The organism is Alishewanella sp. SMS8, assembly GCF_030737935.1.
Lineage (GTDB): Bacteria > Pseudomonadota > Gammaproteobacteria > Enterobacterales > Alteromonadaceae > Alishewanella > Alishewanella maricola.
The window spans coordinates 396557-454227 of record NZ_JAPJEA010000001.1 but is presented as its reverse complement, the minus strand read 5'-3'; the positions used below and the strand labels follow the sequence as shown (position 1 = coordinate 454227).

Below are 57671 nucleotides of genomic sequence, written 5' to 3'. Positions count from 1 at the left end.
CTGCCCAAGATGCCAAACCTGCTGCCGAGAAAAAAGAACAAACTTATAGCAGCATGATTGCCAACAAAACCGCGATAAACGGTTTATTTACGCTGTATGTTGATGAAAAAACCGGTGAGCATTTAATGAGCATCACCGAAGCACAACTCGACAAACCGTTTTTATATTTCGCGAAAACGTTAGATGGGGTGACTGATGCTGGGCATTTCCGTGGCTCGTATCGGGGGACCAAGCTGATTGAATTTCGCCGTTACTTTGATCGCATTGATGTGATCAGTAAAACACCACGTTTTTACTTTGACCCAAACAGTGCTTTAGCGCGCGCTGCGGATGCCAATATTAGTGAAGCGGTACTAGCTACGCTAAAAATTGAAAAGCAACAGCAAGATAAGTTTTTAGTTAAAGCCGACAAGCTATTTTTAAGTGAAGACTTAACCAAAGTATCGCCGTGGGCTAACCCAAAGGATCCCAATGCCAAAAACCGGTTTAAAGTCGGTAAGTTAGACGATAAAAAATCACGTATCGTGCAGCATCGTCCTTATCCGAATAACCTTGATGTAGTCGTTGATTATGTGTTCGCCGACGGCAACCCAGGCGTACGTGGCAGCGATGCCTTAAGCGATCCGCGCTCTGTTTCTATCAAGTTTCAACATTCTTTTATTGCTTTGCCTGAGAATAATTTTGTGCCGCGTTATGACGACGCACGCATTGGTTATTTCACCACCCAAGCTGACAATATGACGTCAGAAGATTGGGCGCCGTTTCGGGATGTGATCCACCGTTGGGATCTGCAGAAAAAAGATCCGTCAGCGGCGGTATCTGAGCCTGTTAAACCGATCGTTTGGTGGATTGAGAACACCACCCCAGTAGAGTGGCGCGATACCGTTAGAGACGGTGTATTAGCATGGAACAGTGCGTTTGAAAAAGCCGGTATTAAAAACGCTATTGAGGTGCGAGTTCAACCGGATGATGCCGATTGGGATGCGGGCGATATCAATTACAACGTATTACGCTGGACCTCGTCACCACAGCCACCTTTTGGCGGTTATGGCCCCTCGTTAGCTAACCCGTTAACGGGCGAGATCTTAGGCGCCGACATCATGCTTGAATACGTGTTTATGAAAAACCGCTGGATCTACGACAAGCTGTTTACCGAAGGTCGTGCTAGTGAGCTAAGTGCTAATGACGCACACGAGCATAGCGATGGTTTATATTGCTCTGCCGGTCATCAATTACAAGAAGGTTTTGTGATGGCGGCCAGTTTAGGCAATGGTTTAGACATTGAACAAAACGACATTATGCGTCAAGGCTTAATGGAGTTGGTATTACACGAAGTGGGTCACACCCTGGGCCTAAACCACAACATGCGCGCCTCTAACTTGTGGAATGCCAAAGAAGTGCATGACAAGAGCAAAACCCAAGGGATTTTAACTGGCTCGGTGATGGACTATACGCCTATCAATATAGCCCCACCAGGCATGGCGCAGGGCGATATTTTCCAAACTAAGCCCGGCCCGTATGATGATTGGGCCATTGAGTATGGTTACAGCACCGCGTTAAATGATGCAGCGGCAGAACAAGCGCGTTTAGAGAAAATCTTAGCGCGTTCAGTTGAGGCAGCTTTAGCTTTTGGTAACGATGCGGATGATATGCGTACGCCAGGTCGGCATATCGACCCGCGTGTGATGATTGGCGATATGTCTTCAGAACCAGTTGTTTATGCGGCCGATCGCATGCGTTTGTTAGAGAAAATGATGGCAGAGCTATCAACTACCGCTGTTACCGAAGGCGACTCTTATCAGCGCTTACTCACTTCAGCGAACATGCTGTTTAGCCAATACCGCAGCCAAGCCGGTGTGGTATCGCGGCAAATTGGTGGGGTTTATGTTGAGCGTAATGTCGCGGGAGCCCCTACCGACAAGCAGCCTTTAACACCAGTGCCATTAGCGCAGCAGCAAGCGGCGATGAAGTTACTGAGCGAAAAAGTGTTTGCGCCGGATGTATTAGCGGTAATGCAGCCGTTATACAGCCAGTTATTACAGCAACGTCGGGGCTTCACGCATAGCGGTCGTAACTTAGATCCTAAAGCGCATGAGATGATCTTAGGCATGCAAAAATCGGTGCTAGATCACATCTTGCACAAAGCCGTGTTACAGCGTATTTCTGACTCCGCTCTTTATGGTAATGAATACAGCTTAACGCGCTTTATGAAAGATCTGACCGACAGCATCTTCGTTGACCCACGTAAAGCCACTTCGGTAAGTCATAACCTGCAAGTGGAATATGTGAAACGCCTGATTGCCGCTGCCGGTTTAGAAAAACCAAGCGACTATGACAATCTGGCGAAAGCGGCCGCCTTGTTGCAGTTGAATAACATTCAAGCCAGCAAGTTACCGCGCAGCGCTGATGACGCCGCAAAAGCACAAAAAGCCTTAATCGATCTGATGATTAGCAAGGCGCTGCAAAGCTAAGTTAACCGCTAGCGAAAGCAAACACGGCCTAACCCCGATGTGGGCTAGGCCGTTTCATGAGTTAATTAAGAGGGTTACATCACTCAGATAAATTGCTTGGCAATAAATAACCGACACCGCGTACGGTTTTAATCAGTTCTGGCTGCAGTTTTTTGCGTAAGTTATGAATATGCACTTCAATGGCGTTACTTTCGTTATCACCATCCCAACCAACGCTCAGCTCTTCTAGATGCTGGCGCGTTAAAATTTGATCTTTATGCTGCAAGAAATCTTGTAATAATAAAAACTCGCGGCGCGTTAAGTTAACCGCTTGTCCGGCAAAGTCACAGCTATGATTGGCTAAATCTAGCGATACTTTACCCACCGTCAGCACATCATGTCGCCGCGTGCTTTGCCGACGCATCAGTACACGGATCCGCGCTTCTAGCTCACGCACATCAAAGGGTTTAATCATATAATCATCTGCCCCGGCATTGAGTAAACTCAGCTTGGTTTCTAGCTGGTCCAAGGCCGTCAGCACCAGTACCGGTAAGGTGTGTTTTTGTGAGCGTAATTTATCTAAAACGGTTTTAGAAAAGCCATCAGGTAAGCCTAAATCGAGAATAATTAAGTCAAATTCGCTGTGATTAATCGCTTGTAATGCCTGGTTACCGGTTTGGCAGTGTTCCAATTGATAACCGACTTTGCTTAGCGCCGTGACAATACCTTGCGCTAATAATTTATCATCTTCGACTAATAACAAACGCATCAACTTGCTCCTGCTGCTGGCTAATTCTGCCAAGACATTAATATTATTCACTTAAGATAGGCTTAACGAGCTCTCGCTACAAGCGAGAACCCGTGTTAGCCATGTTTATAATGGCGAATGAAACACACTATAAAATGCTTAGCGTGTTATTTAGCCTTTTGTTGCGCGAGGCTTAAGGCTTGCATTATTTCTTGGCGACGGCCGAGATCGGCTTGCTCACGGCCTGGTCTATCCGGTGCCGCTAACGCTTTTTCAAAGGCGGCTATGGCGGCTTGATAGTCTTTTTGTTGCAGTAAAAAATCACCGTAAAAATAGTTAGCATCAATACCGTTAGGGTTAACCGCCAGACCTTTGAGTAAATATTCACGGGCTTTTTTATCGCTACCAAAGCCAACAGGCCAGCCAGGCACTTGATAATACAAAGAGCCTAAGCTGGTATAAGCCGAGCCATCTAGAGCATTGGCATCCAGCTCTATAGCTTGTTCAAATAGTTTGCGTGCCGCTTTCACCTCACTGAGTGCAGATAAACCGCCCACGGCACCGGCATAGGTTGAGCGAATAATCCCTTCCCAAATAAGATAATTCGCATCATTAGCGTGTTCGGCACGGGCGTCGCTGGCTTCAGTTAATAACGCTTGATAAGCGCTTTCTTGCTGCTTACCGGTTTGTTGATATTTAATCTCGGCCCAACGCTGTTGCAGCTGTGGTAATTCAATGGCGTTACTGGTCGCGCTGAATAACAAGGCGCTGCTTAATAAGGTACTCACGAGTAAAGTTTGATAAGTGTTCATAAAGCCTCTCCTGTCGTCAGCGCTTGGCTAACATTCTGTTTTGCATAGCGTTTAATCACCGGTAATTGACCAGTAATGGCGTTATCGACCACCCCCGGCAATACAGCATTGATGCGGATAAACAGTTTTTCTGGATATCCTAAATCTTGATCGTGCATGTGTGTTGCTTGCAATTGCCGCAGTACTTGGCTGGCAACCCACTGGGGGCTATCGGCCTTAACCTTTAATTGCTGATTCATTTGCTGCATCGCCGCGCTGTTCATCTCGGTTTGGGTGGCTCGTGGCGCGATATGACAAACTTGGCGTGGGCTATCGGCCCACTCACGGCGTAGTGCTTGAGCAAAACTGCGCAGGCCAGCCTTACTGGCTCCATAGGCGGCAAAACCGGGATAACCGATGGCGCCCAAGCTTGAACCAATATACAGCAAGCGCGCGTCGGCACTTAATCGCGGCAATAAGCTCTGTGTTAGCTGCATTGGCGCCAGTAAATTGGTATTAATTAGCTGGCTTAGCTGCTCTGCATTTTGATCGCCCAATAAAGCAAAGTGATTAGTGCCGGCAGCAAACACCACGGCATCTAAAGGCTTTGTGCCTAAGCGCTCTAGCAGGTGTTGTCGACCGGCGCTACTGGCAAGATCAGCGATGACAATATGCGCTGGCCGACTGAGTTTAGCGGCTAAGCCCTGTAATGCTGTTTCGTTTCTACCGGTTAACCAGAGGGTTGCGCCTGCTTGGTCCAGTTGCTGTGCTAAAGCCTGACCAATCCCGCCACTGGCACCGGTTAATAAGACGGCTTTAGCCTGTAATGTCATGCGGCCTCCTGCTGAGATGGGGCGTTTTCGATACTGCGAAAGATATTGCCATACAACTGATAAAATACTTTTGCAGCATGAATAATGGCAGCTTGATCAGCGCTATCGGTAATGGTGTCCATTAACTTTTCAAAAAACGTCAGATGTTCAATATCCAAGCTGCCGTGTGAACGCAAATAACTAAAGGCTTTATTCGGTAAGCCCAATTGCTTTTGAATAATGTCTGCTGCTTGTGTGGCCAAATTAACACTGGTGCCTTCAAGCACTAATACCATACCGAAAAACGCTAACGGATTTTTGCGCAGCACGGTGTCGTAGGCATAAGCCACCATTAACTCGGTTGCTAGGCGAGGTTGGCCATGTCGTACGCTCTCTTTATCCACACCACAGGCGGCAACATCGTTTAACACCCACTCTTGATGCCCTAATTCTTCCTCAATATATTCGGCAATGGCTTCGCGATAATATTCTTGGTCGCTACGCAGTCTGCTGCCTACAGCCATCAACAAGGGCACAGTATGCTTAACGTGGTGGTAGGCTTCGGTTAAAAACGCCTGATACTCAGCTAAAGTAAAGCTTTGATCGGCTAAACAGCGCTGGATCAACGGTGCGGATAACAAGTATTGCCGCTCATTGCTGGTTTGTGCCATTAGTGTGTTAAAAAAACTCATAAGTTAACTCCTCTTTGGCAGCGACTGCCATAATGGTTGGAATAAGTGGATCGGGTTGTTGCTGATATAGCTGCTCAATGGCAGTTTGATACTGCTCAATAATCGGCTGGCGGCGCAATCGGCCATTGGCGGTTAGTTGCTGATTCGCTTGGGTAAAAGGCGTGTTTATCACCAGCACCGTTCGCAGACGCGCATAATCAGGTAATTGCGTATTAAGTTGGCTTAATTGCTGTTGTAAAGTCTGCTTGCTGGCATTAGCGCGAAGTGTTAGCACCACACTTAACCAAGGCTTGGCATCTCCAAGCACCATCGCCTGAGCAATGGCGGGACAACTTTGTAATTCTGCTTCGAGCCATTCTGGCGAAATATTTCGACCATAACTGCTGATCAGCAGATGTTTGCTGCGCCCTTGGATCACCAAATAACCGTCTTCATCCAGATAACCGAGATCGCCGGTATCTAACCACGCCTCTGGATCGCGTGGCATTTCACCAAGGTAACCACTAAAAAGCTGGCCATTCACTTCAATATGTTGCTGACGCACACGTACAGCAACATGGGGTAGGGGTTTACCCACACTGTTTTGACGTTGCTGTTGTGGTAAATTTAACGCGACAACAGAGCCCGCTTCCGATAAACCATAGCCTTGAAAAATCGGTAACTTCAGCGCTGCCGCCTGAGTTAGCAAAGCTTTGGCACAATGGGCACCGCCTACGGCGATAAAGCGAAAGGTACGGCTTAGCTCAGGATGCTGCCGGCAGATCAGCAGTAATGCTTGTAGCAGCTGCGGCGTTAAAATCAAACTGGCTGGTCGATATTGCAATAAGCTGGCAATAAAAGTCGGTAAATCTAAACCCGAGCTGCCAGCTAGGCCGGTTTTAGCGGCGCTAAGCATTAAAACGCGCTGCCCTAAACGCAGCGGCAAATACACGCCTGCTACGTTCTCTAATAAAGTGGCCAAGGGCAATAAGCAATAATGCAGCTGAGGCGCCCCGCTAAACTGCTCGGCTAAGGCTTGTTGTAAGCCATCGCAGGTGGCGGCTTGTTGTTTCCAGCTTAGGCACACACCCTTTGGGGTTGAGGTGGTGCCCGAGGTAAACGTAATTTTGCCACTGCTGATCGGCATGCTAGTAGCATGATGTTCGACAGGGTTAAGGCGCTTTGCCCACAAGCCGTCAATAACCGTTGGCTGGCTTTGTTCAGTGGCTTGTGTTTGTAGTACTAATTCAACACCGGCTTCAGCCAACATAAATTGTTGCTGCTGAGATGAGAAAAACACTGGTACAGGGATGGCAATTTTATTCGCTTGTGCTAACGCCAGATCGGCAATGACCCAGGCGATACTGTTATCACCGCTAATCGCAATGCGTTGATACGGCGAGGCAACCAGCCACGCACTAAGGATCGACACTTGCAAAGCCAACTCATGATAACTGAGTTGTTGTTCGCCATCGTCTAAAGCGATGCGATCGGCAAATTGCAGCAACTGAGCATGCGACACGGGCACGGTATTAAGCATAAGAGTGCTCCAATAGGTTAAGTTCGGTACTGATCTGTGTAATTTGCTCGGAAAATAGCCGTTTGATCAGCTGATAGCGGGTCAGTTGTTGCGCACTGGCTATTGCCGGTAACGCATGCCCTGCCATAACGGTAGGTTGTTTTTGATAATAGCGGCCCCAGCCTGTGGGGTTGTCGGCTAATTTGCTCACATCGGCAGGGGCCAAAGCCAGCGGTTGATAATGCAATTTACTTAATAAAGACTGCACTTCACTGGTCGCGGTAAAGGCGATCCATTGGTAAGGCGATGCTATGATCAGTTCGCTTAATACCACCATCAATAACAAACTGCTGCCACTGCGACTGGCGACCAAATTACCTACTTCTAAAATGTGTTGGCGTGGTACCTCAATGTGCTGTTGAGCACTTAAAACTTGTTCAATTGGTGCCGGTAAATATTGTTCTAAAAACAAGGGTTGCGTAGCGGCGGCCGTTAAACCCACCACGGCGGTTAATTGCCCGGCGCAGTGCAAGCTCAGTAGCACCGGCATAAAAAAATTGATGTCGGCTTGATGGTGTTGCCGAAATTGCTGTTGAATAAACTGTTCTATCTCAGCGCGATCGGCGCTGTGCCTTGTATGCAATGTCAATTTACTGCTTTGCAGCGCCAAACAATCGCCAAAAAAAGGGCGGGGCAAAGCGTTAAGAGCAGCGAACTGAGTCATAAGGTGGCCTTAGTAAACGAAACTATGACCAATTTAAATACCGAACCTTAAGATTTTATTAAGACAGAACCAAAGTAGGATCATTTAATACTAAAAGGTAAAAAATTAACGGGGTTTAACAGCGATACCCATGAAAGCGAGCCATTTTCGTATATTTGACGTATCTAATGCCTTATGATTGGGCTTTTAAAGCAGCTAAAGCTAAAAAAGTGATATTAGTGAGCACTTTAGCGCTAAGCAATTTTACACGAGGCTATTTTGACGCACGCAGTAGTGGCAGAGCGGTTACCCAGCGCCAAAGAATTATGGTTTTTACCACTGGGTGGCTGTGGTGAAATTGGCATGAACCTGAATTTATACGGTCATGACGGGCAATGGTTGATGGTCGATTGTGGTGTGACTTTTTACAACCCGCTGCAGCCTACCACGCAGACATTAACGGCTGAAGTGCAGGCTGCTGATCCTGCCTTTATTAGTCAGCAGCGCGAACGTCTTTGCGCCATTATCATTACACATGCCCATGAAGATCATATTGGTGCCTTGCCGTATTTGTGGCCACGCTTGCAAGCGCCCGTGTATTGCACGCCCTTTGCCGCAGAAATTTTACGCCGCAAAATTGCCCGCTCGGGTTTATCAGCGGATATGCCCATTATAGAAATACCACCGGGCGGCACCTGTCAATGTGGGCCTTTTGTGGTTAATTGGCTGAATATCACCCATTCTATTCCAGAGCCGCAGGCGCTGCTGATCACCACTGCCGCCGGTAAAGTGTTTCATACCGCCGATTGGAAAATGGATGCGGCACCGATTTTAGGCCGAGCCTTTAAACCGCAAGTGTTTAAACGCTTAGCCAAGCAGGGCATTACTGCGATGGTATGTGATTCAACCAATGCCTTAAAAAGTGGTTTTTCGTTATCTGAAACGGCCTGTTACCAAGCCTTATTAACGGTGATCCAACCGTTTAAACGCCGAGTGGTGGTGACCGGTTTTAGTAGCAATATCGGGCGTTTAATTAGCTTAGGGCGCATCGCCAAGCAAAGCGGCCGTTATTTAGCGCTATTTGGCCGCGCCATGGAAAACATGGTAGGCGCGGCGCGGCAATGTGGCTTTTGGCCAGAGGATATTCCACTGATAGCCAACGAGCATGTGGGCTTTTTACCGCCCGAGGAAGTGTTAGTGGTCGCCACCGGCAGTCAAGGCGAGCCCAAAGCCGCGTTAACCAAGTTAGCAGAAGATCGGCATCGGCAATTATTATTAGAGCCTGATGATTTGGTGATTTTCAGCGCTATGCTGATCCCCGGCAATGAAATGCTGATTTCTCGAATGGTCGATAAATTAAAAGCCAAAAAAGTGCAGGTGTTACAACAAGCCGATACTTTATTGCCCATCCACGTATCTGGGCATCCCAACCAAGGTGAGCTGGATCTGCTCTATCGTTATGTACAACCCGAGATTGCTGTGCCGGTGCACGGTGAAACCGCGCATATGCAGGCAAATGCCCAAGTTGCGAAGCTCGCGGGTGTGCGCCAACAATTGCTTGGGCAAAATGGCGATTTATTTATCCTAGCGCCACAGCGTCGTTGTGTAGCGGGTTTTGCTCATGCAGGTCGAGTGGCAATTAATAACTAAATATCATTTATATGTTTGTGTCATAAACCAGATTAGACGATTCTTACTGCAACAGCAAAGGTCTGCCTGCCTTTGCGTAATGTCATACTTAACAAAAAAGCCATTGCACTGAAGCTAACACAGCGTTATTTTGCGCTATCAGCTTGTGCTAGAGGCCTCATTTAACCTCGATGCCGCAAACTCTCAGAAAAAAGGAAGCACAATGCAGCGCTTAGCGGTGGCTCAATTATTCGACGGTGCAAATTGGCATCATAATGTAGAAGTGCTGTTAGCGCAGGGGCGGATCAGTCAGATCCAAGCGGCGAGTGGTCAGGTGTTAGCCGGGATGTTAGTGCCAGGCTTTATTGATTTGCAGGTTAACGGCGGCGGCGGCGCTTTATTTAATACCGCACCCACTCGCGAAACCTTGCACACCATGGTACAAGCGCATGCTCAGTTTGGCACCACCGCCATGCTACCGACGGTGATCACCGACAGTTTAAACGTGATGCAACAGGCTGCCACCACTATTGCTGATGCACTAAGCCAGCAACAAGCGGGCATTTTGGGCGTCCATTTTGAAGGGCCTCATTTATCGGTACCGAAAAAAGGCGTGCATCCGCAGCAACATATTCGTGCTTTAACGGCCGCTGAGCTGGCGCTCTATCAGCGTTCCGATTTAGGATGTCGTTTACTCACCGTGGCTCCTGAAAATGTTTCTCCAGAACAAATTCAAGCATTAAAGGCCAGTGGAAGCCATGTTTGGCTCGGCCATTCCAATGCCGATGCCGCGACGGTGCAGCAGGCACTTCAAGCCGGGGCCAATGGCTTTACCCATTTATACAATGCGATGTCAGCCTTTACTTCGCGCCAACCTGGTATGGTTGGGGTAGCACTAACAGATGCCGATAGTTGGTGTGGCATTATTCTCGACGGCTTACATATTGATGCGATTGCCGCAAAACTGGCGTTATTAGCCAAGCCGACGGGTAAAGTGGTGTTAGTCACCGATGCGATGTCGCCGGTGGGCACGACCGAAAGCGAATTTGCTTTTTTTGACGGTATAGTACGCCGCGAAGGCAATAAGCTGACCAATGAAGCGGGCGCGTTAGCCGGTTCTGTATTAGATATGTCGTCGGCGGTACGCTATGCCGTGACAACACTAGGTGTGGCATTGGATGAAGCACTGCGCATGGCGTCGCTTTATCCGGCGCAAGCGCTGGGGATCGAGCAGCAATATGGCCGTTTGCTGCCAGGTTATCGGGCCGATTTTACCTTACTGAATGGTGATTTAGAGGTAGAAGGCTGCTGGATCGCAGGTCAGGCTCATTATTTAAACACTAAACACTAAACACTAAACACTAAACACTAAACACTAAACACTAACCTTATACAGTTCGCAGGAAATATGATGGATAAGTCTTTGCGCACACCCTCGACCGTTTCAACGCTAGGCCCGATGTTAATTATCGGCATCTTGTTCTTTGTGTTTGGTTTTGTTACTTGGCTTAATGGTGCGCTGATCCCCTTTTTACAAATTGTTTGTCAGTTAAACGAGTTTCAAGCCTTTTTTGTTACCACCGCCTTTTATATTGCCTACACGGTAATGGCTTTACCCATGTCGTTTTTATTAAATCTACTGGGTTATAAAAAGAGTATGTTAGCGGGCTTACTGATTATGGCCGTTGGCGCTTTATTATTTATCCCTGCGGCACAAAGCGCCTGGTATCCGTTATTTTTATTGGCATTATTTACCTTGGGTACCGGCTTAACGATTTTACAAACGGCGACCAACCCTTATATCGTCTGTATTGGCCCGCGCGAAAGTGCTGCCATGCGCATCAGTATTATGGGCATAGTCAATAAAGCAGCCGGTATCATTGTTCCCTTTGTATTTGCGTCTATGGTGCTGAGTAATATCGATCAGTTCTCTGCCGAAGCCTTGGCTAAATTGTCTGAGGTAGAACAGCAAGTGCAATTAGCCACGTTATCAGAGCGCTTAGTGCTACCTTATCTTTATATGACGGGCGCATTATTGCTATTAGCGTTTTTTATCGGTTTTGCCCCCTTACCTGAATTACCCGCTAGCGAGACCGCGACTCAGCGTGACAGCAATCATTTACACGCAGTATTGGCAAAGCCACAGTTGGTATTTGGGGTGCTGGCATTGTTTTGTTATGTCGGGGTAGAGGTGATCGCCGGTGATACCATTGCACTTTATGGTAAGCATTTAGCCGTTGGTCATTTTGGTGTGTTAACGTCTTATACCATGAGTTTTATGGTGCTGGGCTACGTGCTAGGTGTGGTATTGATCCCTCGCTGGTTAAGCCAAGCTCGCGCTTTACAAATCTCAGCATTAAGCGGAATTGGCTTTAGTTTGGGGGTGATCTTTGCTTCAACCGATAGCCAGTGGTTATCAAGCGTGCTGATTGGCTGGTTAGGTTTTGCCACCGTGCCTGACTCAGTAATGTTTTTAGCCTTGTTAGGTTTAGCCAATGCGTTAGTCTGGCCAGCCGTGTGGCCTCTGGCTTTAGAAGGTTTAGGTAAATTAACAGCGACAGGCTCAGCGCTATTGATTATGGGCATTGCTGGTGGGGCGGTGTTGCCGTTAACTTATGGTTACCTGGCGGAGCAAAGTGGCAGTAACCAACAAGCTTATTGGTTATTACTGCCTTGTTATCTGTTTATCTTATTTTATGCCTTTAAAGGCCATAAATGGCGACAGTGGGCCGCCGGTTAACGATTGCTGGCGACTAGGGCTGTCGTTGAAATCGCTGATATAACGCCGCGGTTTCTTTGGCAATATGCCTATAAAATGCTTGGTGCTGTAGCGTTGAGGCCGCTGCTTCATCAACCACAATAATGGCTTGTGGGTGCAGTTGTAAGGCGGAGGCAGGGCAAACTGCACTCAGTGGCCCCTCAACTAACGCCCGCACGGCTGGCGCTTTAGCACTGCCAGTGGCAAGTAGCATAATCTTCTTTGCTTCTAAAATGGTGCCAATACCCATCGTGATCGACAAATGCGGTTGATACTCGGCTGCCTTAAAAAAACGCGCATTGTCGGCAATGGTCTGTGCGGTTAACGTTTTAATCCGAGTACGCGACTGTAATGAGGATGTTGGTTCATTAAAGCCAATATGACCATTGCGGCCTAACCCTAATAGCTGCAAATCAATACCGCCTGCAGACTTAATAAGCTGCTCATAATCCATGCAGGCTTGCCAAGGATCTGCCGCTGCGCCCAGCGGCACGTGAGTATGTTCAGGGTTAATATCAATATGCGCAAATAGGTGTTGCTGCATAAAAGCACGATAACTTTGCGGGTGCTCGGGCGCTAAACCGAGGTATTCATCGAGATTAAAGGTTGTGACCTGAGCAAAGGATAATTCGGCGGCTTGATAAGCGGCAATGAGGCGTTGATATAGTGCTAAGGGGGTCGAGCCGGTGGCTAAACCGAGCACCGAGTTTGGCTTTTTGGCTAACTGTTGTTTAAATACCGCCGCGCCATAATCAGCAACAGCGGCCGCATCAGCTAAAATAACCACTTGCATGGCGGTATTCCTAAAAAACATTCAAGCCGTTAATGTAGCAGGTTAAGCCGCCGCTTGTATGACCGTTGCGTTGGTTTTAACGCTTCACACACACAAACAGTGCATTACCACTTTGCTGATCCCAGGGCTGAATGCGTTGATAATCATGCTCTAACACATGCACTTCAAAATAGGGCGCGAGCAGCGCCAGTAACTCATTAAAGCTAACGGCGACCATGGTATGGCTGTCTTGCCATTGCTCGGTGTGCCCTGCGGTTTCTCGGCTGATGTGTAAATTAAGGGCTTGTTGCTCACCTTGCCCAGAGTAATACCACGACGAGGCAAAGGTAAAACGACTTTGCTGATATTCACGACTATGTGAAGCGGATAATTGATTGCTTATGCGATCTTTATCAACTGCATTAAAACAAAACAGACCGCCGGGGCGCAGTGCTTGGCTCACGTGACGTAAGCAGCTTTGTAAACCAGCTAGGCTGGCGCTGTAATGAATGGAGTAAAGTAAACAAGTGATCAAATCCACTGGCTCGGCCAGCTGAAAGTAACACAGATCTTGTTGCATAAACTGCGCATCTGGGCAACGAATGGCCGCCAGATCGAGCATCGGCTGGTTCAAATCTAACCCCGTACATTGAAAACCTTGTTGCAGCAAATGCCAAATGTGCGGCGCGGTACCACAGGCCAAATCAACATGCTGCTTGCCACCATTTCCAAATAACCCGGCAATCCGCGCGATAGCTTGGCTTTGCTGTTGATAATTAATATCGGCACAAAGCACATCGTAATAGGCCGATAAATCTGTGTAGAGCGCATTAGACGAAATCATGGATCGCCGCCTCGGCAAGAAAAGGTGGCGCATAATATAGTAGTTTTGCTGTTTGGCAAAGTGATGTAGTGCTTAAATACTGCACAATAATGCTTGTGACATAAATGCTTAAATACTTTATTAGAGCAATACTGTTTTTTTATTAGCAAAAACAAGCAGAGTCGCTTATGCTTTTTTATGCATATTATCTATACAAGGAAAGGTATTTTGACTACCAACACCACTTCACATCAATGGCGTTTTTTCCGCTCTGGCGGTTTTGATCAAGTCTCCATTGAAACCGCCGCCGATTTACTCCACTTAGGCGAGCTTAATCCAAAACTTTGGACAGTACTGAATTGCCCGACTACGGGCTTAGAGTTTGATGAGCGCACTTTGGCGCTGATGGACAATGACGGCGATGGCCAGATCCGCGTGCCTGAAATTCTTAGCGCAGTAAGCTGGAGTTGTCAGCGGTTAACCGATGCCAGTGTTATGTTTGCTCAGCCTGGTTTACCGCTCGCCAGTATTTCTAAAGCGGATGCTGAAGGCGAGGGCATTTATCATGCCGCCGAAAAAGTCATGGCTTATTTGCAGATCCCGGCAGATCAACCGATCCAGGTAACCGACTTAACCAACACCAGCCAGTTGTTCTCACCCAATCACTGTAATGGTGACGGTGTCATTATGCCTGAGCTGACCAGTGATGCAGCGCTACAGCAGTGTATTGCTGAGATCATCAGCACACAAGGTGGCGTAGCCGATCGCAGTGGTGGAATGGGCGTAACACAGGATACCGTAACAAGTTTTTGGGCACAGCTACAAGCCGTGCAAGACTGGCATGCGGCCTATGCCAATGAACAAGGTTTACTGTGCCCGCTGGCTGAAAACACCGCAGCGGCCGTTGCAGTATTTGAGCAAGTGCAAGCGAAAATTGACGACTACTTTGTGCGTTGCCAACTCGCCGCCTTTGATGGCCGTGCCAGTGATAATTTAAACCCGTTAACGTCTATGTACGACGGCCTAGCCAATCGGGTTATTGCCGAGCAAGACAGTGATATTGCTTCATTACCCTTATCTGAAATTGCAGCAGATCGGGCTTTACCTTTGGTAGATGGCATTAACCCAGCATGGCAAACACAAATTGCTGCGTTAACCAGCAGCGTATTACAACCTTTGTTAGGTGGCGATTACGCTGAATTAAACCACGCCGATTGGCGCAAGGTATCCGCTCAACTGGCGGCCTGGCGTAATTGGCAAGCCGCGCGCCCAGCTACTGCGGTGCATGACTTAGGTTTAGATCGCATTAACGAACTGCTAGCCAGTGATTTTAAAGCGCAATTAGAACAACTGATCGCCGATGATTTAGCCGCGAGTACTTTTGCCGATAACTTATTAGCACTGGAAAAGCTAACGCGTTATCAACAAAACCTCGTGACCTTACTGCGCAACTTCGTGACTTTTAGCGATTTTTATCATGGCGATTCAAAAGCGATCTTCCAAGCAGGTACGCTTTACTTGGATCAACGTAGCTGTGAATTAGTGATGCGCGTAGCCGATCCAGCGCGACACGCTTCTATGGCACCTTTTAGCGGCTGTTATTTGGTGTACTGCACCTGTGTGCGCCAAGGTGAAAAACCCATCAATATTGTTGCGGCACTGACTAACGGTGACGTCGATGAATTAATGGTGCCAGGCCGTAACGGTATTTTCTATGATCGCCAAGGCCGAGATTGGCGTGCCAGTGTCACCAAAGTGGTAGCGCAACCGGTCAGTATTCCGCAAGCGTTTTGGTCACCGTATCGCCGCATAGCGGCCTTTATTGAATCGCAAGTGCAAAAATTTGCTGCCTCGCGTGATAAAGATATCGAAAGTAAAACCAGCAGTAGTGCCGCTTCCCCCACGGCGGTGGCCAGTAGCTTTGATATTGCGAAGTTTGCCGGTATCTTTGCCGCTATTGGTTTAGCTTTAGGTGCTTTAGGTACCGCTTTAGCTGCGGTGGTTGCCGGTTTGTTTTCGTTAGCATGGTGGCAAATACCGCTCGTACTGGCGGCAGTGATGTTGCTGATTTCAACACCGTCGATGATTTTGGCTTATCTAACATTACGTCGGCGTAATGTGGGGCCACTATTAGATGCTAATGGTTGGGCGGTAAACACCCGCGCCAAAATCAACGTACCTTTTGGTGCGTCTTTAACTGGTGTCGCGAAATTGCCTGCTGGCGCGAAACGCAGCTTAAGCGATCCCTATGCAGAAAAACCTAGCCCATGGCGTTTGCCATTGCTATTGGTGTTTTTAGCAGGTGCAGCTTGGTTGGGTTGGTGGCATTTCTTTAGTTAATATGTGAAATGGGTTGAAGTTGGCTTTGATTGCCGAGCTACCCAAAAAAATCCCCCTAAGCCTTAATGACTGCGGGGGATTTTTTATTGCGGTGTCACTATATAACGCAACAGTTGAAAATTGGGGCCATTAAGAAGCGATACTGTTTTAAGTTTCTGTATCCGTGCTACGTAAATCGTACATTTTATACTTTTCAATTAAGGCATACAGTGTGGGGCGAGTAATGCCTAAAAGATCAGCAGCCTTAGATAAGTTACCTTCGGTCATCAAATGGGCTTGGCGGATCGCTTGAGTTTCAACGTCTTCGCGCATTTGCCGTAAAGTTTGCATCTTAATATTGCCATTCGGGGCAACTAAGCCTAAATCTTCGGCATCAATTTGCTTTGACTCTGCCATGATCACCGCAGATTTCACTTTGTTCTGCAATTCACGAATATTGCCAGGCCAACTATGCGACAGCATGGCCTTGGTAGCCTGCTCAGAGAAGCCTTGTACATTAGAATGGTATTCTTCATTAAAGCGCTGCAATAACGCTTTAGCGATTAAAATAATATCGTGACCACGGCTACGCAGTGGCGGGATACGCAGGATGATTTCACTCACCCGATAAAAGAGATCTTCTCGGAAGGTTTGTTGGCTGACCATCTCTTGTAAATCGCGGTGCGTTGCGCAAATAACCCGTACATCCACTTCAATTTCACTGCGGCCACCAACACGCTCAATAACACGCTCTTGCAAAAAACGCAGCATTTTAGCTTGTAAGCTTAAAGGCATATCGCCAATTTCATCAAGCAGCAAGGTACCGCCATTAGCGCATTCAATTTTACCAAGGGTAGTTTTAACTGCGCCGGTAAAAGCGCCTTTTTCATAGCCAAATAATTCGCTTTCAAGCAGGTTTTCTGGAATAGAGGCACAGTTAATGGCAATAAAGGGTTTATCGGCGCGAGCGCTTTGCTTATGTATGGTGCGCGCAAACACTTCCTTACCCGTGCCGCTCTCACCCAATAATAGCGTGGTGATTTCAGTCGGGGCTATTTTCTCAACCACACGACAAGCTTTGATCATTGCCTCGCTGTTGCCTAAAATATCCGTCTGTTGCTGCGAGTTGTTTTTTAGCGCTTTGTTCTCTTTTTCTAGCTCAGTGAGCTTAAAGGCGCGTTGTAAAATGATGTTAAGTACATCGGCATCAATCGGTTTTTGATAGTAATCATAGGCACCCAGAGCAATAGCTTGCAGGGCATGGCTATTATCGGTACTACCGGTTAACACTATAACCTTAGTATCGGGCGCTGTGCCTAAAATTTCAGATAAACATGCTAGGCCTTCGGTCGCATTTGTCGGATCCGGAGGTAAGCCTAAATCAAGGGTAACAACCGAGGGCTCGTAGCGTCTAAGATGTGTCATCGCTTGTTGCCGATCACCAGCAAAAACTAATTCGTAATCGCTCAAGCTCCACTTTAATTGTTTTTGGATCCCGAGATCGTCTTCAATTACCAATACTGTTTTCATGGCTATAACGTTCCTTGCGCTGAGAGGTAAGTGGTTTCTTCTTCGTCTACTTCCGATTGTAAAGGAAGATGGATACTAAAAGTAGTTCCTTCACCTATGGTGCTACTGACTTTGATTGAACCACCTGCTTGCTCAATAAAAACTTGTGCATCGTACACGCCAATGCCCATGCCTGCATTGCCTTTTGTCGTGTCAAAAGGTTTAAACAACCGATGTTCAATAAAATCAGCGCTCATACCACAGCCAGTATCGCAAATATTCAGCAACAAATCGGTCGATGTTGTTTGCATATACACCTTTATGCTTCCAGTAGACGGCGTGGCATGCTGGGCATTATCTAATAAGTGAAACATCACATTCGCAAAGCGGTGTTGGTCTAACATTAGCTGACAATCTTTCCGAACAATCAGTTCTGGTTGTGGTGATTTTACCGCACAGCGTTGCTCAATAACTTGGCTGATTATTTCTGCTACCGAGAAGCTGCGCTGCGGGCGCTCGTTGGATTGCTTCGTGGTCAGTTGCAACAGCATATTATCTAAGCGTTGTTGCATCGACTCTAAAGTACTGAAGGTATCATCAATAAATTCAGGGTTGTGCCGGTGCTTTTGGGCATTGCGTAAGGTTAAATCTAACTGTGCTTTTACATTTTTCAAATCGTGTACTACAAAAGCAGACATACGGCTAAAAGCAATAAACTGCGCATTTTCACTGAGCTTATCACTGTGCTGCATCAGCAACAGCAGGGTAGCAATTTGCTCTGATACCACAGACAGATAATCCCGCAGCTCCCAGTTTAATTTTAGCTTTTGCTCGGCGCCCGCCTGCATAATACAAACGCCCCAAAGGCCTGCTTTAGTGCGAATAGGCAGCAGCAATTGCAGTTTCAGCTGATCTTTTGCTAAATCAGCCGTTAATGCCCCTTGCGGCTCTGTTAAATCAATCTGCCAGTTTTGGTTGGCGTATTGGCTTTGATAACGCTGTAATAGCGTAACCTCAGCTTCAGTTAAGGGGGCTCTACCATGCAGTGCCAATATTTTTAACTCGCCTTGCGGTCGATATTGCACAATGGCTCCTTGGCCGTAATTAATGCTTTGTAACCATACTTGCAAAATTTTGTGATGGCGATCGACATGGCTAATATCAATTTGCTTTAAGCCACTGGTTAGCGCCAACCACTTTTCACGATAATCAAAACTATTGGCAAAAAAATGTTTTTCAATAAAAACTTTTAAGCGCCTGCGGATAGTGCCAGATAACACCAGCAGTAGCATTAAAGCAAAACCGAGCACAATAAAACTGGTTTGCAGTAACTCAGACCAACTACCGCCAATGTAGCGTAAATAAAAGCCTGTAATGGCAAGTAATAGCAGGTATACCCCTGCGGCCATCACTAAAGTGCTTTGTAAAACAATATCTCGTGAAATATAGACATTAATGCCCCATGCTTCGATGCGCCGAATAGCGATAACTAAAAACGGGATCATCAACGTAAAAATAAAGCCACGAGCTTGCCAAAGGTGTGAGTCTATTCGGGCAAATAACGCCGATTCCGCAAGCAACACAAAATCAAACAGTATGCATACCGCTAAGGCAATCAGCAGGGGTTTAAACTGCCAGCGTTGTTGTACATTTGTTTTACGGTAAATCGCTTCTAAAATAGCCAGTTGCAGTATAGCAATAAGTAAATTACCCACATAAATAAGATGCTGACTCATCCAGTGGTTTAAGCCAACGGCAGTCCACAGTACAAAGCCGAGTAGAGTTGCGATAACCGATTTATTCAAAAAAAAGTTTTGCCACTCTCCGTGATGTTTAAGTGCGGCAAGTAAGAACAGTGATAACAGCAGATTGCGACTATTTTCTACAAGGTAAGATCCGGAATTGACGTAGGGAAGTTGCAATGACCAAGCATAATAACCCGCCCAAACTACACTAACGACGCTAAAAGCAAACAATAGGCCTCGCTGAACCGAATTACTTTTGGTGGTTAATATCAATAGTGCAAAGATTAAATAGCTTATTGTCGCGATGCCAAAGCCTAGTTGTTCTGCAGAAATGTCGATCACGTTGGATAACTCTTATCAGTTAGATTTTAATTGTTGAATATATTGGGCAGGAATTGCGTAACTGATGCCACTGGGATCTGATAACACAGACTCTTTACTGGCTTTAATATAAGTTTGGTTAATAACGCCAATGACCTCACCGTTAGCCGCATTATACAGCGGGCTGCCGCTGTTGCCGGGATACGCTACCGCGTCAAGCTGGTAAATTAAGTAAGGTTGGCGCAGCTGCCGTAAAGCGGCTGCATGCAATTGGCTGGCTTGATCCGCAGGGATAATAATGGGCGAATGTGCCGCGATAATGCCTCGGTGGGTTGCTGGATAAAGCCCTAACACACTGGTAATAGGGTAACCGGTGAATGCAATTTCAAGCCCTTCCGATGCCAGTTCGCTTTGGCTACTTAATGTAACAGCAGGTAATTGACTGTCGATGCTTAACAAAGCCAGATCATGCTCAGGTGCCAAACGGCGCGAGGTGATCTGGTGTTGTTTGACTTGCTGCACCGAGCCCGATAACACCACATATGTCTCCATTTTACTTTCATCTAAGCCGCGGCTGACTACGTGATAATTGGTGACCACTAGATTACCAGGGCTTATCACAAAGCCTGTACCCACTAACTGTATCCGCGGTGAGGCAGTCGGGTTATATATGCCTATCGCTACTACCGAAGGTTTTATTTTTTTAATAACATCAACTAACTGTGCATTGCTCATCGAAGAAAATAAAGCCAATATACAAAGTAAAAAAAATCGGTACAAATGCATCTTAATTACCATCAGTATTATCCTTAATTGAGCTAATATTATCTTACTATGCTAATTTTTGCCTGGCAGAGTTAGGAAAAAACGCTGTTTCTACACCATACTACAAAAGAGAGGCCATAAACTAATTTTGCGTATGCAGCCGCAAAACTCACTTAAGAAATATTGTTTAACACTAAATTAATTGTTGCTGCTTATAGATGGCTGATTTATAAGGTATGTATATCGGCAACTAAAATTCCATAGCAAGGTAAAGTAATGATCGACGTAGCTTAGATGATTGCTTTGCGCGTTGCTAAACAGCGAATTGAAATTGTAAATAGAGGATATAATGAAAAAAATCAGCAGCTTTGCAGATAATCCGGTTATTGGGGGCGTAGTAAAAAAAGCGATATCTTCGCTCGCTAGTAAAGATGCTAAAAATATATCTGAGCATTTTTCTCACTATTTACAGCCAACCATTGCTAATAGCCATGCTTTAAGAGAAGAGGTTTACCGTTTACGGCATCAAGTTTATTGTGAAGAACTGCAATTTGAACAAACCAATTCCGTACACCAAGAAAAAGATGATTTTGATGAACACGCTATTCATTGTTTTGTCAGACACTTATCTTCAAAGCAACTCGCAGGGACAGTGCGCTTAATATACTCTCGTCAGCCAGATGAATTATTACCTATCGAAAAATATTGCGCGCATGCCATTACCGATAAACATATTTTCCCAGGGCGTTTTGCCCGAGAAGAGATCTGTGAAATATCTCGCTTAGCAGTACCAGCCGCATTTCGAAAACGGGCGGTCGATAACTTTGCGGGCGCTGCTACGGGCGCCATTGATCACACTACGTTTTCTGCCACAGAGTTACGCTGTTTCCCTTATATTGCCATTTGTTTGTATATGTCTGCTGCTGCGATGTCTTATAAAACCAAGCGATATTATGGTTTTGTAATGATGGAGCCTCGCTTAGCAAAAAGTTTAAGTTACGTAGGGATCAAATTTCATCAACTCGGTGATGCGGTTGAATATCACGGTTTACGCGCAGCTTATTTTATCGATTCACGTGAATTACGTAAGACACTAAGTGGTGGCTATCAATCATTATTAAAATCGGTTGAACACGAGTTATTTGGTGAGTTATCAGAAGAAATGTTGTTAGAACCCAATGAACGCTTACTAGGCTGGAGCCTTTAAGCTATTCGTTTAACAAGGAAAGGGTATGTTTGATTATAACCGCGCGTTTTCTCGTAATCTCGGTTGGGTTACAGAAACCGAGCAACAACAGCTAAAACATTTCAAAGTGGCTATTGCTGGGTTAGGCGGGGTAGGTGGTGAGCATTTACTCACATTATGTCGTTTGGGGGTGCAACGTTTCAGTTTGGCTGATTTTGATCAGTTCGATGTGCATAATTTTAACCGACAGGCCGGTGCCAATATTCACACTGTTGATGAAGATAAATTAGCTGTGATGGCGAGAATGGCCGCCGAAATTAATCCTGATGCTGAATTTACGTGTTTTGAGCAAGGGGTAACGGCTGAAAATGTAGATGCATTCTTGGCTGATGCCGATATTTACGTTGATAGCTTAGATTTTTTTGCTTTAGATGCCCGCAAATTGGTATTTAAACGCTGTGAAGAGCTCGGCATACCCGTTGTTACGGCAGCACCTTTAGGAATGGGCTGCGCTTTTTTAAGCTTTATGCCAGGTAAGATGAGCTTTGAACAATACTTTTGTTTTGAAAACCACAGCCGCGAAGAACAACTGTTGCGCTTTTTAGTTGGCGTATCGCCCGCTATGTTACAACGCGATTATTTGGTAGATGACAGTCGCGTTAATTTCCGAGAAGAGCGGGGCCCTTCAACTGCCATGGCGGTTAAATTGTGCTCCGGTATTGCTATTACCAACACTTTAAAAATCTTGTTAAAAAGAGGGCCGGTGATCAGTGCTCCTTATGGTTTGCATTTTGATGCTTACCGCAATAAATTCACTAAAACATGGCGGCCGTTTGGTAATAAAGGTTTGCTGCCGCGCATTATGTTGTTTATTGCCCGCCGTATCGTTCTTAAAAAATAAGAGCGCAAGTTCCCAATCAATAAACGCTGCTAAATGTCCCTATTGCGTGGCATTTAGCAGAACGAAATCGCCCTAAAAACCCTACTTTAAACACCGCTGTGTTAGCGTTTCCCCTTAGCGCCAATACCGCATTTTGTATTATTAGTAAGTACCTTGGGTTGTTTTGCGCGAGCACCAATAGGTAAAAAGCTCTATTGTTGTTGAAGAAGGCTTATTACTTTTTATTATGAAAAATCGTTTATTTAACCAGCAATATCGATTTAGCTACTCCGAGAAAAACTCCCAGAACGGCTATTTTTGTCAGGATAATTTACAGATTTTGTTTTGATTTTAAGTTGGATTTTTTAAGTTGTTGTTTATAGGCGTCTTTTATTTCTGGCACGCGTTGTGCATTAACTGGATAGAGTTACTTAATTTTTTGAAAGGAACAAAAAATGAAAAAGTTCACAGTTTTAGCAACCATAATGGCTGCAGGTTTATTTGCTAGTAATGTTAATGCTGCACCAATCAAAATTGATGCATCTGCAGTTCCTGGTGTTACTGGCGCAAGCATGACTAGTGCCTTTGAATTTCTAACGTTAGGTACTTTTAATCCGTTATCTGTTTACACCCCATCAAATCCATTGGCGGGAATACAAAATGGCGATGCAGTTAAAGATGTTGGTACCGCCAATGTTAGTGCTTTAAACCCGTTATCTTTTGGTAGCAATTTAGGTGGTTTTAATACTTCATGGGGCATGAAAGTGAGTTGGAACTTAGCGGGTACTGCTATTGTTATCCCAAACCCACCAAGCTTCCCAAATACCACCTATTTAGGTCAGTTTAATGCGGGTTCTGTAGATTTTAGCATTTGTAGTACTCCAACTATGTGTACAAATGTGCTTAATTTAAGCATTACCGGTTCACAGTTAAATGATCCGCTTTCAGGCGCGGTTGGTATTGAAGTTTTCGGCAAAGTATCATCAGCAATGGCTGGTGTGTTTTTTGATGCATCTGGTACTGATTTCGCCACTAAAATTGGTCAAGGCGAGATGATTTTTGGTATTGCTAGCAGTGATATCTTTGGTGTTCAAAATGCTCCAACTTCTGACTTTTGTCGCACACCAACCGGTGCTTTAAAAGCTGGTGCTGCTGATGGTGATTTATGTCGTTCAACCACATTAAACTCTGTTGACATTGCTTTTGTTCCGGAACCAGCCTCATTAGCCATTTTAGGCTTAGGTCTAATGGGTATGGGTTTCTCAGCTCGTCGTAAAAACAAAGCTAACGCATAATAGTTTTAATTAGATAATAAAAATCCGGCACGAGTTGCCGGATTTTTATTTGTGCCGCTTAATAATATCAGCTTGTTGTATGCCGTTCACTCTGAACAACACTAATTTTCCTTATTGAATTCTTATCATCCTGCCGCATTAATCTGTCATTTTCGTCAGACCCTACAATCACTTGTAATATTTAAGTGCTAGCCTTGTCATGCTGAGTTAAGTCGCTGAACCGGTTGCTTGCTTTACCATGGGTGACTATTGTCCATAATGTTTAGCCATTGCTTAATCTCTTATTTTAAGTATGGTTTATTTCTTTTTTAATGCTCAACCAGCTAAATCGAGATTGTTTTAATGCAGTTTGGTTAGAATTGCAGCAATAAAAAGCAATATAGCGTGGCTTATTTGTATCGAGGGATATTAGCAGCGGATAATTCACAATGCACAGCAGCATAGTTACGGGTTTTGATAAATCATACTCAATATCGTTATCACGGCGATAAACAGCAACTAGGCTGAGTACAACCCATTATTCCTTAAACTTGTTTAAGCGATTATGTGCAGTAAAGAAACGATAGCTTTGAATTGAACTGTAACAGGGACAACGACAAAAAAGCACCTAAGCAAACCATTACGTTGCTGAGTATTACGGTAATGCCGATCAGTTTAGGACTAAGCATGACGCGGTTTGTGCACATCAACACGCCATGAATCATCCCTGAGGCTCGATTATGAACTTCATCGATGAAGTTCACCCTTTCAGGCCAGCAAAGCTGTTCAAATTCGTTCCAGACGAATTTGTCCGGCCATCCATGGCCTTCAACGGTTGTTTTAGAGCAAACAGGTCATGCTTAACTGGCTTGCTTTAAGCATTACGGTGCCTTTTTGTTTAATAATAGTGTTAATTAGTTATTTTACGTTGTAACTCAGCTTTTTTGTCTTGGTATTCTGGTGCATCACTTACTGTTCTGAGTACGCTGCTAGCTTTCGTCATTTTATTGTCAGCAATTAATGCCTCTACATAATGTAATTTCACATCGTTAGCCTCTGGACGGATGGCTAAAGACTTCTCAAATTGACCTACCGCCTCAGCATACGCTTTTTGCCGAAGCAGCAGTAAACCGAATGTGTCTAAAACATCAGGATGGTTTGGAGCCATTTGAATAGCTTGTTTTACAAAAGTTTCAGCTTTTTTTAATTCACCGCGCTCGATTAATAACCATGAATAATTGTTAAGCGTAACTAAGTTAGGAACGTCCTTCACTAAATCGGCGAACATTGACATTGCTTGATCTTTATCACTTTCAATCAAAAGGTTTGCCTTGTATGTAAGCAGTCCGATATCTTTTCCATGTTTTGCGATATGTTTATCAATAAACGTAACGGCATCCGCCAGTGATGTTTTGGCAATTTCTTCGACTAAATACACCGCACTAATTGCTGTTGGATTGACTTCGTAGCTCGCTTTTAGTGCGCTGATTGCTTCTTTAGGTTGTGAGGACGACATATACAACCTAGCCAAAATGAATTGTACCTCACCGGTATTTTTTAATTCCTCTGGCATAGCATTAATTAAACTTATTGCTTGTGAATAGCGCTTTAATTCGCTGAGCAGTCTAACCTGGGCAAGTTGTAAGCGAGGATTGTCTTTATAATTAACTGACAGTGTATTAATGATATCAAGTGCTTTATTGAACTCTTTATTCGAGGTAAGTGCATTGGCATATGAAAACGCCGCTTGAGGATTTTTTTCGTTTTTACGATACCATTTCTCTGCCAATTGCAGCGCCAATGTTTGTTTACCGGTATTTTGATGTGCATCAATTAATAATAAGTAATGCAGTGGCGGTAAATTAGGTAGCTCTGCATCAATAGCACTCAGTAATTCTGCGGTTTTATCAAATTGTTGGTTGTCAGTATAGATCTGAGCCATTAACAAGCGAAGTGCAAAGTTTTGCGTATTCGCCGTATAAATCTGTTCTATTTTTTGTTTAATGTTGTTTTGGCCATCTTTGCCACGGTTGATACTGTAGTAAAATTCTAAAGCAGGCAGGTAGGTTGGTGTTGCCGCAATAACTTGCTCAATACGTTTTGTTGCAGCGCTAAGGTCTTGTTTTTGAGCTAATAATACGGCTTGAATATATCCTACAAAGGGGTTGTCTGGTGTTTCGGTTGCAGCCAATGCATTAAATTCATTCGCTTTTTCAAAATCACCTTGTAGCAAGGCTACATAAGATTTGATATTAAAAGCCGCGGTCCGCGTTTTAGGATCCGCTTGCCATTGCTCGGTTAAGCGATCAATTTCAGCAAAACGTTTTTCTTCTATATATGCGGTGATCAGCCGCATGCGAGCATCATCCATGGCAGGATCGAGCTGTAAGGCTTTTTCTAAATCTTTAATAGCGCCAGGACGTTGACCTTCGATATTTAACCGAATACTGGCTAAGGTAGCTAAGCTGGATGAGTCTTGACTGTGATTATTCTGATAGTTTTGTAGCAGTAAATCAGCTGATTTGTCATTGCCTTGCCGAAGAAGTTGAAATGCGGTTTGCGCTAATAATTCTATATTTTGCTCTTCAACCGGTAAACTGCTTAAGATTTCTGCGGCACGTTCACCTTGGCCAGCATTAAGTTGCAACACAGCATATAAACGCTGCGCTGCTGGGAAGCGTTGCAGCTCGTTTGCAATAGGTTCTAGCATATTTAATGCTTGTGCATTTTGATTTAATCTAGCGGCTGACATGGCAGCAATAATACGGCTTTCTGGCATTGTCATGCCAAAGCGAACGGCGTTTTCACTGAATTGCTTAGCAAGTTCTAATTCACCTTTTTCATACTTAATGATACTCAGTAAATGGTTAGCATAAGGTTGCTGCGGAAATAGTTTTAGCAAAGCATCTAGCTGTGGCTCGGCTTTGGTAAAATCTTGCATCCGCACATAGGTTTGCGCTAGCAGCAATTTGGCCAAAGTAGCGGTGGGCACTTTTTTCAGGTAATGCTCAAATGCAGCGGCCGCCTCCGCATCTTGCTGCTGCGAGGCATAAAGTTTGGCTTTAAAATGCATGCCTTCATCAAATAATGGGCTGTCTGCCGTAATAGTTTCTATTGCAGCAAACGCTTCATTATATTGACGTTTTGATGCTGTAATATGTGCTTTAGCAAAAGCCGCGGCGTCAGCTTGTGATGATGTACTTAGTGCCTCGAACAAACTGAAGGCTGCGGGGGCATCGCTGATACTTATCAAAGACAACGCGCGGTAAGTATCCAACAGTGCACTGTCGGCGACACTGAGTGCTGTACCCGCTAAATCAAAATTTGCGGCTTGTTCAAAGTTATTATTCAGGTAATAGCTTTTTACTAAGAGTGGCGCAATATTTGCTATCGGTGTGCCATATTGCAAAGCACGTTCAAACTCGCGTTCTGCGGTTACACTATCACCACTTTTTAGCATTGTTTCCGCTAATGCCGCGCGTAAGCGGGCATCTTCAGGGGCTTGTTGAATCGCCGAGCGCAGTTCAATGGCTGCCGCGGCATACTGCGCCTGGTTAATAAAATCTTGGGCTGCATTGTAGTGTTCATCAGGTGTCTTCTTACTACAGGCGGCTAATACGGCTAAAAACACTAAGCTGGTGACAAGTTTTGGGGTTTTCATGTAACACTCCTTCGAGAAAACGAAATCGTAAGCTTTGTCAGTGGCAACGACATAACGCACTGAAAAACACTTTTGCTGTTTGAGTATATTGCTCATCCAGCGCTTATTTAATTTGAAACAACTGGCGCTTAAATAACCAAGCCGATGTAAATTGGTTTTTAAAGTATGGCTTTGATGCGTTCTTTGTCTAAAGCACAGTTTGGGCTAGAGCATTGCTTGAAATACCAGTGCAAGTCCGATGCGCGTTTTAATGCTAAAGCTTGTTTCAATCGTGCCACGCGATATTGCCCATCTGAGGTAATTCGATTATCACCAAGTTGATACCAATATAACACCAATGCTTCTCTGCCAAATGGATCTTGCAGGCGGCGCCATTGCCCTAAATTGCTGTACTCTGCGGCAACCTGTTTCCAGCCTGCAGGAATAACATCGTTCAAATAATAATTTGGGTTACGGCTGGCCTCGGTGCCACTAAACATAAAGTGTTGATAGACAATCTGCTCAGCGTTTTCAGAGTAGGTGCGACTAGTTTGTTGTTCAATCGTGACGATTACAGGACTTGGGTTAGAGAGGGTTAGCGGTTGCTCAGGTATTTCAGTGGGTTGTGCTGCAATGGTGTAAAGCAGTTGTCCCGAACTGGTTAAGTTTAACGTTGTCGTTGAAAACACCAATAATACCGCTAATACCGTAACGCTAGTTGGTAACTTAATAGATGATGTTTCAAGCTTAGCGTTGATTGTTTCTGGTTGGGTTTTATCGAGAAAACCGCCAACGTAAAACAGCAGCATAATAAAGGGGATGTATAGAAACCAGCCGAACATATTATGGTCAGCGATGATTTCGCTTTGCATATCGGTGAAGTGGCCAATTAAAATTAAGCCGACAATGCGAAGCCAATTGGTAATCAGTGAGCCTAAGATAGCAATAGTAAAAAAAAGTAAAACGCTACGAGCACGCTTAAGATGCAAATAAGAAAATATCACGCTTAATGCTAATGACACTACAAAATAGCGCAATCCGCTGCAACCATCGGCGATTTCAAAAATGCCGGCAGGGATGTGCACCATATTGCCTTCTACATAAGTAGGAATAGTGGTAAAGCGCATAATAAAAGTGACTGCGGCAACAGAAATATCCTGCAAGATACTGTTTATACTGCCCCAAATGGGTGTAATAAACCAAAGTAGTGCAGTAGGTACAATGATCGCTAAAGAAAACCTAAAGTAGCTTAGCAGCGCCAGCATAATAACCATGGGCCATATTACGCGGCTTAGCACTGTTTGCTGCGCAAATTGCAGCCAAACATAACAAAATAAAGCCAATAAAAATAACACAAAAAAGAATAGGTTAGTTTTAGGCTGTAACTGCTGGTTTTGCCAAGCTTGCCAATAAAAAAAAGCAATCACAAACGGCAGTAAATAAGCATGAGAATAGGTACCGTCATCAAAGCTAAAAGATCGTAGATCAACAATAACAGCAGGGTTAGCAGCTAAAAACACCAAGTAAACAGTGGCAATAAACAACAACGGCCAGTAGCGGGCAATGCCTTTTTGAAAAGTATCCACATTTGTCACAATATTAGTCCTTTAAAAGATGCATCATTAAGGCTTAAAAATAACTTAACATTAACCTTTGTTTAGGTTGCCCACAATATAGTAAATAACATCGTTAAGCATAGGTTATTTAATTACAAACTCTAGTATTACTGGTTTATGATCACTGCCCAAAGCTGAATGCACTTCGGCGTGCATTGGAGTAATTTTTGAGCCTGTTAAAATATGGTCAATTCGGCTACCAAATAACCGACTTTTTTTAGTGTACCCTATACCAAATCCTACCGTATTAAAAGCGTTCGACCATTCTGACCAATACTGTTGATAAAGCCGACTTGGTTGCGTCAAATTAAAGTCTCCACCAATTAACGTTAACCCTTCATCAGCAGCGACCAATTCTGAGGCTATCATACTTTCAAATGCTTGGTTTTTATAAGCACGACTAATAGCGTTAAAGTTTCTGATGGGAGCATGTAGTAATTCAAAACCATGCCGCGGTGTATTTAAATGCAGGTTAATCAAGTTCACTTCAACTTCGTTCAATGAAATTAAATAGTGTGCAGCGTAATGGCCCCAACCTTCTAAAGCCCGTCTGTCTAGTTGTCTAATCGCTTTAAAGCTGTGTTGAGTGAGCAAACATAGGTTACCGTGGCAATCTAAGGTTAAGTTTGTTGGTAGTTGTTGTTTTAATGCCGCCGGGGGGCTTTCTTGCAATAACAGCGCATCGAGGTTTTCGCTGTTATACCAAGCTATGATAGCTGCTGCATCAACTCTACCGCTTGCTACGTTAAAAGTCGCAATTTTATAGGTGCGGGTATCTAAAGTAGCGGGGGCTTTTAGCGCAAGTGCTTGGGAAAAATCGAATAAAACCCAGAAATTCACTAACGTAGTTAACACAATTGATAATAAAAACGATTTACTCGGTTTGGCGCTTAACAAGCAAAGCGGCAGCAGCAGTAATACAAGCCAGCGCGGCGCGTAGTCTATTACAGCTAATAGCGGCTGCCATGATAGTGGCATGGGCGCATAGAGTGCTAACCACAAACAAAAACTCGTAAAAATATATAACACCGGCTCGTTGCCAACCTTGAAAAGCGAATTTAACTTTTACAAGTTAAGGCAATAAACAAAGCATAGCAACCGTTATTCAAACCCTATATTTGTGTTTTCAATCGTCGCGGCTTGAAAGAGCTGATTAACGGCAAACAAGGGCAGGATTTTCATGTTTAAGCTTGCTTTTTAACGGCTTAATGTGTCAACCTAAACGACTAAAAATTCACTATTAATGCGGGTTTCATATGCTTTTTCTAAGCATATTGTGCCTGATAATTTGTGCACCAAAGCGTATCTGGCAAATTCAGGATGATATATGGACAGCAATTTTTCGTTAGCAGGGCTTAAGATCGCGATTATTGGTCTTGGTTATGTGGGTTTGCCGCTCGCGGTTGAGTTCGCTAAAAAATACCCTACCTTGGGTTTTGATATCCATCAAAAGCGCATTGACGAGTTAGCCGCTGGGCAAGATCGTACTCTAGAAGTATCCACCGATGAGTTAGCTGCAGCCACTTATCTTGAGTTTTCCTCAAATATCGACGCGTTAAAAACCGCTAACTTCTTTATTGTCACGGTGCCGACTCCGATAGATCGGCATCGACAGCCCGATCTCACGCCGTTAATTCGTGCTTCCGAAACACTGGGTAAAGTGATTAAAGCGGGCGATATTGTGGTGTTTGAATCCACAGTATATCCCGGCGCGACTGAAGAAGATTGTGTACCTATTATTGAGCAAGTTTCCGGATTAACCTTTAACAAAGACTTTTTTGCTGGGTATAGCCCCGAACGCATTAACCCAGGTGATAAAGAACACCGGGTAACAACCATTAAAAAAGTCACTTCGGGTTCAACACCTGAGGTAGCAGAATTTGTTGATAATGTTTATGCCAGCATTATTACTGCCGGTACTTATAAAGCCAGCAGCATTAAAGTGGCTGAAGCGGCGAAAGTTATTGAAAATACCCAGCGTGATTTAAATATTGCACTGGTGAATGAATTAGCGGTGATTTTTAGTAAGCTAAATATCGATACCGAAGAAGTGTTATTGGCTGCCGGCACCAAGTGGAACTTTTTACCGTTTCGTCCCGGTTTAGTTGGCGGGCATTGTATTGGTGTCGACCCCTATTATTTAACACATAAAGCGCAGTCTATTGGTTATCACCCTGAGGTGATTTTAGCCGGGCGGCGCATTAACGATGGTATGCCAAAGTTTGTGGTGTCATCGCTTGTTAAAACTATGCTGAAAAAGCGCATCCAGGTGCAGGGCGCTCGAGTACTAGTAATGGGCTTAACTTTTAAAGAAAACTGTCCTGACATACGTAACACCAAGGTTATTGATGTGGTTCAGGAGTTGGCTGATTACGGTATGCTGCCAGATGTATTTGATCCTTGGGTAGCCGCAGCGGAAGCCAAGCATGAATATGGTATTGAACTCATTACCGAGCCCGAGACCGGTAGTTATGATGCGGTAATACTGGCCGTTGCGCATCAAACTTTTAAAGATTACGGTACCGATCATATCCTTGGTTATACCAAAGAAAACCATGTGTTATACGATCTAAAATATATGCTCGACCCCGCTAAAGTTGAACTTCGCTTTTAATATCAAGGAAAAATAATGACGGTTTATCAACAGGCACTCACAACCTTATTAGCCGAGCCGAAACGTTGGTTAATTACCGGGTGTGCCGGTTTTATTGGTTCTAACCTGCTGGAAGTGTTGCTTAAGCACAATCAGCACGTGGTAGGCTTAGATAATTTCGCTACGGGTTTTCAGCGTAATCTTGATCAAGTGCAGGCATTAGTCACGGCCGAGCAATGGCAACGTTTTCACTTTATTCAGGGTGATATTTGTAATAGCGATGATTGCGCTAAAGCTTGCGCGGGCGTTGACTATGTATTGCATCAAGCAGCGCTGGGCTCAGTTCCCCGTTCTATAAGTGATCCTGTGCGCACTAACGCCAGTAATATCAGCGGTTTTCTAAATGTGTTGATTGCCGCACGTGATGCCAAGGTAAAATCTTTTGTTTACGCGGCATCCAGTTCTACTTATGGTGATCATCCAGCACTGCCGAAGGTAGAAGAGAATATTGGCAAGCCGTTATCGCCATACGCGGTAACTAAGTATGTGAATGAGCTTTATGCGGATGTGTTTTCTCGTACTTACCAGTTTCATTGTACTGGCTTGCGCTATTTTAATGTGTTTGGCCCAAGACAAGATCCTAATGGCGCCTACGCCGCTGTGATCCCTAAATGGACAGCTGCAATGATTGCCAACGAGGATGTGGCCATTAATGGCGATGGCGAAACCAGCCGCGATTTTTGTTTTGTTGCCAATGCCTTGCAAGCCAATATATTAGCGGCTGTAACTCCGTTAGGGTGTAGTGAAGTGTTTAACGTTGCCGTTGGTGATAGAACCACATTAAATCAGTTGTTTGACGCGATAAAACATAGCTTGCAACAACATAATGTAAATTACGATAAATCAGCAGTGTATCGCGACTTTCGTGCAGGTGATGTTCGGCATTCACAAGCTGATATTAGCAAAGCAAATAAACTTTTAGGTTATCAGCCTGAGTACCGTATCGCGCAGGGATTAGAGATTGCAATGCCTTGGTATGTGGCATTGGGTAAATAATAGTTTCATTTAATATAAGAAAAGGGCTATAAATTTAGCCCTTTTTAAACGAGAATAAACATTGTACTCGTCGCATAAACTTATTAAATAGTGAAAGTACTAAAATCCATTTCGTTGTATAGCTTATAGAATATACTTCAGTGTCTGAATTGATATACTGCGCTTTGTAACTGTTCACTTTACCCGCCATCAAATCATAAAATTTTATCTGCTTTTCTCTTGCATGACGCATTGCAATAAGATGCATCGCTACGCCGGTATTTATAAGAGGGCTGTTTTCACTGATGCCACTTTGATAGTAATACAGCGTATCGTGATGATAAAACCCATAAAAAACGGCAATGCATTTTTCTTGAACAAGCAACTCGAACAGTAGTAACTGATTTTCCTTAAGAAGGGCCGCGGATAGATCTAAATGAAACTGCCGAAAAACTTGGGTAGAAAAGGCTCCTGGCTTACCACGTTTCTGCCATTGCAGCGTATGTAACTCAATTAAGTTATCAAAAAAATCCATAATTTTTGAGTCTTCATCACAATATACAATCTGTACATCTTCTCGATCAGCAAAGCGCCGAGCTTGCCTGCGCAAAGTAGTTTGCGGGAATTGTGATATTTGTTGCTGTTCACTAGTCAGAACATCAAGCCTATAGCGTTTTCCGATTAGTTGCTCTTGGAGTTGCCATCCAAATTTTTTATAGCTTTTCAACCATTGCATGCATAAGGAATCTGGCAGAACATGCTCAAAACTAATTTTTACGCAGCGGTTAAGTTGCTTTACCTGTTGAGTAAAAAGCTCTAAGGATTCTGAAATATACAAAGGGTTAATAATAAAGTCCTGAAACTCGCTTGAAACTTCTGATGTTTCAGCTTCACCAGTTCCGATGAATCTAAGTTCATAGCCAAAATAAATTTTTTTCAAATATAAAGGATAAAATGCTATAGGAACATCATCTTTTGAGTGCAAGCTTAAATATAAGTGATCTAATCTATTAATATTTTTAGTTATCCAATTATCTAGCCATAAATAAGAAACACAAAAACTGATATCAGGTAGTGATTTGAAATATTCTAATATTTTATCTAATTCATTACTATTGTAATTTTTCAAATCCAAAATGATCAATTTAATCATAATTTATATTTCTTATATTGAGTACTGATATTAAAGTAAATTTTTAGATATTTTTGATCTAATTAGGCTTGTTATTTTTTCTTCTAGGCCGTCAGGTTTGCTTTGAAGATGCCAAATTGAGAAAGAAAATGTTAAATAAGAAATTACTGAAATTACTATTTGGGTTAGCAAACTTAGTAAAGGCGTTGATAATTCAAATGATAATAAATTAAATGCAACAATGTACATGAATAAAGATGATAATACTGGTCTCAGTAAAGATGTTGAGATATTAAGGAAAGATATGTTTATGAATTTTTTTAAGGTTATCTTAGTAATTATTAACATTATTATAGATGTTGAAATCAGTGAATAGCCAACACCATCAATACCATAAAAAGGTACAAGAATGTATATGAGACCATATATACTTATTACTTTACATACACCAAAATAAAAAGGGATTTTTGGCTTACCCAAAGCATTAAAGACGTAGCTTATATTGCTATACAAACCTGAAAATAAACTTGCAACAGCAAGAAGTTGCATAAGGTAAATAACATGAATCCAGCTATTACCTAATGCTGTTGAAATAAGTTTTGGCGCAATAAGAGCAATACCAATAGCTGCTGGTATAGTAATACTGCTTGAAAGAGATAGCGTACTGAGATATGCCACCCTGAGCTCTTTTAAATTTGATTGCAGTTTACTGTAAACAGGAAAAGAAGCTTTGTTGATAGGCGCAGCGATTTCCATTGAGGGAATTGTTGATATTTCATTAGTCATAGTATACGAACCAACCGCAGAGGTTCCTAACATTTTACCTATTACTAAATTGATAAGTTTTTCATTTGCATAATATAAAGCGTTATTTAAAATTAACCATTTGGAAAAGCTCATTAACTTTTTAGCCGATTTTAAGCCGAATTTTGAACGATGTGGATGCATGAGGTAACTTGCTAAAAAAGATATGAAGTTACCAAAAACAATCCCAATAGCCAAAGCCCAGTAACTTTTAAGTGCATATGCTAGAAACACGATAACAAAAAAATTGATGAATTTTGGGATTACTTGATATTTCATTTCTTTTTTAAAGTCTAGATCCTTTTGAAAGTTTATTACACCGATATTACTAAACCCATTTAAAAGTGCAGTAAGTGAAATCAGATATATTAAATTTTCAAGTCTTAAATCTTCAAAATATTTTGCGATATGTGGAGATAATATTATTAACAAAGCTGCAGAGATAACGCCAAATAAAGCTTTAAAAGTCCACGCTGTATTGTAGTCATCGTCATCTGCATCACTTTTTTGAATTAGTACAGTTGCTAAACCGAAAGAACTAAATAACTCTATGAAAGCATAAATTGCCATTGCTATAGCAATTAAACCAAAGTCTTCCGGTGTGAGAAGTCTAGCCGTTATAACAATACTAACTAGTCCAATTGACTTTACTAGTAGTCTTGTTAAGATCATTAAAAATGATGCGCTGAATAGTTTTTTATGAATATTCTCTGTGAGCTCTAAGTTTTTTTTATGTTTTTTGATCATTATGTTACCGTTATAATTATTAGATAATCCTAAAAACTAATCAAATAAATGTAATTACTATCATATAATACCATGTCTAAATTTGAGTTGATTTTTTATTTATGAAAAAAAATATACTAATGATAGCTAGCGAATTTCCACCTTGTGGAGGTGGAGGTGTGGGTCGGATTTCAGCAATTGCCGAGTCATTAGCTAAAAATGGTGATCGTATTACAGTCATTACTGCTAATAAAGAGCACTTTTCAATTTTTGACTATTCTTTGACTGTCAGTCATGAAAATTTAAAAATTGTAACTGTTTATTCATTTCCAATAAGGAAATTCTTATGGAGAATGCGTAGATATATTCCTTCATTTAAATATTTAGACAATTATTCTTTATGGAGTGTGCTGGCTAAAATAAAAGTCAATTCGCTTCAAAAAACAAAATCTTTTGATTTAGTTATATCTAGTTATCCAAGCATGTCTAATCACTCAGTTGCCTTTTTTATATCTAAAAAATTTAATATTCCATGGATTGCTGATTATAGAGACCCTCCATCTTTTTTATACGATAGCTCTCAGAAAAAACAAAAATGTTTTTATAATTATACTAAACAGGCATTAATTAATTGTGTTACGACTAAAAACGCAAAAGAAATGATATCTGCTGGCCTACAAGTTTCACCTAAAAAACTATACGTTGTTCAAAATGGTTGCTCAAAAATTGCCTCTACAATTAACCAAACAAATCCAGAGGATGGAGGTTTTGAACTAGTTCATACAGGGTCTTTTTACGAAAATGGAAGGGACATTAACCAACTTATAGAGGCGATAGATTCACTCTCAACGCCTGTTAAAATGCGCTTTATTGGTGATGAACCATATAATTCAACTAAAGAGTTATTACTGAAAATTAATAATCCAGAGCGTATTGAATTTATAAGTTACATGAATTCAGATGAGGTTTTAAAAATTTCTGCGGCATGTAGTGCTCTTATTGTCATCCAAGGAAACCTCTTTACTAATCAAATACCTGGTAAACTATTTGAATATTTAGCGCTTGAAAAACCAATTTTACTCATCAGTAACAAAGGCAGTGCAACACATATCATTACATTAGACGAGCCAAATGTCATATTCGCTGAGTACGGTGACATAGAGTCGATTAAACTTGGCTTGATAAATTTAAAGAGTCATAAAGTAGTAGGCATTGATCGAAGTAAATATACAAGAGAAAAAATGGCCAAAAATTTTATCAGTCTTCTTGATATAATATAAATTTAGTTCATTTTTCTAGTAAATTAAATTATTAATGAGTAAAAATTTTGAATAAAAACAAATTTTTTAATAAAGATATTTATACTCAAAACTCTAGTTTTGCCTTTTTAACACTTTTCTTTTACTCTTTATTAGTTTTGATAAGACCACAAGACTTTTTAACTTCATTTCCTAAATTTCCTCTTGTAATGTTATCTACAATTGTATGTTTTATACTAATTATCTCACTTCAACGACCTTTACGTTGGGCACCGCAACAAACATTACTAATATTTTTATTACCGATCGTTAGTGTTTCAGGTTTTTTAAATGGGTGGGGTACAAAGGGAATTATCGAGTCTCTTAATATTGCATTCTACTTAATGCTACCTTTATTCTTTTTTGCCACCGTTATAACTACAACTTTCAGACAAAAATGCATAATGTTTGTGACTATTGTTGCATCACTTTTTATGGTGCATAACGGCTGGGTTCAACAAAATAGCTACGATGGTTTTGGTTGGACTGGTACCCAAGCAGTAGGTAGTGATTTAAGAAGAATTGTATATGTTGGTATATTTCAAGACCCTAATGATCTTGGCATGTTATTAGTAATGAATCTGCCTTTTTTAGTATACTTTTTTTACAACGGCGGTTTCATATCAAAACTCTTATCATTTTCTATTTTTGGAGTGTTTTTGTATGGTATTTACATAACGGGATCTAGAGGCACAATACTGGGTACTGCAGCTTTATTTGGTTTTTATTTATTACTTCGTTATGGTGGTACACGTTTAATTATATTCGGCATCGTGTCTGGTCCAGCAATAGCTACTTTATTATCTCAGTTTGGTGGTTTAAATTCAGGTGAAGCTTCAGCGAGAGGACGACTTTACGCCTGGTATGACGGCATTCATTACTTACTAAGTAATCCTATTTTTGGAATAGGTAAAGGTAACTTTGCTGATTGGCATGGCCGGACAGCGCATAATTCATATATTCTCGTTGCTGCCGAGCTTGGGGTTTTTGGTTACACCTTATGGGGCGGAGCTTTAGCATTAACGGTATTTATAGGTTATAAAATTTTTAAGTTACCCGTCGAGCGTTTTGCTAATCACCCTCAAAAAACGTTAATTTTGGATGAACTTAAACTCAATACTGCGTTATTATTTTCAATGATTGCTTTTATGGTAACGGCATTTTTCCTTAGCCGTTCATACATATTATTGCTTTTTATTTTCGTGGGAATGAACGTTGCTTCACATTACAGAGTGCTTAAATATGTTCCTGAATTTAATGAACTAATGAACATAAAGGTCGCATTTAAGTGTGGTTTAGCTTCTTGGATAATGATCTTAATGGTTTATTTAGCACTTAAAGTATCACTTTAAGTCAATTGCTAAAAATAAAATAACTACAATGAGTTAATATTGAAACGTCTATTAATAAGCAGCTCGTTCTATAGAGCTTTAGAAGCAATTTGGGCTGCTGTGACTATGCTTATAGTGACACCTATTGTTATTAAAGCACTTGGTGCAGAATCTTATGGCTTGTGGTTGCTTATTTTGTCTAGTGTTGGTTTGTTAAGTTTTTTTGAGTTAGGTTTCGCAAGCGCAATACAACGTCGTATGGCACAGTTAATTGAGAATAATGACCCAAGACGATTGAATAGTCTCTTTAGCAGTGCATTTTTCATTTTTCTTTTTTTAAGTATTGTCGCTTTTACCTGTGTGCTGCTAATTGCAATAAATCCATTGGTTTTAGGTGTACACTTAAATAATAAGCCTTTTGTTTTTGATGCCTTATTCTTGTTAAGTATCAAACTAGTTTTTGATTTTGTAGCGAATTGTTTTCATGGTATTTTTAGTGGTCACTTGAAGTTTGATATTGATTCTAAAGTTTCTATTGTTGCTATAACAATTAAAGCTGTGTTAATGGTTTTACTGGTAAAAGATTATGGCTTTTTATCACTTGTGTTGATAACGCTTTTTGTTGACATATCTGTACACATAATAAAATTCTTCATCGCGTATCGAATTCAACCTAGTTTATCTTTGTCTGTACCTGTAAATTTTAGCGATGATGTAATTGACTTATCCCACTATGCAAAACATGTTGTTCTTATTGAGCTCTCACGTTTAATTCAAGATAAATCTGTCACCTTATTCATTAGTCATTTATTTGGTCTTGTAACAATTAGTATATTTTCAATTGCTGATCGATTGATACGGCAAGCATATGCGATGATTCAGACTATAACGGGTGTTTTACAACCTTTTCTTATAAGAAAATTGGAGAAAGGTGAACTGAGTGAATCTTTGATGCAAAACTCAATGCTCATTCACACATGGCTTAGTTGTGTGGTTTTCTTACCGGTTATGCTATGTGGCCCTGCTTTTATAATGTTATGGGTAGGCAGTGATTTTTCTGAGTCTGCAGACTTACTACATATTTTTGTTTTAGCTTTTTTTTTGAAAGTGTTAGTTTCGCCAATATCACATCTACTGTTAGCCCATGCTAAACATCAAAAAATTGCGTTACTAGAAATAACAGCTTCGATAATTTACATTACGCTATTAATCATTTTAGGAAATGAATTTGGTTTAATTGGAGTTGTCTGGGGTGGTGTCTTGTCGTCATTGTTGGTGCACGCTATTGGTTATGTCTTTCTAGCGGACAAGATTTTAGGAATTAAGTTTTATTTCAGTTTAAGTTTAATTTTTAAGACACAATTCATTTTTTGGCTAAGCTATTTTTTTAATAAATATTTTCATGTGTTCACTATGGAAATGACATGGTTAGAGCTAATTTTCTCTGTTTTTATGAGTACATTGTTCTCAGTATTAGTTGGGTTTTATTTTATATTAAATAAAGATTTAAGACGCATATTACTTTCATTGAGATCTGAAAAAAATTAGTTATGTAATATTTTATATCTACTAAAATTGAGGTTTTATCCAAAACCATGTTGCAATAGAATTCGAACGGTATTGCCAGTTAAAAGCTCTTAAGTTTTTTCCGATAGAGCCTGAACAATCCTTTGTTTTATTATCTAACCAGTGTGATAGGATCTTCTCTATTCTTGCTTCTAATCTTATCTTATCATTGGTATTTAATGAAAAGTAATAAGCTAGTGATAAAGGTAGTATTACTTCTACATTATGTTGATCAGTATACGATTTTTTGTTGTGGTCTTCTGCTATTACTTTTTGATTTGCTACGCTTGAGGCTGAATACAGTAACTCAACGGCATCATTATCTGCACCTGTGCAAGCCAAACGCGCTTTAAAGCCCTCTCTTCTTAAGTAATTCGCATTTATTCCTTCTCCATCAACATAGGTTGAAGCAAAGCCATGTTTATCTATTGCATTACCAAGTTTTTGCAGCATATCTGCAATTTTTGCTTGTTCAGATATTTGATAGGCATGCCATAAAAAGTCTGCGATGTTTTCACTCATCCACGGTGAAAACCTAAAGTTATCGGTGTCTGATTTCTTGGCATTTTTTGTTTTTACTTTGTTTTCATGTACCAGCCATGAATGTTCAAATGCGCCACTCTTAGGCGTCCAATGATTTTCATTCTCCCATTCAGTCAGCATGTTTTGCATTTGATATAAGCTGTTAATTCTCTGTTTTAAATTCCCCAAGATTTTTTTGTCTGCTGTAATTTCATAAGCAATTACTTCGGTTAGGCCTGTTAAGCCGGCAGCTCGCTCTGTAAAGCCTTGGTTCTCTTTAAATATGGGGGTTCTTGTGTTGTATTGGTAATTACCTAAGTCAGCCTGAAGTGCCATATTGTTGATTAATTCGTTATCCCATTGGCTGTTGTCGCCCAGTAATGCCCAGGCGAGTTTTGCTGGTTGGGTATAAATATACTTACCGTCCTGACAGGCTACTGTTTTAAATTGCCAACAGCCACTACCACCATCTGGAGCTGGTTTTGTTTGATCATTTCTGACATAAAAAAAATAAAATTGCTTTGATAAAAAGGCTTCTTTTAAAAATGTTAATTCACCAGTATTTAGATAGGCTTTAAATAATGCGGATGATCTGTCAAATAACCATTCTCCATTTGTACTCGCGTTGTAATCTAATTTTTGTACTAAACGATCGAATTTTTTTCCAATCAATGATTTCAGTTGTGGTTGTCTTTTAGATATAACGTTGTAAGGAGGCACTATGTCGGTTGTTGAAAGATAAAACGGATCATGTAGCGCGAATACCCTTGGATAATACAAGTAAAACTTATCTGCGCCAGCTTTTACCCAGCCTTGTTCTGGTGGTGTTTTCTTGGCTATCCTTGTTACTTGATGAGTGTGTTTTTTTATGATCAGTTCAGCTTCATTTAATTGATTGCTCATGTCAAAATTTGTTAGTTGGATAGTCACTGAACGTAAAGAGTTATCTAACCAGTGCCAGCGTAAGCCTTCTTCTATATAAATATTTTGCTCAATTCCTTTATAAAAAACACTGATATTGTTGATGTCGTAAATACTCGATCTTGCTAAAGGCAAACCGAAAGTTATAATTTCATTTTGTTTACCAATTATGTCTGAATCAAGCTGCAATTTTATGGTGGTTTCAAAACTTTCAACTTTTGTACATGTCATTATTAAAAAAGACAAAATTAAAAATTTAGTTATTTTAATCATCTTTGCAGCCTTTTCTTGATTAATCTTTAGCTTTGTGAGTATTGTGGCTATACTTCTAATGCTATATAAAACATACATTAAACCTTAATTACTTTGTAGCTATTCCCTAAATAGGATAAGACATATGCTTTATCAGAAGATTTTTTTTAACGTTTTGTATCCATTTTATGAAGGCATAATTAAGCGTCGGAAAACTTTTTCTTATTACCGCCAGTACATGCACAATGAAACTTTAAGCTCTGAAGATTTGAAAGTCCAGCAGCTTAGTGCTTTAAGAGATTTATTGGAGCATTGCTATAGAAATGTAGCTTATTACCGTTCTAGTTGGGATGAACTTGGTTTTAAGCCGTCAGATATTCAGACCGTTGCCGATCTAGAGAAAATCCCATTATTAACAAAAAGTATTATCCGTGAAAATTACGATCAATTACGAGCCACTACTCATGAAGGTATTAACATAACAAAAACCTCTGGTGGTTCAACTGGTGCACCGTTCAAATTTGAGCATGACAGAGAAAATTACAATCGTAGACAGGGTGTCATTTGGCGAGGATACGGCTGGTCAGGCAGTAAGACTGGTGATAAAACGCTTTACTTTTGGGGGACCCCGGTAGGAAGCTTATTGAAAGGTCATAAAATCAAAGATGCACTTTATAACTGGTTTTACAATCGAAAAATAATGAATGTTTTTTCAATGTCAAAAGACAATATTCAAAGTTATGTTGATGCTGTAAATAACTTTAAACCAGACGGTATTGTTGCTTATACCGGGCCTTTGTATGAAATTGCTAAATATATAGTTGATAACAATGTTCAAGTTACTAAAGTTAAATGGCTGATTGTTGGTGCTGAGCCACTTTTTGACGTACAAAGGGAGGTTATAGAAAAAGCCTTTTCAGCGCCGTTATTTAACACCTATGGGTGTAGAGAGTTTACGCTAATAGCTGCTGAGTGTAAGGAAAAAACAGGCCTTCATATCAATGAAGATCACTTGGTTGTGGAGATTACAGATGATGTGGGTGTTTCAACAAATGATGTTGGAAATGTTGTTATAACGGATCTTTATAATTATGGTATGCCTTTGGTTAGATATGTAAATGGTGATATAGCTAAATTTAAGGATAAACCATGCCATTGCGGTCTACCATTTTCACAATTGTCGTATATTGATGGTCGTCGTTTAGATAAGATAGTAACAAAAACAGGCAATCTTTTACCTGGCGAATTTTTTATATACATTTTAAAAGATGTTGTTGGTATTGATAAATTTCAAGTAATTCAAAATTCTGTTCTAGAAATTGATTTGAAGATTATTAAAACTGAAAAGTATGACGCTAACTTTGCAGAAACCTATGTTAACCAATGTTTGATTGATACCGTAGGTAATGAATTGCTTGTAAATTTTTATTATGTTGACGATATTCCTTTAACTGTGAGCGGGAAGCATAGGGTAACAGTTTCTAATATTGTAGAAGCTTTATAACTAGAAAGGCTAAATTTATGTAGTCTTTCTTTAAAAAAGATTAGCTATTGGTTGAGTATATTTTATTATACTTATCTAAAGTCACACTTAATGAGTAATCTATAGCTATATAGTTGTATGCATTTTCTTCAATGCTAGATAGTAAATTTCTATTATTGTAGAGCTCAATAAGAGTACTGCTCAGTGTTTTTGTATCTGCGTACTCAAACAACATACCTGTAGATTTATGATTAATAAGTTCAGGATTGCCACCAACGTTAGTTGCTACAGTCGGTATAGAATTTGCCATGGCTTCCATAATAGCCAGTGAAAGACCTTCCATTTTTGAACACACAACTTGAATATCGATTTGACTGTAGATTTTACTCCGGTCTTTTACAATGCCATGAAAAACTATTTTCATAGCTCCAAGATGTTGTAACGCATATTTACTTAGATTTTCAAACTCACTGCCATGCCCGAAAAAATGCAGTTCAAATTTACATTGTTGTTCTTTTGCCATTTCAGCTAAGGCTTGTAATAGGTATTTTTGGCCTTTAATCGGATCCATTCTGCCAATTGAGCCTAGTCTTAAAACATTATCTGGCGTTTTTATTAATTTAGATTTAGGCGGCACAATAATACCGTTTTTGATAACGGTTGATGAAGAGAGCGGCCAATTATGATTTTTATGAAAGACATCACGTGCATCATTTGAAACAAACGTTATGTGCTTTACAAAAGGCTTGATTAATTGATGTATTAATCTCCAGCTTTTTGTCGCGTAAGGTGCTGCACCATGCCTTGTATAAATGATCTTCGTTTCTTTTGGTAATAACCAAAATACAGGTAGTAAAAACTTTATTAGTGCAGGGCTGTGAAAATGCAATACTGTAATGTTGTTGCTTTTAACAAGTTTTATAAATTGAGTGTATTTATACCAACGTGAATTGCCTATTGCATGCGTCACGCTGATATTTAGTTTTTTAGCTTCGCTAACTAATGCATCATTTTCAGTCCCTAGACTGTAAATTGATGAGGGTGTTCCTTCTTTGTTCTGTAAATGGCAAACATCAATGGCTAGTCTTTCTGCACCGCCAAGATTTAAGCTAGAAACACCATGAAGAATCTTTATTTTTTGATTACTCATTTTCGATTTATCCAAATTTTAAATCGAAATTTATGTAAGTTATCATTGTCTATACATATTCTGTATAAATTGAAAGGGTCATTAAGTGTTTTATTGATACCTGACTGATTGTTAAAAGCGAATAAGTATCCCGCTTTTTGGCAAAGTTTTTTTGATGTTTCGTTATAACAGTTAGAGCTTCCAACAGGGTAAGCGAAAGCTGAAATTTTTGACGTTATTTCTTCTTCAATAATGTGTTTTGATCTAGTAATTTCATATTCTTGCTCATCCTCCGTTAGGCTTGTTAGTATTTGATGGCTGACGGTATGTGAACCTATTTCCATTTTATTTGCGGTCATCGTTTTAATATTTTGCCATGACATAAATAATGATGGCGTATTCTCTAGTAATTCTGCTTGTTTAGGTAATGCGATATGTAATTCGGCAAGAACTTTTGGGATGTTGTTTTTTCTCTGACGTTTTGTGTTTTGAATATAATGCTGAATTTGACTCTCAATAATATGTTCATCAAGTAACATACTTGATGAATTATCCGGCAAAGTTACTGTTTTTCCAACACTGCGCCGTAGCATGAATGTTATTTCATCCCACCAAGCAATTTTTCTTGAATTAATTAGTGATGTTGAAAGAAAAAAAAGTGCAGTGATTCCGTGCTTTTTTAAAATTGGGTAAGCAACTGTGTAGTTATCAATGTATCCATCGTCAAAAGTAATTAATGCTAATCGTTCATCAATATTTTTTTGAAATTGAAGCTTTTGCGCTAGTTCATTAGTAGTAATGACTCTAAAGTTTTGTTTTATATCAATTATGATTTTTTCGAAAGCAGCTTCAGAACAAGAAAAAACATCCCTTGCAAAGTCACTATCTTGTTTAGAACCAATGCGGTGAAAATTAAAAACATATAAACCATTTGGCAGTAATCGCAAGAGTAATTTATCGATTTGGAAATGGATAACTGTTTTTTCTATTATTTTTCTTATTGTGTTTTTCATGAGCTATTTCTTAACTATTCAGTTTAAAAGATGGTTTAGCTAAGATGAAATCACGGTATATACTGGGGTTTCCTGACATGCCCGCTTCTGCGGCTTTAGTAATATTATACATTTCACGAGCAGACACATAATGTAAAACATACTTTTCACCATCGTTGTATTTTGTTTCAAGGTAGCTATGCAAAAAGTCGCGTGGCTCACCTAATAAAGTGTCCATATCGCCTTCTTGTGCACCATGAGTGTGTACTTTTATAAATACCCATTCTGGACGGCCTTTAACATGAATATTACTGCTTACCCATTGGTCTATTCTACTTTTTAGCGGGGGTGCAGTTCTTCGTACATCACTGTTTTCAATATGTGGCATACCGCTTGGCGTACGCCATTTAAAGTTTAAACCAATCGGGCCCTGTAAAAGCATTAAATCGCCATTTGCAGTTTTACCCACTTCAACATCAGTGCCGCTATTATGCGATTTACATTTGCCGTCGCGGCCAGTTGCATAATAAATGCTATTAATTTTACTGGTTTGAGCCGGGCTTGGTGCGCAGGGTAGCGTCATATCAATATAGCAACCACTGTTTTTTAGCACCTTCAGTTCGTTGTTTACGCCGCAGTGCATTCCCCCTGGTAAGGAGTTATCTAATGACCAGTTACCATGAATAAAGGCATATTGAATTTGCCCTGTTGCGGGGTTTACTGGTAATGCACCATGTTGTTCGTGTAATGTTTTGGCAAAGCCAGTGAGTGTTTTGCTAAGATTTTCTGCAGTGTCATTGTCATGATGCAGATGGATCTCGATCTCTCCAAAACCTCTAGCACAAAGGTCAGATAGTTTTGCTAGGTGTTCATGCCGGTATTCTTCTTCAGGGTAAAAGAAGACATGCTTTGGATAATGCCCATCGGCATCACGATGTTTTTCTGCCATTTTAGGGTAATCGTTATACCAACGATCAACTCTGGCGCGTTCCAGTTCGATATCATCTTTGTTTTTCCATTGAGGCTCAAAGTGGTCAACAAAGCAGAACATTATGTGAATTGGGCCCTCAACTTTTGCTTTCGGTTTTAAGCACTGCCAAAGATAAGGGCCAATCCAGTTGTGCATATGTTTGCGTTTCAGCACAAGATAAACAGTTACTAGCATCAGTATAATTAAAAGCACAAACAGCAAAACCACTGTCATTTTATTTCTCCTTGTCTTGCTGTTCTTTTCCAGCCACCGCGTTCGTTGTTACGAATAAAACGAACAAACCCAAAGGCTAATGCTAAATTCATTGAGGCAAAAAAGCTGATTATCTGAATGAGTTTATTCACTTTAGCACCTTTATTGATCTGACTCGTTCCTATTACTGCGATGGCATAGAAAATGATTTGCCCAATAAACAGCGTTAAATAAAAAGGTGAGCTAATAAGAAACATACTACAGATTAAAGCGAGTAACATCAGGTGCGGAGCAAACCAACGTAAAACCTTATGCGACCAATAACATAAGCTGAAAATACCTTGCTTTGGGGACAATGCCCATAAGGTACTGCTAAATGCGCGGTAATTGCCAAGGCCAATTCTTACTCTGCGGCCAAATTCATCATGTAAGGATGGGGCAACTTCTTCGTAAGCAACGGCTTTTTCGTTATACACAATATTGTAATGTTGTTTTTTAATGTTCATGACGATACAAAAATCATCCACAACTGTGTTAGCGGCCAATGGCTGGTATAGCTGACGTTTAATAGCATAGATGGCGCCATTAGCGCCGAGTAGGGCGCCGAGCGTTGATTCTTGCCGCTTTAAAAATTGTTCGTAGCGCCAATATAAACCATCACTATTTTGATTGCCGCCTTCGGTAACCAGGTGTAATTCGCCGCAAACTGCGCCAATATCAGGGGAAAAACTTAAAATCAGTTGTCGAATAGCATCAGTTGCAAATTCGGTATTCGCATCTGTCAGTACCAAGTAATCTGCCGATGCATTTGCTACTAAATCATTAAGTACGGCAATTTTGCCGCGATTTTCTTCAAAACAAAAAGGCGTAATACGTTTATCGTTAACGGCACTGATTAATGCAGCAGTGTTATCACTACTGCCGTCTGATGCGACTAAGATATGCAGGTTTCCCGGGTAATCTTGTGCTAACAGGTTTTCTAAACGCTGAGTAATACAGAGTTCTTCATTAAAGGCAGACAAGATCACATCAACGTCTGGCCAATGCTCCAGCGTTTGAGGTTGCGGCTTAGTGGGTTTTGCCAGATATTTTAATAATATTGGGTACAACATATAGGTATAGAGTAATAAGCTTATGCTTAGCCAAAACAAAAAAATATTCATTATTCAGCTCGCTTACTGACTATTTTGGCTGGGATGCCAACTACGGTAACATTATCGGGCACATCTTTAACGACGACGGCATTCGCACCAATTTTTACATTATCACCAATTTTTACATCACCAATAATTTTTGCGCCTGCACCAATAAAGATATTACTCCCTAGGATAGGGGCCTTGCCCCTTTCATCACCAATCACCACACCACTTTGAATAATGATGTTGTCTCCACCCGTTACTTTAGAGTTAATAATAATTCCTACAGGGTGCATTAAAATTAAGCCAGGGCCAAAGCGGCAACCGGCGCCCAACATGCAGCTGTTTAGTATTTTATTAAGCCATAAGACGCTTAAGGCGAGCGGCTGAAGGTGGTGCCACTGCAGCCAACTGGTTAACCGATATAAAAAATTGGCCGAGCTACCATCACTTAGAAAGGCCCGAAGAAGTGAGGTGTTATAGCCTTGTTGTTGAAAATACTGTTGTTTATAGCGGATATCTTGTAAAAAGTTACGCATCTAAATTCATCCGGCTAATAAAGGTACCAATATTTTTTGGCCAACTAAACTGTTTAGCATGCTCTTGTAAGGCAGTTTTTGACCAAGGGTGCCGCAGAGCTTTGTCTATGGCCGCGCTCAATGCCGTTCCATCTTTTACGGGGACTAAGATGCCTGTTTCTTTGCTAACCACTTCGGGGATCCCCCCTACATCAGTGGCAATGGCGGGTACGCCGCTGGCTAATGCCTCTAAAACAACATTAGGTACGCCTTCACGATAACTAGGTAATATTAATAATTTGGCTGTGCGCAGTCTCGCTGCAACTTCTTGCAGGGGGAGCGCACCATGTAAAAATACCTGCTTCTCTAACCCAAGCGCTTGGATCCGTTCAGCTATTTTTTGTTTTTCTGGGCCTTGGCCAATATAGTGTAACGCAGGAAAGTGTTCATTTAAGCTGTTAGCTTGGCTTTGCTGATAAGCATCCAATAGCTCATAAACGCCTTTTGTGGTTAATAGATTACCAATAAAGACCATATCTCCTGTTTGCTGATCTGTTGTTGCAGGGTAAAAAATGTTTGGGTTAACCCCATTATAATTCACGCATATCTTAGCCGGGTCAATGCCAGTGGCAACAAGCTTAGCGGCTAACGCTTTGCTAGCACAAAACACGGTTTGTGCTTGGTTGAGCCAATGTGCCATCTGCTTTCGGCGAGCTGGAAATTCAGTATTTTCGTTAACATCAGTACCGTGAGCTTTAACCAGCACTTTGGCATTAAATTTTTCGGCTAACATTAAACAAGCAACAGCATCAGGATAGGCCCAAGAGGCAATAATGTGGCTAGGATTACTTTGCTTAATCCATTTGCGTTTAAACCAAAGCGAAATGGCCTGAAAATAAGGCGTTAACCTACGACCGAACCGCGGTAAGTAAAAGTAGGGCACGTAGCAACGCTCTGTGTTATTGCTACAGTCTTTTCGATGTTTTAGCCATTCTAACCAAGGAACAAGGACCATGATTCGAAAAGGAAATTGTTCCGCAAGCAAGGCAAACTGCTGTTGATTAAAACTGGCTCTGTGAGGTGCCCAAGGTACTGGGAACAAATTAGTTATAGCCAGAAGAGAGACGGATTCTTTTTTCATCTTCTCATACTCAGCGTGTGACAAAATTTGTTTCTGTAAAATCTAGAGTAACTATCTGAACCAAACTATTAGGCCCCATGGATTTTTTTATATTCATTATGTTTAATACCAAACAAACCTGCGATTGTGCCAGCAGCAGAAGCAAATCTGAATAACCCTTCTATCCAGACTTTTTTATTTAAAGTTAATGCACCTTGTAAGCACTTTATAAAACCAAGCCCGAGTCTTACTAAAAACATGAGTAAACAACGGCCTAAAGCTATAATTGCGCTTTCTTCAAATCGATGACTTCGGCTATAACCAATGCCTGAGCGGAAACCCCTGCGTAAAAACCAACTTAGGGTGGCTCTAGATTTTGGAAATTCTTCAATTACGGGCGCTTCAGTAAAGTAGGCTTTGTAACCGGCTTGAGTGCAGCGCAGTGCAAAATGATAATCGCTTGCACCAGTCATGGCAAAACGTCTATCAAAGGTGGGTTGAAACTTTTCCAGAACAGTTCTGCTGAGTAAAAGATTATTAGTATAGAAAATCTCAATTGGCTGACCTTCTGTTAAGTGGTTCTCGCCATATAAAAGTTGCGTTGCCCAGTTTGGTGTGCCAGATTCACCGACAGAAATTACGTTACTAGTAACAATATCACATTGGTATTTAAGTTGAGCTGCTACTAATTTTTCTAACCAATCTTCTGCCGCAGGCCACTCATCATCATCAATAAATATTAATGCATCATAATTGCGGGTTAAAAACCAACGAGTACAGTTGTTTCGTGCAGCAACAATGCCTGGTTCTGCTTCCTGTTGATAATGTATTTTGAGCGGCGCTTCTTCGGATATTTGATTGATTAAACTTGCGATTTCAGTTTGGCATGCATTATCAACGACTAAAATTTCTGCTGTCGAATGGCTCAATCTTTGTTTTAACAAAGCGTTAACTAATCTAGTAAGGCCTTGAGGTCTGCGGCAAGTAATAATAGCTACAAGCAATTTAGTTTGCATTTTACAATTCCATAAAATTGCTTGTCTCAAATACCATTAAATAGGTTCACAGTATTAAGCCTAAAAGTTAAATACAACTTAGCAAGCACAACAAATGTCTATATTGTTATCTGCCCTTACCCAAAACTACAATCTCTACTGTTCTGATCAGAATAGTCAGGTCAAGTAACAAACTGCGGTGCTTGATATAGTAAAGATCAAATTTGAGTTTCTCTAAGGCATCTTCTGCTGTCGCACCATAAGGGTATTTCAACTGTGCCCAGCCAGTTAAGCCGGGGCGAACGTTATGGCGCTGAGCGTAATAGGGGATGTCTTTAACCAGTTGGTCTACAAACTCCGGGCGTTCAGGGCGCGGGCCAACAAAACCCATTTCGCCTTTAAGCACATTAATTAACTGCGGTAACTCGTCAACACGATATTTACGGATAAAACGGCCAACGCGAGTGACGCGCACGTCATCAGTGGTAGCCCATTGCGCGCCGTTTTTTTCGGCATCAATACCCATGCTGCGAAATTTAATGATATGAAACGGTTGGCCATCAAAACCCACACGAATCTGGCGGTAAAGCACAGGGGCTCCGGTTTTTCTGCCATCTTCTAAATAAATTAAAAAGGCAGTGAACAGCATGATGGGCCATGTTAGTAGCAGTGTGAATATGGCTAAGATGGCATTTAAGCGATAATCTAAATTCGTTCTAAACTTTTTGCTGCGTGCTAAACCATTAGAGTAAATCACCCAACTTGGGTATATAAGGTTTACAGCAATTTGCCCCGTTTCACTTTCAATAAAGTCGAGAATGTCGGTAACATCAATGCCGCGTGTTTTGCATTTAAACAACAAATCCACAGGTAACATATTGCGCCGCTCATCGCAGGCGATCACTAATTGTTCAATTTTGTGTTTTTCAGCATACGTAAATAAGTCGTTTAAATAGTCTATGTCGATGAGTTTATCTTCAGGAATATAGCCTTCTTTATCCCCTTCAATGCGCACAAAACCTACTAAGTCGAAATAACGTCGGTCGACATCACGGCGCATTCTGTTTTCAATAATAGCTGCGCGTTCGCCAGAGCCCAGCACTAAGATTCTGCGGCGACTAAGCCTGACTAAGTCGTGATATTGAAAAAACGTACGGAAGCTGCTGATAAGCACTACCGTAATCAAGGAAGAAAATAATAAAGGTATAAAACCCACATCAATGTGATCGGCGATGTTAAAAATAATAAATTCTAAAAATAAAACGTTGAAGCATTGAGTGAGAAATACGCGTTTAACAATACCTGAACTGGTTTCGCGCAATTTATGATCATAAAGCCCTAAGGAAAGGGTGCAAAGCATGGTAGAAAAGGTGAAAACAGCGATGTACACCATTTCCCATTCCAGGGTTAGCGATACTATAGGTTCTGTTAAAACGAAGTCAGCCAGGATAAAACCAAGATGGGCTGATAGTAAAATTAAGCTGATTTCGCCCAACATCAGTATTTTATCGGATACTTTAGAGCGATTAATCCTTGTGCTGAACATAACACATCCTTGGTACTTGATGGTATTTTGACTCGTTTTGCGCAACGATAAACATCACGAATGGCGGTTTAGGTAATATAAATAGACATTGCATTGATAGTACCTTTAAACTAGTTAGATGTCGATCAGTAATCTAGCTGAATTAAAGCTGAATTCCTAGTTGCGTTTTTGAAATTAACCTTCAAAAAAAGCAGCTAAATGACGAACTTTTAGTTATATTGATGATGCATTAGACACAAGGACACGTTTTATGAATAACAAGTTAAACGTCAACACTACTCTCTCCGCGCTTTTTGCATCAACCTTGCTACTTAGCGGTTGCGCCCAAAATAGTACTCTGCCTCGTGCATCAGTGCAGAATTCAGTTACGACCTCTGTTGATAACTATCAGTATTTGATTGGTCCTGATGATTCTTTAACTATTTTCGTTTGGCGTAACCCAGAGCTTTCTGGCAATTTTATTGTTCGACCCGACGGTAAAATTTCTACCTCTTTAATTGAGGATGTAGAGGTTAGCGGTAAAACTCCTACGCAACTTGCGCGTGACATGGAGCTTATTTTAGCTAAGTACATTCGTGATCCAGTTGTTACAGTGTCAGTGAATAATTTTGTTGGGCCTTACAGCGAGCAAGTTCGCGTTATTGGCCAAGCACTCAATCCGCAAGCCGTTAACTATCGCCAGTACATGACATTGCTCGATGTAATGATTACGGTAGGTGGCTTAACAGAATTTGCAGATGGCAATAATGCTAAATTAGTGCGTACCACCAATGGTTCACAACGTACTTATAACATCCGCTTAGATGACTTAGTTCGTGAAGGTGAAATCTCCGCTAACGTTGATATCTTACCTGGTGACATCATTATTGTTCCTGAAGCATGGTTTTAATCGACAGCGCTGGGCTTTTACCCTTATCGCATCACGGAGTTTGTAGTACATGAAGGAGTTAAACCAGGCTATTGAGCAATTGTTAATTCAATTGCATGGTATTTGGATCCGTCGTAGATATGTCATTATTACAGCTTGGTTAATATGCCCTGCTGCATGGTTTGCCATTTATAAGATGCCACCGGTTTACCAAGCCGATGCGCGGGTCTATTTTGATACGCAATCTATTTTAGAACCGTTACTGCGTGGCCTCACGGTTAATCGTAATGCCGAGATGGAAGTGCAGGCCTTAGCTCGGTTAGTGCTAACACGGCCTAATCTTGAAAACGTTGCGCGTAAAACCGATTTAGGTAAAGTCGCTTTAAGCAGCAAAGACTTTGAAAAAGTTGTTGATGATTTGGAAAAAAGCATCAAGCTTACCGTGCAAGGCGGTCGGCGCGAAGTAAACATTTACACCGTTTCTTATGAAAATAGTGACCCGCAATTAGCGTTAAAAGTTGTTCAAGAAATGTTAAGTGTATTTATTGAAACACGTTTAGGCACTAACCGCTCTGATCAACTTTCTGCTGAGCGATTCATTACCGCGCAAATTGAGGAATATGAACGTCGTCTGATCGAAGCTGAACGTAAACGCTCCGAGTTTCGTCGTAATCAGATGACTATTCTGGAAGGGGGCGAGGCTAATTATTACAATAGAATTAGTCAAGCCGAAGCAGAGAAATCAAGTGCGGAACTTGAGATTCAGCAGTTACAGCAACGGATAATAAGCGCTAAGCGCGACATAAATGAATTAACCAGCCTAGGTGGTGAGGGCCGAGCGCCATCCACACAATTTGATGCTCGAATTGCTGAAGTACGAAGTACGTTATCTACTTTGAAATTACGATTTACTGAAAACCATCCCGATGTTGTTGAATTTACTCGTTTACTTGAGCAGTTAGAACAACAACGCAAAGATGAAATTGCTTTGTTAAAAGAAACCGGTGGTATGTCAGAAACTAACGCCGCTTTACTCATGCAAAGCCCGCTTTACCAAAGCTTGGTAACCAGCATTTCTAGTTTTGAGTCTGAAATTGTTTCTAAAAAAATCTTGATTAACAAGCTAGAGGAAACAATTCAAACGCTGAGAAATAGTCTGCACTTAATCCCACAAGTAGAAGCTGAATTTGCTGCGTTAAACCGTGATTATGATACTAACCGAGCGCAATATGAAACCTTACTGTCTCGTCGTGAGTCGGCAGAAATGGCACGTAAGGTAGACTCAACAGAGTCAGAAGGCCAGTTCCGTGTTATAGACCCCCCACGAGTGCCAATGCTACCTTCTGGTCCTAAACGCTTAGTATTTTATACTTTAGCGCTATTTGCGGGCATAGGTGCTGGTGTGGGCATGGCATTTTTAAGAAACTTGTTGTCACCAGTGTTAACCAGTGCTGCGCAATTAAGAAGCATTTCTGCCTTTCCGGTGTTTGGTGTGGTATCGCATACCAATAAAAAGCAAATTCAAAAAGTGAGCAGAACGCATTTGTTTTATTTTATTATGCTAAGCGGTATGTTGTTGATGGTATATATGGGCTTGATGGTGAACGAGTTACTATTTGGTAAGCCTGCTGCAATGTTGTTGAGGGTTATCCAATGAGTTTAATTGAAAAAGCAATACAGCAACAGCAAGCCAATCAACAAAACCAACCACAGGCAGCCTCTGTAGCAGATCCTGTTACTGACGCTGCAACAACCGAAAAGGTACATAAAGAAAAGTCTGCTAAGCCACTAATAACTTTAGATCTTGACGGGCTGCGCCAAAAGAACTTTGTCAGTTTATCCGCAGAGCGGCGCTTGATTAATGAAGAATACCGCGTGATCAAGCGAAAAATTCTTAATAATGCGTTTGGGCAATTAAGTACTACATTGCATCATCCCAATCTAGTGTTAATTTCGAGTTCGCGGCCAGGCGAAGGTAAAACCTTCACTTCTATAAATTTGGCATTGAGTATGGCGTTAGAGCAAGATAAAACTATTTTGCTGGTTGATACCGATGTGCTGCGCCCGTCAGTTTCTAAAACGCTGAATTTAAATTTAGAGTATGGTCTTACCGAGTATCTTTTATCGGATAGCTTAAATGTTGAAGATATTATTTACTCTACCAATGTTGAACGTTTAAAAATTATTGGCGCAGGCCGACCGCATCATTTATCTACAGAGTTACTCGCCAGTGAAAAAATGCTTAAATTATCGAGAGAGTTTGCCGAGCGTTATCCTGATCGTCTGGTTATTTTTGATGCACCACCATTACTAGGTGTGAATGAAACTGCGGTCTTAGCGGCAATGTGTGGCCAAGCAATTATTGTAGTAGAAGAGAATCGCTCAAAAGTCTCTGAGATTGAACAAGCAGCCTCATTACTGCCAGAAAGTCTTGCTGTGGGTTTTGTTATCAACAAAGCACACCGAAATCAGGGCAAAGGATATGGTTATGGCTATTATTACGGCGCTGAATAACAAGCAACAACATCGTAATAAAGCGAGGTTGTACTCGTTGTTGTTGCTATTACCGGTTGCATTATTGCCTACAGCATTAAATGCTGCTGAAACCAAGATTACGCCGTTATTTAAAACGGCTTTGTATGGCTATCAGATTGAAACGGCCGAGTCTGATCAGATGAATGATGGCGCGGCATGGGAGTTATCTCCTGGTCTTGTTTTCAATCGCCAGTCAGCCAATATGCAAACACAATTGGTTTGGCAGCATGAATCTGTTGCATATGATGATGCCCAACGCAATGGTCGCAGTTACAACGAGTTTCAATTTGCTAATCAAATTACCGCTTTGAATAAACGTTTGTCTTGGCTGCTTAATGCCCAGCAAAACTATTTAGTGAGAAATAGCCGTTTCGGTATTTTCTCTGACAAAATCACCGGTGCTGAGAATCTTAGTAAAGCCAATAGTTATGGTACTGAAGTTCGTTATAGTAATTCGCCTTCAGCCGTCTATCTCACTGATATTGCAGTGCAATATCGTAAATCTGAAGCAGCAACAAGTATTATTGATGATAGTTTTACTAACTTTGATACCGATACCTATAATGCCAATTTAAGGTTAGGTACTAATAATCGTGGGTTAAATTTCTTTTGGTTATTTGAAGCAAGTTTACAAGAAACTGAGCGTGATTTAGGTAATAACATTTCAGGTAGTTTGTATAACATTGCTATCGGTGTGCCTTTTGCGCCAAACTTTTCGTTTTTTGGTCGGCTAGGTGCGGAAAAAGCCGATAATGGCTCAATTTACGATAATAGTTTTGACTATTTCGGCGGCGGCGTGGAATACCGCTTTGGCGCGAAGTCACGTATAAATTTAACAATGAACCGCAGTGACTCTAATGCTTTTGACCAAAAAACAGAAACAGACACCTATGTTGCATCTGATTTCTTGTTAGCGTTAAGCCGCAGAACCAGCTTAGAAGGTTCATTTGACCGCCGCTATTTTGGCCGAACCATGCAATTAAGTGGTAAGTATGATTTGCGCTTCTTGTCGGTGAAGTTAAGCGTTTCTGAAAATGTTCGTACGCAAAACCTGTTTGACAACGAACTAGATGATTTAGGTGTATTTGTTTGCCCAGATGGCGCATCTGATTTTAATGCCTGCTTTAAGCCTCCGACAAATCAATATGTACCTGTTTTTGGTGAGTCGTTACAGCAGATTAGTATTAATAACGCTGAATTGCGTCAAGAGCTGGTGAAAGTAAGAACCGAAAGTATCAACATCGCTTACAGCAAAAATCGTTTGGCGTTGAATCTGCTTTTTTCAGACAGTGAAACTGAATATGTAGAAACGGGTGCTGCCAATACTAATCAAAGTGTCAGTATGCAGGCATCATGGTTGCTTAACGAGCATAACAAACTGCTGTTTGATGTAACGCATTACAACACCATGTACATAACCGAATTAAGAACAGATAAAAACTTGTCTGCCTCGTTAAGTTATTTACGCACTATCAATACACATTCTACTGCGAGGCTAGCTTTTCGTAGGTTAGATCGAGATTCAAACCAATCGGAATTTGATAATGCTGAGAATCGGGTTTGGTTAGAATACCAATATCGTTTCTAAGCTTAAACGTGTTGTGTTTAAAATAAAACGGCGCATTAAGCGCCGTTTTTATGTGTATCGGTAGCAGAAGCTTATTTTGCTTGTTGCTGACGTTGCAGAATCAGTTCATCAAGCTCTTTTATTATCTTAAGTTTCTGCTCTAAAGACTCATCTAATAACTGCTGCACTGAAGCACTGCCAAGCGCGGCAGGCGAGGGCGCTGCTGCTGCCTGAACTTCGTTGTCGCTTTTAATATTAAGGCTGCTGGCGGGTGTTTGGTGCGCAATTTCTTCGGATATTTCATTGATTACACTTTGCACATGTTCAGCACTAATTGTTTTATGCTGTTCCAGATAGCCCAGCAATAACACACGATCCATCAGCAAGTTAATGCGCCTAGGAATGCCGCGGCTGAACGTTTGCACAAGTGAGAAGCAGTCATCTTCTAACAGCGGGTGATTTAGGCCAGCCATATGTAAACGAAACTGTATGTATTCCTTGGTCTCTACCTCGATTAATGGCACCAAATTGCTTGAGGCAATTATTCTTTGCCGAAACTGTTCCATATTGGGTGCTTGAATAATGGGGTTAAGCTCGTTTTGCCCCAGTAAAAAGCTTTGCAAAAGTGGCTTACCGTCTATTTGAAAGTTCGATAGCATGCGCAGCTCTTCAATCGACTCTAAAGGTAAGTTCTGCGCCTCATCGACTAAAAGCAATGCGCGGCGATGTTGTGAATGCAGGCGTTTTAAGAATATGTAGATAGCATCGAGATAGCTGGCTTTGTTGTTTTCTTCAACTTTAAGATTAAACGAGCTGGCGATCATCCGAATAAGATCGTCTGGCTGTAGTTTTGAAGTTACGATTTGTCTGGCAACAATTTCATCTTGATTGAGCATAGATAGTAACTGACTGGCCAGCGTGGTTTTGCCGGTACCAACATCACCCGTGATAACAATAAAGCCTTCGCCTTGGGTTAAACCATACTGTAAGTAAGCAAGCGCTTTTTTATGCAAACGGCTAGCAAAAAACCAATTGCTGTTATGCGTGAGTTGAAAAGGCCGCTCTGTAAATCCATAGTATGACTCGTACATCGTTAATCCTTCCAGAAGCTCTTTCGGTAAACTGAGCGTAGTGTATACAAAATCCAAGGCTAACACTAAACAAAAGCGTGTTAATGGCTTAAACATGATTAAGGATGGTGATAGTTTAAAATTTACTCGAACAATCGGGCTGTTATAAAAAACTGTTGACACTTTTGAGGCACCACCCTAGAATGCGCCCCGTGTTCAGCGATAAGCTTAGTTTAGAGTTGGCACAGAAAAGTGTGGGGCTATAGCTCAGCTGGGAGAGCGCTTGCATGGCATGCAAGAGGTCAGCGGTTCGATCCCGCTTAGCTCCACCAAAATTTTATTGCGTCCCCTTCGTCTAGAGGCCTAGGACACCGCCCTTTCACGGCGGTAACAGGGGTTCGAATCCCCTAGGGGACGC

44 protein-coding genes and 2 tRNA genes (1 of these 46 cut by a window edge) are annotated in these 57671 nt (G+C 41.5%); 20 read left to right on the top strand and 26 right to left on the bottom strand.

What is annotated here, in order from left to right:
* Positions 1–2471: the 3' portion of a zinc-dependent metalloprotease gene (locus ORJ01_RS02025; RefSeq protein ID WP_306176796.1), read on the top strand. It extends 58 nt beyond the left edge of the window; 2471 of the gene's 2529 nt are visible here — the last part of the coding sequence; the start codon falls outside the window, past its left edge; the stop codon is at positions 2469–2471.
* Between the two features lie 79 nt (positions 2472–2550).
* On the opposite strand, the gene ORJ01_RS02020 is transcribed toward ORJ01_RS02025, so the two are convergent.
* The 6 genes from ORJ01_RS02020 to ORJ01_RS01995 all read right to left on the bottom strand — a co-directional run bounded on the left by ORJ01_RS02020 (position 2551) and on the right by ORJ01_RS01995 (position 7715).
* Entirely contained in the window at positions 2551–3219 is a 669-nt protein-coding gene (locus ORJ01_RS02020; RefSeq protein WP_306176795.1) for a response regulator transcription factor, read from the bottom strand.
* A 146-nt stretch (positions 3220–3365) separates the two neighbouring features.
* On the bottom strand, positions 3366–4010 hold the full coding sequence (locus ORJ01_RS02015) for a tetratricopeptide repeat protein (protein WP_306176794.1): 645 nt from the start codon (positions 4008–4010) through the stop codon (positions 3366–3368).
* Positions 4007–4822, bottom strand: coding sequence for an SDR family oxidoreductase (locus ORJ01_RS02010; protein ID WP_306176793.1), 816 nt, complete (start codon positions 4820–4822; stop codon positions 4007–4009). The genes ORJ01_RS02015 and ORJ01_RS02010 overlap by 4 nt, the downstream gene beginning before the upstream one ends.
* Entirely contained in the window at positions 4819–5493 is a 675-nt protein-coding gene (locus ORJ01_RS02005; RefSeq protein ID WP_226750794.1) for a TenA family transcriptional regulator, read from the bottom strand. Before ORJ01_RS02005 ends, ORJ01_RS02010 begins: the two co-directional genes overlap by 4 nt.
* Entirely contained in the window at positions 5480–7012 is a 1533-nt protein-coding gene (locus tag ORJ01_RS02000; protein ID WP_306176792.1) for an AMP-binding protein, read from the bottom strand. Before ORJ01_RS02000 ends, ORJ01_RS02005 begins: the two co-directional genes overlap by 14 nt.
* Positions 7005–7715, bottom strand: a complete 711-nt coding sequence (locus ORJ01_RS01995; RefSeq protein ID WP_306176791.1) for a thermostable hemolysin — start codon at positions 7713–7715, stop codon at positions 7005–7007. The genes ORJ01_RS02000 and ORJ01_RS01995 overlap by 8 nt, the downstream gene beginning before the upstream one ends.
* Positions 7716–8057: 342 nt before the next feature.
* On the opposite strand from ORJ01_RS01995, the gene ORJ01_RS01990 reads away from it, so the two are divergent.
* From ORJ01_RS01990 to ORJ01_RS01980, 3 genes are all read left to right on the top strand, one after another.
* Positions 8058–9344 (top strand): ribonuclease J, encoded by a 1287-nt coding sequence (locus ORJ01_RS01990; protein WP_306177513.1) that lies wholly within the window; start codon positions 8058–8060, stop codon positions 9342–9344.
* Positions 9345–9546: 202 nt separating this feature from the next.
* On the top strand, positions 9547–10674 hold the full coding sequence (gene nagA / locus ORJ01_RS01985) for an N-acetylglucosamine-6-phosphate deacetylase (RefSeq protein WP_306176790.1): 1128 nt from the start codon (positions 9547–9549) through the stop codon (positions 10672–10674).
* Positions 10675–10734: 60 nt separating this feature from the next.
* On the top strand, positions 10735–12063 hold the full coding sequence (locus ORJ01_RS01980; protein ID WP_306176789.1) for a sugar MFS transporter: 1329 nt from the start codon (positions 10735–10737) through the stop codon (positions 12061–12063).
* Positions 12064–12076: 13 nt separating this feature from the next.
* Here ORJ01_RS01980 and nagB read toward each other — a convergent pair whose 3' ends face one another.
* Positions 12077–12874, bottom strand: coding sequence for a glucosamine-6-phosphate deaminase (gene nagB / locus ORJ01_RS01975; protein ID WP_306176788.1), 798 nt, complete (start codon positions 12872–12874; stop codon positions 12077–12079).
* Positions 12875–12950: 76 nt separating this feature from the next.
* Positions 12951–13694, bottom strand: coding sequence for a class I SAM-dependent methyltransferase (locus ORJ01_RS01970; RefSeq protein ID WP_306177512.1), 744 nt, complete (start codon positions 13692–13694; stop codon positions 12951–12953).
* 210 nt (positions 13695–13904) lie between these two features.
* Between ORJ01_RS01970 and ORJ01_RS01965 the strand changes: the two genes are divergently transcribed.
* Positions 13905–16016: a hypothetical protein gene (locus tag ORJ01_RS01965; RefSeq protein WP_306176787.1), complete on the top strand. Its 2112-nt coding sequence runs from the start codon at positions 13905–13907 to the stop codon at positions 16014–16016.
* Between the two features lie 147 nt (positions 16017–16163).
* Here the strand turns inward: ORJ01_RS01965 and prsR are convergent, their stop codons facing one another.
* From prsR to ORJ01_RS01950, 3 genes are read right to left on the bottom strand one after another with little or no spacing between them, the layout of a single operon-like run.
* The gene (gene prsR / locus ORJ01_RS01960) at positions 16164–17525 is read right to left on the bottom strand and encodes a PEP-CTERM-box response regulator transcription factor (protein ID WP_306176786.1); all 1362 of its coding nucleotides are present in this window, start codon (positions 17523–17525) and stop codon (positions 16164–16166) included.
* 2 nt (positions 17526–17527) lie between these two features.
* Positions 17528–19591, bottom strand: a complete 2064-nt coding sequence (gene prsK, locus ORJ01_RS01955; protein ID WP_306176785.1) for an XrtA/PEP-CTERM system histidine kinase PrsK — start codon at positions 19589–19591, stop codon at positions 17528–17530.
* Positions 19592–19606: 15 nt separating this feature from the next.
* Complete coding sequence (locus ORJ01_RS01950) at positions 19607–20368, bottom strand: serine protease (RefSeq protein WP_306176784.1); 762 nt, start codon at positions 20366–20368, stop codon at positions 19607–19609.
* 316 nt (positions 20369–20684) lie between these two features.
* Between ORJ01_RS01950 and ORJ01_RS01945 the strand changes: the two genes are divergently transcribed.
* The 3 genes from ORJ01_RS01945 (at position 20685) to ORJ01_RS01935 (ending at position 23696) form a co-directional block, all read left to right on the top strand.
* Complete coding sequence (locus tag ORJ01_RS01945; protein WP_226750804.1) at positions 20685–21542, top strand: PEP-CTERM/exosortase system-associated acyltransferase; 858 nt, start codon at positions 20685–20687, stop codon at positions 21540–21542.
* 25 nt (positions 21543–21567) lie between these two features.
* Complete coding sequence (locus ORJ01_RS01940; protein ID WP_306176783.1) at positions 21568–22422, top strand: ThiF family adenylyltransferase; 855 nt, start codon at positions 21568–21570, stop codon at positions 22420–22422.
* Positions 22423–22856: 434 nt separating this feature from the next.
* Positions 22857–23696, top strand: a complete 840-nt coding sequence (locus ORJ01_RS01935) for a PEP-CTERM sorting domain-containing protein (protein WP_306176782.1) — start codon at positions 22857–22859, stop codon at positions 23694–23696.
* A gap of 889 nt (positions 23697–24585) precedes the next feature.
* Here the strand turns inward: ORJ01_RS01935 and prsT are convergent.
* From prsT to ORJ01_RS01920, 3 genes are all read right to left on the bottom strand, one after another.
* Entirely contained in the window at positions 24586–27336 is a 2751-nt protein-coding gene (gene prsT / locus ORJ01_RS01930; protein WP_306176781.1) for an XrtA/PEP-CTERM system TPR-repeat protein PrsT, read from the bottom strand.
* A gap of 158 nt (positions 27337–27494) precedes the next feature.
* A complete protein-coding gene (gene xrt / locus ORJ01_RS01925) occupies positions 27495–28910 on the bottom strand; it encodes an exosortase (protein WP_306176780.1) in 1416 nt (471 codons plus the stop codon).
* Between the two features lie 105 nt (positions 28911–29015).
* Positions 29016–29933 carry an endonuclease/exonuclease/phosphatase family protein gene (locus tag ORJ01_RS01920; protein ID WP_306176779.1) on the bottom strand — a complete coding sequence of 306 codons (918 nt, stop codon included), beginning with the start codon at positions 29931–29933 and terminating at the stop codon, positions 29016–29018.
* A gap of 325 nt (positions 29934–30258) precedes the next feature.
* Between ORJ01_RS01920 and tviB the strand changes: the two genes are divergently transcribed.
* Together tviB and ORJ01_RS01910 are read left to right on the top strand one after the other, a co-directional pair.
* Positions 30259–31545, top strand: coding sequence for a Vi polysaccharide biosynthesis UDP-N-acetylglucosamine C-6 dehydrogenase TviB (tviB, locus tag ORJ01_RS01915; RefSeq protein WP_306176778.1), 1287 nt, complete (start codon positions 30259–30261; stop codon positions 31543–31545).
* Positions 31546–31560: 15 nt separating this feature from the next.
* A complete protein-coding gene (locus ORJ01_RS01910; RefSeq protein WP_306176777.1) occupies positions 31561–32580 on the top strand; it encodes an SDR family oxidoreductase in 1020 nt (339 codons plus the stop codon).
* A gap of 34 nt (positions 32581–32614) precedes the next feature.
* On the opposite strand, the gene ORJ01_RS01905 is transcribed toward ORJ01_RS01910, so the two are convergent.
* A complete protein-coding gene (locus tag ORJ01_RS01905) occupies positions 32615–33712 on the bottom strand; it encodes a GNAT family N-acetyltransferase (RefSeq protein WP_306176776.1) in 1098 nt (365 codons plus the stop codon).
* A gap of 30 nt (positions 33713–33742) precedes the next feature.
* Positions 33743–35242 (bottom strand): lipopolysaccharide biosynthesis protein, encoded by a 1500-nt coding sequence (locus ORJ01_RS01900; protein WP_306022484.1) that lies wholly within the window; start codon positions 35240–35242, stop codon positions 33743–33745.
* 101 nt (positions 35243–35343) lie between these two features.
* Here ORJ01_RS01900 and ORJ01_RS01895 point away from each other — a divergent pair, with 101 nt between their 5' ends.
* Genes ORJ01_RS01895 through ORJ01_RS01885 form a run of 3 tightly spaced genes read left to right on the top strand, consistent with a single transcriptional unit; the run spans position 35344 to position 39398 of the window.
* Positions 35344–36501 carry a glycosyltransferase gene (locus tag ORJ01_RS01895; RefSeq protein WP_306176775.1) on the top strand — a complete coding sequence of 386 codons (1158 nt, stop codon included), beginning with the start codon at positions 35344–35346 and terminating at the stop codon, positions 36499–36501.
* A gap of 47 nt (positions 36502–36548) precedes the next feature.
* Positions 36549–37871 carry an O-antigen ligase gene (locus tag ORJ01_RS01890; RefSeq protein WP_306022486.1) on the top strand — a complete coding sequence of 441 codons (1323 nt, stop codon included), beginning with the start codon at positions 36549–36551 and terminating at the stop codon, positions 37869–37871.
* A 39-nt stretch (positions 37872–37910) separates the two neighbouring features.
* Positions 37911–39398 (top strand): lipopolysaccharide biosynthesis protein, encoded by a 1488-nt coding sequence (locus tag ORJ01_RS01885; RefSeq protein WP_306022487.1) that lies wholly within the window; start codon positions 37911–37913, stop codon positions 39396–39398.
* 21 nt (positions 39399–39419) lie between these two features.
* Here ORJ01_RS01885 and ORJ01_RS01880 read toward each other — a convergent pair whose 3' ends face one another.
* Complete coding sequence (locus tag ORJ01_RS01880) at positions 39420–41132, bottom strand: hypothetical protein (RefSeq protein ID WP_306022488.1); 1713 nt, start codon at positions 41130–41132, stop codon at positions 39420–39422.
* A 124-nt stretch (positions 41133–41256) separates the two neighbouring features.
* Here ORJ01_RS01880 and ORJ01_RS01875 point away from each other — a divergent pair, with 124 nt between their 5' ends.
* Positions 41257–42615, top strand: a complete 1359-nt coding sequence (locus ORJ01_RS01875) for a phenylacetate--CoA ligase family protein (protein WP_306022489.1) — start codon at positions 41257–41259, stop codon at positions 42613–42615.
* A gap of 40 nt (positions 42616–42655) precedes the next feature.
* On the opposite strand, the gene ORJ01_RS01870 is transcribed toward ORJ01_RS01875, so the two are convergent.
* The 8 genes from ORJ01_RS01870 to ORJ01_RS01835 all read right to left on the bottom strand — a co-directional run bounded on the left by ORJ01_RS01870 (position 42656) and on the right by ORJ01_RS01835 (position 51213).
* The gene (locus ORJ01_RS01870; protein ID WP_306176774.1) at positions 42656–43744 is read right to left on the bottom strand and encodes a glycosyltransferase family 4 protein; all 1089 of its coding nucleotides are present in this window, start codon (positions 43742–43744) and stop codon (positions 42656–42658) included.
* Complete coding sequence (locus ORJ01_RS01865) at positions 43741–44736, bottom strand: polysaccharide deacetylase family protein (protein ID WP_306176773.1); 996 nt, start codon at positions 44734–44736, stop codon at positions 43741–43743. Before ORJ01_RS01865 ends, ORJ01_RS01870 begins: the two co-directional genes overlap by 4 nt.
* 10 nt (positions 44737–44746) lie before the next feature.
* Positions 44747–45913: a hypothetical protein gene (locus ORJ01_RS01860; protein ID WP_306176772.1), complete on the bottom strand. Its 1167-nt coding sequence runs from the start codon at positions 45911–45913 to the stop codon at positions 44747–44749.
* Positions 45914–45915: 2 nt separating this feature from the next.
* A complete protein-coding gene (locus ORJ01_RS01855) occupies positions 45916–47061 on the bottom strand; it encodes a glycosyltransferase family 2 protein (RefSeq protein WP_306176771.1) in 1146 nt (381 codons plus the stop codon).
* Positions 47061–47573 carry a serine O-acetyltransferase gene (locus ORJ01_RS01850; protein WP_306176770.1) on the bottom strand — a complete coding sequence of 171 codons (513 nt, stop codon included), beginning with the start codon at positions 47571–47573 and terminating at the stop codon, positions 47061–47063. Before ORJ01_RS01850 ends, ORJ01_RS01855 begins: the two co-directional genes overlap by 1 nt.
* Positions 47566–48693, bottom strand: a complete 1128-nt coding sequence (locus tag ORJ01_RS01845; protein WP_306176769.1) for a glycosyltransferase — start codon at positions 48691–48693, stop codon at positions 47566–47568. Before ORJ01_RS01845 ends, ORJ01_RS01850 begins: the two co-directional genes overlap by 8 nt.
* Positions 48694–48761: 68 nt before the next feature.
* On the bottom strand, positions 48762–49688 hold the full coding sequence (locus tag ORJ01_RS01840; protein WP_306176768.1) for a glycosyltransferase family 2 protein: 927 nt from the start codon (positions 49686–49688) through the stop codon (positions 48762–48764).
* A 106-nt stretch (positions 49689–49794) separates the two neighbouring features.
* Positions 49795–51213: a TIGR03013 family XrtA/PEP-CTERM system glycosyltransferase gene (locus tag ORJ01_RS01835; protein WP_306176767.1), complete on the bottom strand. Its 1419-nt coding sequence runs from the start codon at positions 51211–51213 to the stop codon at positions 49795–49797.
* A 250-nt stretch (positions 51214–51463) separates the two neighbouring features.
* Between ORJ01_RS01835 and ORJ01_RS01830 the strand changes: the two genes are divergently transcribed.
* The 4 genes from ORJ01_RS01830 to ORJ01_RS01815 are packed head-to-tail and all read left to right on the top strand — an operon-like array spanning position 51464 to position 56204.
* Positions 51464–52102: an XrtA/PEP-CTERM system exopolysaccharide export protein gene (locus ORJ01_RS01830; protein WP_306176766.1), complete on the top strand. Its 639-nt coding sequence runs from the start codon at positions 51464–51466 to the stop codon at positions 52100–52102.
* A 49-nt stretch (positions 52103–52151) separates the two neighbouring features.
* Positions 52152–53738, top strand: coding sequence for an XrtA system polysaccharide chain length determinant (locus ORJ01_RS01825; protein ID WP_226750827.1), 1587 nt, complete (start codon positions 52152–52154; stop codon positions 53736–53738).
* Positions 53735–54595, top strand: coding sequence for an XrtA-associated tyrosine autokinase (locus ORJ01_RS01820; RefSeq protein WP_306176765.1), 861 nt, complete (start codon positions 53735–53737; stop codon positions 54593–54595). The genes ORJ01_RS01825 and ORJ01_RS01820 overlap by 4 nt, the downstream gene beginning before the upstream one ends.
* A complete protein-coding gene (locus tag ORJ01_RS01815) occupies positions 54570–56204 on the top strand; it encodes a TIGR03016 family PEP-CTERM system-associated outer membrane protein (protein WP_306176764.1) in 1635 nt (544 codons plus the stop codon). The genes ORJ01_RS01820 and ORJ01_RS01815 overlap by 26 nt, the downstream gene beginning before the upstream one ends.
* Positions 56205–56275: 71 nt before the next feature.
* Here the strand turns inward: ORJ01_RS01815 and ORJ01_RS01810 are convergent, their stop codons facing one another.
* Positions 56276–57274: an ExeA family protein gene (locus ORJ01_RS01810; protein WP_306176763.1), complete on the bottom strand. Its 999-nt coding sequence runs from the start codon at positions 57272–57274 to the stop codon at positions 56276–56278.
* A 235-nt stretch (positions 57275–57509) separates the two neighbouring features.
* Here ORJ01_RS01810 and ORJ01_RS01805 point away from each other — a divergent pair.
* Both ORJ01_RS01805 and ORJ01_RS01800 read left to right on the top strand, forming a co-directional pair.
* Positions 57510–57585 (top strand) — tRNA-Ala (locus tag ORJ01_RS01805).
* Positions 57586–57597: 12 nt separating this feature from the next.
* A tRNA-Glu gene (locus tag ORJ01_RS01800) sits at positions 57598–57670 on the top strand.
* Position 57671 lies beyond the last annotated feature (1 nt).

Coding starts and splice junctions, on each gene's coding strand:
- ORJ01_RS01855 (WP_306176771.1), bottom strand. CDS start 47,061: ATGAATATTTTTTTGTTTTGGCTAAGCATAAGCTTATTACTCTATACC.
- prsT (WP_306176781.1), bottom strand. CDS start 27,336: ATGAAAACCCCAAAACTTGTCACCAGCTTAGTGTTTTTAGCCGTATTA.
- ORJ01_RS01935 (WP_306176782.1), top strand. CDS start 22,857: ATGAAAAAGTTCACAGTTTTAGCAACCATAATGGCTGCAGGTTTATTT.
- nagA (WP_306176790.1), top strand. CDS start 9,547: ATGCAGCGCTTAGCGGTGGCTCAATTATTCGACGGTGCAAATTGGCAT.
- ORJ01_RS01830 (WP_306176766.1), top strand. CDS start 51,464: ATGAATAACAAGTTAAACGTCAACACTACTCTCTCCGCGCTTTTTGCA.
- ORJ01_RS01995 (WP_306176791.1), bottom strand. CDS start 7,715: ATGACTCAGTTCGCTGCTCTTAACGCTTTGCCCCGCCCTTTTTTTGGC.
- ORJ01_RS01870 (WP_306176774.1), bottom strand. CDS start 43,744: ATGAGTAATCAAAAAATAAAGATTCTTCATGGTGTTTCTAGCTTAAAT.
- ORJ01_RS01815 (WP_306176764.1), top strand. CDS start 54,570: ATGGCTATTATTACGGCGCTGAATAACAAGCAACAACATCGTAATAAA.
- ORJ01_RS01990 (WP_306177513.1), top strand. CDS start 8,058: ATGAACCTGAATTTATACGGTCATGACGGGCAATGGTTGATGGTCGAT.
- ORJ01_RS01875 (WP_306022489.1), top strand. CDS start 41,257: ATGCTTTATCAGAAGATTTTTTTTAACGTTTTGTATCCATTTTATGAA.
- tviB (WP_306176778.1), top strand. CDS start 30,259: ATGGACAGCAATTTTTCGTTAGCAGGGCTTAAGATCGCGATTATTGGT.
- ORJ01_RS01835 (WP_306176767.1), bottom strand. CDS start 51,213: ATGTTCAGCACAAGGATTAATCGCTCTAAAGTATCCGATAAAATACTG.
- ORJ01_RS01945 (WP_226750804.1), top strand. CDS start 20,685: ATGAAAAAAATCAGCAGCTTTGCAGATAATCCGGTTATTGGGGGCGTA.
- ORJ01_RS01850 (WP_306176770.1), bottom strand. CDS start 47,573: ATGCGTAACTTTTTACAAGATATCCGCTATAAACAACAGTATTTTCAA.
- prsR (WP_306176786.1), bottom strand. CDS start 17,525: ATGAAAACAGTATTGGTAATTGAAGACGATCTCGGGATCCAAAAACAA.
- ORJ01_RS01950 (WP_306176784.1), bottom strand. CDS start 20,368: ATGGTAATTAAGATGCATTTGTACCGATTTTTTTTACTTTGTATATTG.
- ORJ01_RS01845 (WP_306176769.1), bottom strand. CDS start 48,693: ATGAAAAAAGAATCCGTCTCTCTTCTGGCTATAACTAATTTGTTCCCA.
- ORJ01_RS02005 (WP_226750794.1), bottom strand. CDS start 5,493: ATGAGTTTTTTTAACACACTAATGGCACAAACCAGCAATGAGCGGCAA.
- ORJ01_RS02015 (WP_306176794.1), bottom strand. CDS start 4,010: ATGAACACTTATCAAACTTTACTCGTGAGTACCTTATTAAGCAGCGCC.
- ORJ01_RS01840 (WP_306176768.1), bottom strand. CDS start 49,688: ATGCAAACTAAATTGCTTGTAGCTATTATTACTTGCCGCAGACCTCAA.
- ORJ01_RS02000 (WP_306176792.1), bottom strand. CDS start 7,012: ATGCTTAATACCGTGCCCGTGTCGCATGCTCAGTTGCTGCAATTTGCC.
- ORJ01_RS01940 (WP_306176783.1), top strand. CDS start 21,568: ATGTTTGATTATAACCGCGCGTTTTCTCGTAATCTCGGTTGGGTTACA.
- ORJ01_RS02020 (WP_306176795.1), bottom strand. CDS start 3,219: ATGCGTTTGTTATTAGTCGAAGATGATAAATTATTAGCGCAAGGTATT.
- ORJ01_RS01810 (WP_306176763.1), bottom strand. CDS start 57,274: ATGTACGAGTCATACTATGGATTTACAGAGCGGCCTTTTCAACTCACG.
- ORJ01_RS01820 (WP_306176765.1), top strand. CDS start 53,735: ATGAGTTTAATTGAAAAAGCAATACAGCAACAGCAAGCCAATCAACAA.
- ORJ01_RS01825 (WP_226750827.1), top strand. CDS start 52,152: ATGAAGGAGTTAAACCAGGCTATTGAGCAATTGTTAATTCAATTGCAT.
- ORJ01_RS01905 (WP_306176776.1), bottom strand. CDS start 33,712: ATGATTAAATTGATCATTTTGGATTTGAAAAATTACAATAGTAATGAA.
- ORJ01_RS01980 (WP_306176789.1), top strand. CDS start 10,735: ATGGATAAGTCTTTGCGCACACCCTCGACCGTTTCAACGCTAGGCCCG.
- ORJ01_RS01865 (WP_306176773.1), bottom strand. CDS start 44,736: ATGAAAAACACAATAAGAAAAATAATAGAAAAAACAGTTATCCATTTC.
- ORJ01_RS02010 (WP_306176793.1), bottom strand. CDS start 4,822: ATGACATTACAGGCTAAAGCCGTCTTATTAACCGGTGCCAGTGGCGGG.
- ORJ01_RS01895 (WP_306176775.1), top strand. CDS start 35,344: ATGAAAAAAAATATACTAATGATAGCTAGCGAATTTCCACCTTGTGGA.
- ORJ01_RS01900 (WP_306022484.1), bottom strand. CDS start 35,242: ATGATCAAAAAACATAAAAAAAACTTAGAGCTCACAGAGAATATTCAT.
- ORJ01_RS01880 (WP_306022488.1), bottom strand. CDS start 41,132: ATGATTAAAATAACTAAATTTTTAATTTTGTCTTTTTTAATAATGACA.
- nagB (WP_306176788.1), bottom strand. CDS start 12,874: ATGCAAGTGGTTATTTTAGCTGATGCGGCCGCTGTTGCTGATTATGGC.
- ORJ01_RS01910 (WP_306176777.1), top strand. CDS start 31,561: ATGACGGTTTATCAACAGGCACTCACAACCTTATTAGCCGAGCCGAAA.